Annotated in this window: 54 protein-coding genes, 2 tRNA genes and 1 pseudogene (1 of these 57 cut by a window edge); 39 read left to right on the top strand and 18 right to left on the bottom strand. The window is 68.8% G+C overall.

Annotated features, from left to right (window positions below):
* Nucleotides 1-336 carry the final stretch of an NAD-dependent DNA ligase LigA gene (gene ligA / locus H7I57_RS24650; protein WP_308204402.1) on the top strand. It extends 1,755 nt beyond the left edge of the window, so only the last 336 of its 2,091 coding nucleotides appear in the window; its start codon lies beyond the left edge, outside the window; it ends in the stop codon at nt 334-336.
* A 3-nt stretch (nt 337-339) separates the two neighbouring features.
* Here ligA and H7I57_RS24645 read toward each other — a convergent pair whose 3' ends face one another.
* Nucleotides 340-1,008, bottom strand: a complete 669-nt coding sequence (locus H7I57_RS24645; RefSeq protein ID WP_308204401.1) for an ACT domain-containing protein — start codon at nt 1,006-1,008, stop codon at nt 340-342.
* Nucleotides 1,009-1,104: 96 nt separating this feature from the next.
* Between H7I57_RS24645 and gatC the strand changes: the two genes are divergently transcribed.
* Genes gatC through H7I57_RS24620 form a run of 5 tightly spaced genes read left to right on the top strand, consistent with a single transcriptional unit; the run spans nt 1,105 to nt 6,856 of the window.
* Nucleotides 1,105-1,404 carry an Asp-tRNA(Asn)/Glu-tRNA(Gln) amidotransferase subunit GatC gene (gene gatC, locus H7I57_RS24640; protein WP_264026721.1) on the top strand — a complete coding sequence of 100 codons (300 nt, stop codon included), beginning with the start codon at nt 1,105-1,107 and terminating at the stop codon, nt 1,402-1,404.
* A complete protein-coding gene (gene gatA, locus H7I57_RS24635; protein WP_264026720.1) occupies nt 1,401-2,885 on the top strand; it encodes an Asp-tRNA(Asn)/Glu-tRNA(Gln) amidotransferase subunit GatA in 1,485 nt (494 codons plus the stop codon). Before gatC ends, gatA begins: the two co-directional genes overlap by 4 nt.
* Before the next feature lie 45 nt (nt 2,886-2,930).
* The gene (locus H7I57_RS24630) at nt 2,931-3,962 is read left to right on the top strand and encodes an ATP-dependent 6-phosphofructokinase (RefSeq protein WP_264026719.1); all 1,032 of its coding nucleotides are present in this window, start codon (nt 2,931-2,933) and stop codon (nt 3,960-3,962) included.
* Nucleotides 3,963-3,985: 23 nt separating this feature from the next.
* Nucleotides 3,986-5,488, top strand: coding sequence for an Asp-tRNA(Asn)/Glu-tRNA(Gln) amidotransferase subunit GatB (gatB, locus tag H7I57_RS24625; RefSeq protein WP_264026718.1), 1,503 nt, complete (start codon nt 3,986-3,988; stop codon nt 5,486-5,488).
* 3 nt (nt 5,489-5,491) lie between these two features.
* The gene (locus tag H7I57_RS24620; protein ID WP_264026716.1) at nt 5,492-6,856 is read left to right on the top strand and encodes a sensor histidine kinase; all 1,365 of its coding nucleotides are present in this window, start codon (nt 5,492-5,494) and stop codon (nt 6,854-6,856) included.
* Nucleotide 6,857: 1 nt separating this feature from the next.
* On the opposite strand, the gene H7I57_RS24615 is transcribed toward H7I57_RS24620, so the two are convergent.
* Nucleotides 6,858-7,979: a PQQ-dependent sugar dehydrogenase gene (locus tag H7I57_RS24615; RefSeq protein ID WP_264026714.1), complete on the bottom strand. Its 1,122-nt coding sequence runs from the start codon at nt 7,977-7,979 to the stop codon at nt 6,858-6,860.
* A 135-nt stretch (nt 7,980-8,114) separates the two neighbouring features.
* Between H7I57_RS24615 and H7I57_RS24610 the strand changes: the two genes are divergently transcribed.
* Nucleotides 8,115-8,951 carry a DoxX family protein gene (locus H7I57_RS24610; protein WP_264026713.1) on the top strand — a complete coding sequence of 279 codons (837 nt, stop codon included), beginning with the start codon at nt 8,115-8,117 and terminating at the stop codon, nt 8,949-8,951.
* A 10-nt stretch (nt 8,952-8,961) separates the two neighbouring features.
* Here H7I57_RS24610 and H7I57_RS24605 read toward each other — a convergent pair whose 3' ends face one another.
* Nucleotides 8,962-9,357, bottom strand: coding sequence for a PH domain-containing protein (locus H7I57_RS24605; protein WP_264026712.1), 396 nt, complete (start codon nt 9,355-9,357; stop codon nt 8,962-8,964).
* A gap of 347 nt (nt 9,358-9,704) precedes the next feature.
* On the opposite strand from H7I57_RS24605, the gene H7I57_RS24600 reads away from it, so the two are divergent.
* From H7I57_RS24600 to H7I57_RS24585, 4 genes are all read left to right on the top strand, one after another.
* Complete coding sequence (locus H7I57_RS24600) at nt 9,705-11,588, top strand: acetolactate synthase large subunit (RefSeq protein WP_264026711.1); 1,884 nt, start codon at nt 9,705-9,707, stop codon at nt 11,586-11,588.
* The gene (ilvN, locus tag H7I57_RS24595) at nt 11,585-12,103 is read left to right on the top strand and encodes an acetolactate synthase small subunit (RefSeq protein WP_264026710.1); all 519 of its coding nucleotides are present in this window, start codon (nt 11,585-11,587) and stop codon (nt 12,101-12,103) included. Before H7I57_RS24600 ends, ilvN begins: the two co-directional genes overlap by 4 nt.
* Before the next feature lie 39 nt (nt 12,104-12,142).
* Complete coding sequence (ilvC, locus tag H7I57_RS24590) at nt 12,143-13,156, top strand: ketol-acid reductoisomerase (protein WP_275081657.1); 1,014 nt, start codon at nt 12,143-12,145, stop codon at nt 13,154-13,156.
* A gap of 188 nt (nt 13,157-13,344) precedes the next feature.
* Nucleotides 13,345-13,803: a hypothetical protein gene (locus tag H7I57_RS24585; protein WP_264026709.1), complete on the top strand. Its 459-nt coding sequence runs from the start codon at nt 13,345-13,347 to the stop codon at nt 13,801-13,803.
* 34 nt (nt 13,804-13,837) lie between these two features.
* On the opposite strand, the gene H7I57_RS24580 is transcribed toward H7I57_RS24585, so the two are convergent.
* Nucleotides 13,838-15,268, bottom strand: coding sequence for a phytoene desaturase family protein (locus H7I57_RS24580; RefSeq protein WP_264026708.1), 1,431 nt, complete (start codon nt 15,266-15,268; stop codon nt 13,838-13,840).
* A 54-nt stretch (nt 15,269-15,322) separates the two neighbouring features.
* Between H7I57_RS24580 and serA the strand changes: the two genes are divergently transcribed.
* From serA to H7I57_RS24565, 3 genes are all read left to right on the top strand, one after another.
* Nucleotides 15,323-16,909 (top strand): phosphoglycerate dehydrogenase, encoded by a 1,587-nt coding sequence (gene serA, locus H7I57_RS24575; RefSeq protein ID WP_264026706.1) that lies wholly within the window; start codon nt 15,323-15,325, stop codon nt 16,907-16,909.
* An 8-nt stretch (nt 16,910-16,917) separates the two neighbouring features.
* Nucleotides 16,918-17,928, top strand: coding sequence for a 3-isopropylmalate dehydrogenase (locus H7I57_RS24570; RefSeq protein ID WP_264026704.1), 1,011 nt, complete (start codon nt 16,918-16,920; stop codon nt 17,926-17,928).
* A gap of 71 nt (nt 17,929-17,999) precedes the next feature.
* Nucleotides 18,000-18,542, top strand: a complete 543-nt coding sequence (locus H7I57_RS24565) for a hypothetical protein (protein ID WP_264026703.1) — start codon at nt 18,000-18,002, stop codon at nt 18,540-18,542.
* Here H7I57_RS24565 and H7I57_RS24560 read toward each other — a convergent pair.
* Nucleotides 18,523-19,764 carry an MFS transporter gene (locus H7I57_RS24560; RefSeq protein WP_275081655.1) on the bottom strand — a complete coding sequence of 414 codons (1,242 nt, stop codon included), beginning with the start codon at nt 19,762-19,764 and terminating at the stop codon, nt 18,523-18,525. The genes H7I57_RS24565 and H7I57_RS24560 overlap by 20 nt on opposite strands.
* Nucleotides 19,765-19,866: 102 nt before the next feature.
* Here H7I57_RS24560 and H7I57_RS24555 point away from each other — a divergent pair, with 102 nt between their 5' ends.
* From H7I57_RS24555 to H7I57_RS24540, 4 genes are all read left to right on the top strand, one after another.
* Nucleotides 19,867-20,655 (top strand): fumarylacetoacetate hydrolase family protein, encoded by a 789-nt coding sequence (locus H7I57_RS24555; protein ID WP_264026700.1) that lies wholly within the window; start codon nt 19,867-19,869, stop codon nt 20,653-20,655.
* Complete coding sequence (gene gltX, locus H7I57_RS24550) at nt 20,652-22,133, top strand: glutamate--tRNA ligase (RefSeq protein WP_264026698.1); 1,482 nt, start codon at nt 20,652-20,654, stop codon at nt 22,131-22,133. Before H7I57_RS24555 ends, gltX begins: the two co-directional genes overlap by 4 nt.
* 120 nt (nt 22,134-22,253) lie before the next feature.
* Nucleotides 22,254-22,325: transfer RNA gene (locus H7I57_RS24545), tRNA-Gln, on the top strand.
* A gap of 86 nt (nt 22,326-22,411) precedes the next feature.
* A tRNA-Glu gene (locus H7I57_RS24540) sits at nt 22,412-22,484 on the top strand.
* Between the two features lie 29 nt (nt 22,485-22,513).
* On the opposite strand, the gene H7I57_RS24535 is transcribed toward H7I57_RS24540, so the two are convergent.
* A complete protein-coding gene (locus H7I57_RS24535; RefSeq protein WP_264026696.1) occupies nt 22,514-23,215 on the bottom strand; it encodes an IclR family transcriptional regulator in 702 nt (233 codons plus the stop codon).
* A 38-nt stretch (nt 23,216-23,253) separates the two neighbouring features.
* Between H7I57_RS24535 and leuC the strand changes: the two genes are divergently transcribed.
* From leuC to H7I57_RS24520, 3 genes and pseudogenes are all read left to right on the top strand, one after another.
* Nucleotides 23,254-24,699 (top strand): 3-isopropylmalate dehydratase large subunit, encoded by a 1,446-nt coding sequence (leuC, locus tag H7I57_RS24530; protein WP_264026695.1) that lies wholly within the window; start codon nt 23,254-23,256, stop codon nt 24,697-24,699.
* Between the two features lie 30 nt (nt 24,700-24,729).
* Entirely contained in the window at nt 24,730-25,323 is a 594-nt protein-coding gene (gene leuD / locus H7I57_RS24525; protein WP_264026694.1) for a 3-isopropylmalate dehydratase small subunit, read from the top strand.
* A gap of 202 nt (nt 25,324-25,525) precedes the next feature.
* A pseudogene (locus H7I57_RS24520) lies at nt 25,526-26,130 on the top strand (HU family DNA-binding protein).
* Nucleotides 26,131-26,217: 87 nt separating this feature from the next.
* Here the strand turns inward: H7I57_RS24520 and mutT1 are convergent.
* The 3 genes from mutT1 to cofC all read right to left on the bottom strand — a co-directional run bounded on the left by mutT1 (nt 26,218) and on the right by cofC (nt 30,135).
* Nucleotides 26,218-27,147 carry an 8-oxo-(d)GTP phosphatase MutT1 gene (mutT1, locus tag H7I57_RS24515; RefSeq protein WP_308204400.1) on the bottom strand — a complete coding sequence of 310 codons (930 nt, stop codon included), beginning with the start codon at nt 27,145-27,147 and terminating at the stop codon, nt 26,218-26,220.
* Nucleotides 27,148-27,193: 46 nt separating this feature from the next.
* A complete protein-coding gene (locus H7I57_RS24510; RefSeq protein WP_264026693.1) occupies nt 27,194-29,380 on the bottom strand; it encodes an RNA degradosome polyphosphate kinase in 2,187 nt (728 codons plus the stop codon).
* Nucleotides 29,381-29,457: 77 nt separating this feature from the next.
* Nucleotides 29,458-30,135, bottom strand: a complete 678-nt coding sequence (gene cofC, locus H7I57_RS24505; RefSeq protein ID WP_264026734.1) for a 2-phospho-L-lactate guanylyltransferase — start codon at nt 30,133-30,135, stop codon at nt 29,458-29,460.
* A 52-nt stretch (nt 30,136-30,187) separates the two neighbouring features.
* Between cofC and H7I57_RS24500 the strand changes: the two genes are divergently transcribed.
* The 3 genes from H7I57_RS24500 to H7I57_RS24490 are packed head-to-tail and all read left to right on the top strand — an operon-like array spanning nt 30,188 to nt 33,427.
* Nucleotides 30,188-31,183: an NAD(P)H-dependent glycerol-3-phosphate dehydrogenase gene (locus tag H7I57_RS24500; protein WP_308204399.1), complete on the top strand. Its 996-nt coding sequence runs from the start codon at nt 30,188-30,190 to the stop codon at nt 31,181-31,183.
* A gap of 3 nt (nt 31,184-31,186) precedes the next feature.
* Nucleotides 31,187-32,311 carry a cystathionine gamma-lyase gene (locus H7I57_RS24495; RefSeq protein WP_264026692.1) on the top strand — a complete coding sequence of 375 codons (1,125 nt, stop codon included), beginning with the start codon at nt 31,187-31,189 and terminating at the stop codon, nt 32,309-32,311.
* A gap of 12 nt (nt 32,312-32,323) precedes the next feature.
* A complete protein-coding gene (locus H7I57_RS24490; RefSeq protein ID WP_264026691.1) occupies nt 32,324-33,427 on the top strand; it encodes a D-alanine--D-alanine ligase family protein in 1,104 nt (367 codons plus the stop codon).
* 3 nt (nt 33,428-33,430) lie between these two features.
* On the opposite strand, the gene H7I57_RS24485 is transcribed toward H7I57_RS24490, so the two are convergent.
* Both H7I57_RS24485 and H7I57_RS24480 read right to left on the bottom strand, forming a co-directional pair.
* On the bottom strand, nt 33,431-34,036 hold the full coding sequence (locus H7I57_RS24485; protein ID WP_264026690.1) for a DUF3515 domain-containing protein: 606 nt from the start codon (nt 34,034-34,036) through the stop codon (nt 33,431-33,433).
* Nucleotides 34,037-34,046: 10 nt separating this feature from the next.
* On the bottom strand, nt 34,047-34,289 hold the full coding sequence (locus H7I57_RS24480) for an Lrp/AsnC ligand binding domain-containing protein (RefSeq protein ID WP_264026689.1): 243 nt from the start codon (nt 34,287-34,289) through the stop codon (nt 34,047-34,049).
* 127 nt (nt 34,290-34,416) lie between these two features.
* On the opposite strand from H7I57_RS24480, the gene H7I57_RS24475 reads away from it, so the two are divergent.
* Nucleotides 34,417-35,400, top strand: a complete 984-nt coding sequence (locus H7I57_RS24475) for a thiamine-phosphate kinase (protein ID WP_264026688.1) — start codon at nt 34,417-34,419, stop codon at nt 35,398-35,400.
* A gap of 27 nt (nt 35,401-35,427) precedes the next feature.
* Nucleotides 35,428-36,105: a uracil-DNA glycosylase gene (locus H7I57_RS24470; RefSeq protein WP_264026687.1), complete on the top strand. Its 678-nt coding sequence runs from the start codon at nt 35,428-35,430 to the stop codon at nt 36,103-36,105.
* Nucleotides 36,106-36,119: 14 nt separating this feature from the next.
* On the opposite strand, the gene H7I57_RS24465 is transcribed toward H7I57_RS24470, so the two are convergent.
* Together H7I57_RS24465 and rpmB are read right to left on the bottom strand one after the other, a co-directional pair.
* Nucleotides 36,120-36,389, bottom strand: coding sequence for a hypothetical protein (locus H7I57_RS24465; protein WP_264026685.1), 270 nt, complete (start codon nt 36,387-36,389; stop codon nt 36,120-36,122).
* A 112-nt stretch (nt 36,390-36,501) separates the two neighbouring features.
* Nucleotides 36,502-36,696 (bottom strand): 50S ribosomal protein L28, encoded by a 195-nt coding sequence (gene rpmB / locus H7I57_RS24460; protein WP_163889381.1) that lies wholly within the window; start codon nt 36,694-36,696, stop codon nt 36,502-36,504.
* A gap of 230 nt (nt 36,697-36,926) precedes the next feature.
* Here rpmB and H7I57_RS24455 point away from each other — a divergent pair, with 230 nt between their 5' ends.
* The 3 genes from H7I57_RS24455 to H7I57_RS24445 are packed head-to-tail and all read left to right on the top strand — an operon-like array spanning nt 36,927 to nt 41,514.
* Complete coding sequence (locus H7I57_RS24455) at nt 36,927-38,579, top strand: fatty acid kinase ATP-binding subunit FakA (RefSeq protein ID WP_264026730.1); 1,653 nt, start codon at nt 36,927-36,929, stop codon at nt 38,577-38,579.
* 2 nt (nt 38,580-38,581) lie between these two features.
* Nucleotides 38,582-40,810: an ATP-dependent DNA helicase RecG gene (recG, locus tag H7I57_RS24450; RefSeq protein ID WP_264026684.1), complete on the top strand. Its 2,229-nt coding sequence runs from the start codon at nt 38,582-38,584 to the stop codon at nt 40,808-40,810.
* The gene (locus tag H7I57_RS24445; protein ID WP_264026683.1) at nt 40,807-41,514 is read left to right on the top strand and encodes an HNH endonuclease family protein; all 708 of its coding nucleotides are present in this window, start codon (nt 40,807-40,809) and stop codon (nt 41,512-41,514) included. The genes recG and H7I57_RS24445 overlap by 4 nt, the downstream gene beginning before the upstream one ends.
* A 154-nt stretch (nt 41,515-41,668) precedes the next feature.
* On the opposite strand, the gene H7I57_RS24440 is transcribed toward H7I57_RS24445, so the two are convergent.
* From H7I57_RS24440 to H7I57_RS24420, 5 genes are all read right to left on the bottom strand, one after another.
* A complete protein-coding gene (locus H7I57_RS24440) occupies nt 41,669-42,877 on the bottom strand; it encodes a Dyp-type peroxidase (protein WP_264026682.1) in 1,209 nt (402 codons plus the stop codon).
* The gene (locus tag H7I57_RS24435) at nt 42,870-43,385 is read right to left on the bottom strand and encodes a copper chaperone PCu(A)C (RefSeq protein WP_264026681.1); all 516 of its coding nucleotides are present in this window, start codon (nt 43,383-43,385) and stop codon (nt 42,870-42,872) included. The genes H7I57_RS24440 and H7I57_RS24435 overlap by 8 nt, the downstream gene beginning before the upstream one ends.
* On the bottom strand, nt 43,378-44,799 hold the full coding sequence (locus tag H7I57_RS24430; RefSeq protein WP_264026680.1) for a PepSY-associated TM helix domain-containing protein: 1,422 nt from the start codon (nt 44,797-44,799) through the stop codon (nt 43,378-43,380). Before H7I57_RS24430 ends, H7I57_RS24435 begins: the two co-directional genes overlap by 8 nt.
* A 128-nt stretch (nt 44,800-44,927) precedes the next feature.
* Nucleotides 44,928-45,467: a hypothetical protein gene (locus H7I57_RS24425; RefSeq protein WP_264026679.1), complete on the bottom strand. Its 540-nt coding sequence runs from the start codon at nt 45,465-45,467 to the stop codon at nt 44,928-44,930.
* Nucleotides 45,468-45,523: 56 nt separating this feature from the next.
* A complete protein-coding gene (locus H7I57_RS24420; protein ID WP_264026677.1) occupies nt 45,524-46,363 on the bottom strand; it encodes an aldo/keto reductase in 840 nt (279 codons plus the stop codon).
* Between the two features lie 184 nt (nt 46,364-46,547).
* On the opposite strand from H7I57_RS24420, the gene H7I57_RS24415 reads away from it, so the two are divergent.
* From H7I57_RS24415 to mutM, 10 genes are all read left to right on the top strand, one after another.
* Complete coding sequence (locus tag H7I57_RS24415) at nt 46,548-47,690, top strand: alpha/beta hydrolase (protein WP_372510370.1); 1,143 nt, start codon at nt 46,548-46,550, stop codon at nt 47,688-47,690.
* A 31-nt stretch (nt 47,691-47,721) separates the two neighbouring features.
* The gene (locus H7I57_RS24410) at nt 47,722-48,483 is read left to right on the top strand and encodes a DsbA family protein (protein WP_264026675.1); all 762 of its coding nucleotides are present in this window, start codon (nt 47,722-47,724) and stop codon (nt 48,481-48,483) included.
* Nucleotides 48,480-49,115 (top strand): vitamin K epoxide reductase family protein, encoded by a 636-nt coding sequence (locus H7I57_RS24405; protein WP_264026673.1) that lies wholly within the window; start codon nt 48,480-48,482, stop codon nt 49,113-49,115. Before H7I57_RS24410 ends, H7I57_RS24405 begins: the two co-directional genes overlap by 4 nt.
* A gap of 30 nt (nt 49,116-49,145) precedes the next feature.
* On the top strand, nt 49,146-52,598 hold the full coding sequence (locus tag H7I57_RS24400; RefSeq protein WP_308204398.1) for a pyruvate carboxylase: 3,453 nt from the start codon (nt 49,146-49,148) through the stop codon (nt 52,596-52,598).
* Entirely contained in the window at nt 52,595-53,161 is a 567-nt protein-coding gene (gene rsmD, locus H7I57_RS24395; RefSeq protein WP_264026727.1) for a 16S rRNA (guanine(966)-N(2))-methyltransferase RsmD, read from the top strand. Before H7I57_RS24400 ends, rsmD begins: the two co-directional genes overlap by 4 nt.
* Before the next feature lie 36 nt (nt 53,162-53,197).
* Nucleotides 53,198-53,680 carry a pantetheine-phosphate adenylyltransferase gene (gene coaD / locus H7I57_RS24390; protein ID WP_264026672.1) on the top strand — a complete coding sequence of 161 codons (483 nt, stop codon included), beginning with the start codon at nt 53,198-53,200 and terminating at the stop codon, nt 53,678-53,680.
* Between the two features lie 123 nt (nt 53,681-53,803).
* A complete protein-coding gene (gene sepIVA / locus H7I57_RS24385) occupies nt 53,804-54,541 on the top strand; it encodes a cell division protein SepIVA (RefSeq protein WP_264026670.1) in 738 nt (245 codons plus the stop codon).
* A 30-nt stretch (nt 54,542-54,571) separates the two neighbouring features.
* Entirely contained in the window at nt 54,572-55,186 is a 615-nt protein-coding gene (locus H7I57_RS24380) for a YceD family protein (RefSeq protein WP_264026668.1), read from the top strand.
* Nucleotides 55,183-55,890, top strand: a complete 708-nt coding sequence (gene rnc / locus H7I57_RS24375; protein WP_264026667.1) for a ribonuclease III — start codon at nt 55,183-55,185, stop codon at nt 55,888-55,890. Before H7I57_RS24380 ends, rnc begins: the two co-directional genes overlap by 4 nt.
* 6 nt (nt 55,891-55,896) lie before the next feature.
* Nucleotides 55,897-56,772 (top strand): bifunctional DNA-formamidopyrimidine glycosylase/DNA-(apurinic or apyrimidinic site) lyase, encoded by an 876-nt coding sequence (mutM, locus tag H7I57_RS24370; protein WP_264026665.1) that lies wholly within the window; start codon nt 55,897-55,899, stop codon nt 56,770-56,772.
* Nucleotides 56,773-56,869: the final 97 nt, after the last annotated feature.

Here is a 56,869-nt window from a genome sequence, read left to right as displayed (position 1 = left end):
ACCGTCGACTGGCACCGCGCGATCGTCGACAAGTGGCGCGACGCGGGCGTGCGGATGGCCGACGAGCGTGACGCCAGCATCGAACGCACACTGGAAGGCCTGTCGATCGTCGTGACCGGATCGCTCACCGCCTTCTCGCGCGACGATGCCAAGGAAGCCATCATCGCCCGCGGCGGCAAGGCGGCGAGTTCGGTGTCGAAGAAGACGGCGTACGTGGTCGCCGGTGACGCACCGGGATCCAAGTACGACAAGGCGATCGAGCTCGGTGTCCCCGTCCTCGACGAGGACGGGTTTCGCCGGCTGCTGGCCGACGGCCCCGAGGCAGAGGGGGAGTAGTGCTCAACCGGTGATGGTCGCGATGATCCCGGCGAGGTAGCCCAGGCGCGCTACCTCGCTCGGCCGGAACGCGGGCCCGCCGGGACGGCCCAGTACGACCGCGGTTCTCGGATCGCCCAGCGGTGCGACGGCCAGCGTGGTGTCCATGTCCCGCCACACCTGCGGCACCCAATCGGCGGTGGCGTCGAGCGCCTCGGCGTGATCGATCGGCAGCCACGGCGTGTCGGCCGCCTGGGTCTCGGGGGCTCCCGGGCTGCCCACCAGCCGCCGCGGCCCGGACCCGGTCAGCTGGGTCACCGTGCACCATCCGACGCGCAACACCTTGGGAGCTTCGTCGACGAGGACCTGAAGCCTCTTGAGCTTGCCGTCGACGGCGGCGACATGGTCGATCAGCTCCAGTTCCCGGTGCGCTTCCAGAAGGCCGGTGTGCGGCCGGATGCTGTCGACGTAGACGCCGTTGAGCTTCTCGGCGGCGGTGATGAGCATGTCGGGCATCACCCCGGGGGGGATTTCGACCACCAAGTCGTCGATCGCATAGCCCGCGAGCCGCTCGACCACGTCGAGGGACAAGATGTCGGCGCCCACGGAGCCGAGGGCGACGGCCAGAGCGCCGAGGCTGCCCGGCCTGTCCTCTAGCTGGACCCGCAGCAGATACGAAGGCACGGCCAACACTGTTTCACGGAGTGCGGTGGCCAGGCGACTCGGGCGCGGTCGCCCCGGGCACATGGGGCGGCCCGCCGCCGGGCGGGTGAACTAGGCTTCGTGGTCGTGTCACAAATCTCTCGAGACGAGGTTGCTCACTTGGCACGCCTCGCCCGGCTCGCCCTGACCGACGGTGAACTCGACAGCTTCGCCGGCCAACTCGACGCCATCCTCGGTCATGTCAGTCAGATCCAGGCGGTCGACGTCACCGGGGTCGAGGCCACCGGCAACCCCTTGAAGGACGTCAACGTGTTCCGGCCGGACGTGGTCCGGCCATCCCTGACCCAGGAGCAGGCCCTGGCCGCCGCGCCGAAGTCGGCCGAGGACCGGTTCGCGGTCCCGAGGATTCTGGGAGAAGCGGAGTGACCCAGCTGACCAGGCTCGACGCCGCGACGTTGAGCGCGAAGATCGCGGCCAAGGAGGTGTCCTCGACGGAGGTGACGCAGGCGTGTCTGGACCAGATCGCCGCCACCGACGGCGAATATCACGCCTTCCTCCATGTCGCGGCCGATCAGGCGCTGGGCACCGCGGCGGCCGTCGACGCCGCCGTCGCCGCCGGGGAACCGCTGCCGTCGCCGCTGGCCGGTGTCCCGCTGGCGCTCAAGGACGTGTTCACCACCACCGACATGCCCACGACGTGCGGGTCGAAGATCCTCGAGGGCTGGATGTCGCCCTACGACGCCACCGTCACCGCCCGGCTGCGCGCCGCGGGCATCCCGATCCTCGGCAAGACGAACATGGACGAATTCGCGATGGGGTCGTCCACCGAGAACTCGGCGTTCGGTCCGACCCGCAACCCGTGGGACGTCGACCGGGTGCCCGGAGGGTCGGGCGGCGGGAGCGCCGCGGCGCTGGCCGCCTTCCAGGCTCCGCTGGCCATCGGATCGGACACCGGCGGGTCGATCCGGCAGCCTGCGGCACTGACCGCGACGGTCGGTGTGAAGCCCACTTACGGCACGGTGTCCCGGTACGGGCTGATCGCCTGCGCCTCATCGCTGGATCAGGGTGGACCGTGCGCGCGCACGGTGCTGGACACCGCGCTGCTGCACGCGGTCGTCGCCGGGCACGACCCGTGTGACTCGACGTCGATCGACGCCGCCGTTCCCGATGTCGTCGGCGCGGCCAGGGCCGGTGCAAGCGGCGACCTGAGCGGTGTCAAGGTCGGTGTGATCAGCCAGCTGCACCGCGGCGAGGGCTATCAACCGGGGGTGCTGGACTCCTTCAACGCCGCGGTCGAACAGCTCACCGCGCTCGGCGCGCAGGTCACCGAGGTGGACTGTCCGCACATCGACTACTCGCTGGCGTCGTACTACCTGATCCTTCCGTCGGAGGTGTCGTCGAACCTGGCGAAGTTCGACGGTATGCGGTACGGCCTGCGGGCCGGCGACGACGGCACCCACAGTGCCGAAGAGGTGATGGCGCTGACCCGGGCCGCCGGTTTCGGCCCCGAGGTCAAACGCCGGATCATGATCGGCGCGTATGCGTTGTCCGCCGGCTATTACGACGCGTACTACAACCAGGCCCAGAAGGTGCGCACCCTGATCGCGCGGGATCTCGACGAGGCCTACCGCAGCGTCGACGTGCTGGTGTCACCCACGACGCCCACGACGGCGTTCCGGCTGGGCGAGAAGGTCGACGACCCGCTGTCGATGTACCTGTTCGACCTGTGCACATTGCCGCTGAACCTCGCCGGACACTGCGGAATGTCAGTACCGTCAGGACTGTCGGCGGACGACAACCTGCCCGTCGGACTGCAGATCATGGCCCCGGCGCTGGCCGATGACCGGCTCTACCGGGTGGGTGCGGCCTACGAGGCCGCACGCGGTCCTCTGCCGACGGCGCTGTAACAGGGGAGGATGGTTGCGGACGCGAGGAGCAGGAGGGCCTGACACATGCGTATCGGAGTACTGACCGGCGGTGGTGACTGTCCCGGACTGAACGCTGTGATCAGGGCCGTGGTCCGCACGTGCGACGTGCGGTACGGCTCGTCGGTGGTGGGCTTCCAGGACGGCTGGCGCGGCCTGCTGGAGGATCGCCGTGTCCAGCTCAAGAACGACGACCGCAACGACCGACTGCTGGCCAAGGGCGGCACCATGCTCGGCACCGCGCGGGTCAACCCGGACAAGTTGCGCGCCGGTCTGGATCAGATCAAACAGACGCTGGAGGACAACGGGATCGACGTGTTGATCCCGATCGGCGGCGAGGGCACCCTGACGGCGGCGAACTGGCTGTCCGAGGAGAACGTTCCCGTCGTCGGCGTGCCCAAGACGATCGACAACGACATCGACTGCACCGACGTGACTTTCGGTCACGACACCGCGTTGCACGTCGCCACCGACGCCATCGACCGGTTGCACAGCACCGCCGAGTCGCACCAGCGGGTGATGCTGGTGGAGGTGATGGGCCGCCACGCCGGCTGGATCGCCCTGAACGCCGGACTGGCCTCCGGTGCCCACATGACGCTGATCCCCGAGCAGCCCTTCGACGTCGAAGAGGTGTGCCGTCTGGTCAAACAGCGCTTCGTGCGCGGGGATTCGCACTTCATCTGCGTGGTGGCCGAGGGCGCCAAGCCGGCCGAGGGCTCGATGCAGCTGCGGCAGGGCGGCACCGACGAGTTCGGCCACGAACGTTTCACCGGCGTCGCCCAGCAGCTCGCCGTCGAGGTCGAGAAGCGGATCAGCAAGGAAGTGCGGGTGACCGTGCTGGGGCACGTGCAACGCGGCGGCACCCCCACGCCGTATGACCGCGTGCTGGCCACCAGGTTTGGCGTGAACGCCGCGGACGCCGCCCACGCGGGTGAGTACGGGATGATGGTGTCGCTGCGCGGCCAGGACATCGGCCGGGTGTCGCTGGCCGACGCCACCCGCAATCTCAAGCTCGTCCCGCAGAGCCGCTACGACGACGCCGCCGAGTTCTTCGGCTGAGGGCACTCACTAAGATCGTGGGCATGTCTGTCGACACCGCCGAGCTGCTGGACTACGACGAGGTCATCGCCTCCTACGAGCCGGTGCTCGGCCTGGAGGTCCACGTCGAGCTGTCGACCAACACCAAGATGTTCTGCGGGTGCGCGAACAGCTTCGGCAACGAACCCAACACCCAGGTGTGCGCGGTGTGCCTGGGGCTGCCCGGATCGCTGCCGGTGCTCAACCAGGTCGCCGTCGAGTCCGCCATCCGCATCGGCCTGGCGCTGAACTGCGAGATCGTGCCGTGGTGCCGGTTCGCCAGGAAGAACTACTTCTATCCGGACATGCCGAAGAACTACCAGATCTCGCAGTACGACGAGCCGATCGCGATCAACGGCTACCTCGAGGTCCCCCTCGACGACGGCACCACCTGGCGCGTCGAGATCGAGCGCGCGCACATGGAGGAGGACACCGGCAAGCTGACCCACCTGGGAAGCGATACCGGGCGGATCGCGGGGGCGACCACGTCGCTGATCGACTACAACCGTTCGGGCGTGCCGCTGATCGAGATCGTCACCCGTCCCATCGAGGGCGCAGGCGAGCGGGCCCCCGAGATCGCCCGCGCGTACGTGACGGCACTGCGAGATATGTTGCGCGCCTTGGGCGTTTCCGACGTCCGCATGGACCAGGGCTCGATGCGCTGCGACTCGAACGTCTCCCTCAAGCCGATCGGTCAGGCCGAGTTCGGCACCCGCACCGAGACCAAGAACGTCAACTCCCTCAAGAGTGTGGAAGTGGCGGTGCGCTACGAGATGCGCAGGCAGGCGGCGGTTCTGAAGTCCGGCGGCACCATCGTGCAGGAGACCCGCCATTTCCACGAGGACGGGTACACCTCACCGGGTCGCAGCAAGGAGACCGCGCAGGACTACCGGTACTTCCCGGAGCCCGACCTGGAGCCGGTGGCCCCCAGTGCGGAGTACGTCGAGCAGCTGCGGCAGACGATCCCCGAGCTTCCGTGGTTGACGCGCAACCGAATCCAGCAGGAATGGGGTATCTCCGACGAGGTGATGCGCGATCTGGTCAACATCGGCGCCATCGACCTGATCGCCGCGACCGTCGAGCACGGCGCGTCGAGCGACCAGGCCAAGGCGTGGTGGGGGAACTTCCTGGTGCAGAAGGCCAACGAAATTGGGGTGGGGGTGCCCGATTTGCCCATCACGCCGGCCCAGGTCGCCGCGGTGGTCAAGCTCGTCGAGGAGGGCAAGCTGTCCAACAAGCTGGCCCGTCAGGTCGTCGAGGGTGTGCTCGCAGGCGAGGGCGAACCCGAGCAGGTGATGAAAGACCGCGGGTTGGCTGTCGTGCGGGACGACTCACTGATCCAGGCCGCCGTCGACGAGGCACTGGCAGCCAACCCCGACGTCGCGGAGAAGATCCGCGGCGGAAAGGTCCAGGCCGCAGGCGCGATCGTCGGCGCCGTCATGAAGGCGACCAAGGGGCAGGCCGACGCCGCGCGGGTACGTGAGCTCGTCATGGCCGCCTGTAGCTAGCCGATGAAGCGACCCCAGGACCTGGTGTTCCGCGTCCTGCAGCACCCACTGCGACTGCTGTCGCTGCGCTCGATCGTCATTCTCGCCCAGCTCGGGGTGATCATCCTGGTGCTGACGCTCGGCGTCTGGGTGTGGGTCGGCGTCACCAACGACCAGTACGACCAGCTGGACCGGCGACTGGACTCGCTGTCGAGCCTCGGCGACGTCAACACCCTCCTGCGCAGCGCGCAGGAGGGCGTCGGCCCGGAGCCCACCGAAGGCGGTCTGGTGCGCACCGCGCGGTTCGGTGACACCACCGTCTCGATCCCCGCCGACATCGTGCTGCCGGAGCTCGCCAGCGGATACGCCGACACCACCATCGAGGGCGTCGAGTACCGCGTCCGCACCATCACCACCGGAAGCGCGTCGATCGCGCTCGGGGCGCCGCTCGCCGAGACCCAGGCCCGCATCGATTCGCTGCACTGGCGGGTGTTCTGGATCTGCGCCGGGGTGATCGTCGGCACCCTGCTCGTCGGCTGGGTGATCGCGCTGATCATGGTCAACCCGTTCCGGCTGCTCGCCCAGCAGGCCCGCGCCATCAACGCGCAGTCCAACCCCGACGAAGTGCAGGTGCGCGGGGTGTGGGAGGCGGTCGAGATCTCCGAAGCGGTGGAGGGGATGCTCGCGCGCATCGGGGACGAGCAGCAGCGCACCCGGGCGGCGCTGGAGTCGGCGCGCGACTTCGCCGCCGTCGCCTCGCACGAACTGCGCACCCCGCTGACCGCGATGCGCACCAACCTCGAGGTGCTGTTGACACTCGACCTCGGCGTCGAGCAGCGCAAGGAGGTCATCGGCGACGTGATGCGGACCCAGTCCAGGATCGAGGCGACGCTGACCGCGTTGGAGCGGCTCGCGCAGGGGGAGCTGACCACCGTCGACGACTTCGTTCCCGTCGACGTCGCCGAACTCCTCGACCGCGCGGCTCACGACGCCATGCACAACTACCCGGGCCTGGAGGTGTCGCTGGCGTCGTCGACGACCGTGCTGATGCTGGGGATGCCCGCGGGACTGCGGCTGGTCATCGATAACGCCATCGCCAACGCCGTCAAACACGGTGGCGCGACACAGGTTCGGCTGAGCGTGGTCAGTTCGTCGGCGGGCGTCGAGATCGCCGTCGATGACAACGGCTCCGGGGTGCCGGAGGAGGAGCGGGCCGAGGTTTTCGAGCGGTTCCACCGCGGCACCACCGCGTCGAGGTCGGGATCGGGGCTGGGGCTGGCGCTGGTGGCGCAACAGGCCGAGATCCACGGCGGCACCGCGGCGCTCGAGGTCAGCCCGATGGGCGGGACGCGGCTGATACTGCGCCTACGGGGATCGGGTCCGAGTTAGGTCAGGTGTTGTCGGCGTTGGTGCGCGGGAAGCCGCCACCCTGCGGGAAAAGCGGGAACACCACGTCGTCGAGGTTCATCGCGTCGCCTGCGGTCTTGTTGACGGTGGCGCCCCAGACGTTGCCGTCCGGTGACACCTGCAGCGCCCACGCGTGCCCGTGCTGGTCCTGGCGGACCACCTCGGGCTCGCCGGTCACGGCCCCGGTGTCGGGCGCCATCCGCACCGCGACCGTCTGCTTGGTGTCCACGAGGTTGACCAGCACGGTGCCGTCCAGTGCGGCGCAGCCGGCCACGCCGGGACGGTCGGGCCAGCTCCACACCGTCGACACCTTCGAGTCCTTGCTCATGCGCTGCAGGCGGTCGGCGGTGGGCGTGCGATCGGTGACATAGAGGGCGCCGTCGGACGGGTCGATGCACATCCCGCCGCCCGGGCCGAGGCCGGACATCGCGGTCGTCGTGGGGGCCTGGTCGACGGTCGTCGGCTGCTCGATGCGCAGCAGCTTGCCTGCCGTCGACCCGGGATCCGAGGCCAGGCCGGGATCGCCCGCATCACCGGTCTGCACCACCAGCGTCGTCGGGCTGGTGAAGATCAGCGAACCGGTGTTGCCGCCGGCGCCCTTGGGGATGCCGGTCAGAATCGGCTTGGGGACATCGCCGTCGGCGATGCGGACGACCCGGTTGTCGGTCGGGGTGCTGATGTAGGCGTACATCAGCCGGTCCTGGGAGTACGTCGGCGACAGGATGATGTCCATCAGGCCGCCGTCGCCGGTGGGATCGACGGGGATGACGGTCTTGACCGTCGGCTCGGCGCGGACGGACACCTGCTTGACCGCTCCCGTGGTGCGCTCGGCGACCAGGGCGGACTGGCTGTCGGGCAACATGATCAAGCCGCTGGTGCTCTCCAGGCAGCCCTGCATGACCCCGGGTGCCGGGCATTCCTTGGGGAACGGCTTCGCGGGCAGCGGCGGAGGCGGTGGCGGGGTCGACGTCGGCCCCGGCGCGAGCTTGGGCTCGGTGGTGAACGGCTGCGACTGCGCCGAATCGAACCGGGCGCAGCCGGCACCGGCGAGCAATGCCGCGCACAGCACGACGACGACTGCCCCCAACGGCCGGCGCTGACTCATGCAGGCCAGGTTACGGATTGTCGGGCGGTACGCGCCACGCGCTCCCCGGTCCGCCCGGCGCGGCCCAGCACAAACAGGCTCAACGCGCCGTGGCAATTCCCGATTCGGGCGTGACTAGCACTTACCCTGGCACTCGTGACCAGTCCCCAAGACCCAGGCCCGTGGCAGCGGCCCGACGATTCGGGCGGTCGGCCCGCGTCGGCGAGCCTGGTGGATCCCGAGGACGACCTGCCTGCTGCGCACTACGGCGGTGACTTCGAAACCACCGCGATCCCGCGCTACGACGCGTCCAAGCCGGCGAGCGAACATCCGTTCGGACTGATGAGCGACCCCGATCCGCTGCCGTACGTGCAACCGAGCGCCGGCCTGGCACCCGGCGCGTACGGGGCGTCGGCCGCTCCCACCGAGGTCGGGGTCCACGATGCCGACCGCCGGTTCGACGGGGAGCGCCGGGGCACCCAGGATCTCGGGCTGCTGTTGCTCCGGGTGGCCGTCGGGGTCCTGCTCATCGGCCACGGCCTGCAGAAGGTGTTCGGCTTGTGGGGCGGTCCCGGTCTCGGAGGGTTCCGGGACTCACTGAACGAGTGGGGCTTCCAGCACGCCGACATCCTGACCTATGTCGCCGCGGGCGGACAGATCGCCGCCGGGGTGCTGCTGGTACTGGGCCTGTTCACGCCGATCGCGGCGGCGGGGGCGCTGGCATACCTGGTCACCGCGCTGCTGGTGGAGGTGGCCACCGCCCGCGACGAGGCCAGGCTGTCCGACTTCCTCACCGACGGTCACCAGTACCAACTCATCCTGGTGTGCGCGGTCGCGGCGATCGTCCTGATCGGGCCCGGCCGTTACGGCCTGGACGCCGGCCGCGGCTGGTCCCGTCGGCCGTTCGTCGGCTCGTTCGCCGCGCTGATCCTCGGCGTGGGCGCGGGCGTCGCGATCTGGGTCTTCCTCAACGGCGCCAACCCGCTGGCGTGATCGCACCCGTCTAGTCGTACGGGTTGGGTACCCGTCCGCCGCTCGCGGCGGCCAGCAGCGGCAGCGTCGCGAACGTCACTGCAGGAAGTGATATCTCGGTTCCGTCGCGGCGCCGCGCCACCGCCCATGCCCGCCGGCCGAAGCGCAGGCCGTCGATGTCGTCCCAGCGGAGCTTTTCGCTGCCCAGCAGCGTGCGCGCGGTCACCGTTTCGCGGTCCGCGGTGGTCCGGTAGCGAACGATGACCAGCGACAGCATCACCGGGATGACGAGCAGCAACGCCCACCAGCCGGGCCCGGCGAACACCACCGAGAGCATCGCGAACGCCAGTAGGGCGACGGCCAGGTGCGCCATCGGTGAGATCCTGATGACGACCGGGGTCGACTCCGGGGCTGAGGGGGAACCCATGGCGCCCATCATTCCATCGGCAGCATTCCACCGGCAGTTTGCTCCTCACGCAAGCGTTCGTCGGCGCAGTTTGCTCCTCACGCAAGCGTTCGTCGGCGCGAGGAGATTTGACCTTTGACCAGTTCGGCGGCTACCGTCGACTGCTATGCAGACCTCGGGATTGCTCGTCGGAGGCGCTACGGCGCCGACGTCGGTCGTAGTAATTGGGTTGCGCGTTGATGCCGCGCTAGCCCCCACCCGGGCATAGCAACCAAGCATCGACGCGCAACCCTCGACAGCCACCCGGGCTGACGGGGGTTTTTTCTTGCCCCGACACCGATTGAGACCCTGAAGACCGAAGGAACACAGTGAGCGCTCCCACTACGCGACCACCCCAGCAGCCGGCGACCCCGGCGGCCGGGGGTCACACTGCGTCGGCTCCCGCGAAGCCGACCCCGCACACGGCTCCCGCCCAACCGAAACGGGTTGCCCCCCAACAGCTCACCGGAGCCCAGGCCGTGATCCGGTCGCTCGAGGAGCTGGATGTCGACGTCATCTTCGGAATCCCCGGCGGTGCCGTCCTGCCGGTCTACGACCCGCTGTTCGACTCCCAGAAGTTGCGCCACGTCCTGGTCCGCCACGAGCAGGGCGGCGGCCACGCCGCCAGCGGTTACGCACATGCCACCGGCCGGGTGGGAGTGTGCATGGCGACATCGGGCCCAGGGGCCACCAACCTGGTGACGCCGCTGGCCGACGCGTACATGGACTCGATACCGATGGTGGCGATCACCGGGCAGGTCGGGCGCGCACTGATCGGCACCGACGCGTTCCAGGAGGCCGACATCTCCGGCATCACGATGCCGGTCACCAAGCACAACTTCCTGGTCCGCAACGGTGACGACATCGCGCGGGTGATGGCCGAGGCGTTCCACATCGCGGCCAGCGGTCGACCGGGACCGGTGCTCGTCGACATCCCGAAAGACGTGTTGCAGGGCCAGTGCACGTTCGCCTGGCCGCCGCAGATCGACCTGCCCGGCTACAAGCCCAACACGAAGCCGCACAACCGGCAGATCCGCGAGGCCGCCAAGCTCATCGCCGCGGCGCGCAAGCCGGTGCTCTACGTCGGTGGCGGCGTCATCCGCGGTGAGGCCAGCGACCAGCTGCTCGACCTGGCGGAGCTGACCGGGATCCCCGTCGTCACCACGCTGATGGCTCGCGGGGCGTTCCCCGACAGTCACCCGCAGAACCTGGGCATGCCCGGGATGCACGGCACCGTTTCGGCGGTGGCCGCGCTGCAGCGCAGCGACCTGCTGATCGCTCTCGGCACCCGCTTCGACGACCGGGTGACCGGCAAGCTGGACTCCTTCGCCCCGGAGGCCAAGGTGATCCACGCCGACATCGATCCCGCCGAGATCGGCAAGAACCGGCATGCCGACGTGCCGATCGTGGGCGACGTCAAGGCGGTCATCACGGACCTGATCGAGGCGCTGCGCAAGGATGCCGGCGGGCCGCTGGACTCGATGAAGATCGACAACTGGTGGGAGTACCTGCGCGGCATCCAGTCGACCTTCCCGTTGAGCTACGGGCCGCAGAGTGACGGCAGCCTGTCGCCGGAGTACGTGATCGAGAGCCTCGGCAAGATCGCGGGCTCCGACGCCGTCTACGTCGCGGGCGTGGGTCAGCACCAGATGTGGGCGGCCCAGTTCATCTCCTACGAGAACCCGAAGACGTGGATCAACTCGGGCGGACTCGGCACGATGGGCTTCGCGATTCCCGCGGCCATGGGCGCCAAGATGGGACGTCCCGAAGCCGAGGTGTGGGCCATCGACGGCGACGGATGCTTCCAGATGACCAACCAGGAACTGGCCACCTGTGCGATCGAGGGCGTCCCCATCAAGGTCGCGCTGATCAACAACGGAAACCTCGGCATGGTGCGCCAGTGGCAGACGCTGTTCTACGAGGAGCGGTACAGCCAGACGGATCTGGCGACGCACTCGCGTCGCATCCCGGACTTCGTCAAGCTGGCCGAGGCGCTGGGTTGCGTCGGATTGCGTTGTGAGCGTGCCGAAGACGTGGCCGAGGTCATCGCTCAGGCCAGGGCGATCAACGACCGCCCGGTGGTGATCGACTTCATCGTCGGCGCCGACGCCCAGGTGTGGCCGATGGTCGCCGCAGGCACCAGCAACGACGAGATCCAGGCGGCGCGCGGTATCCGGCCGTTGTTCGACGATCCGGAAGAGGGACACGCATGAGCAGCCAGGGAACCCCGCGCACGCACACGTTGTCGGTGCTCGTCGAGGACAAGCCAGGCGTCCTGGCCCGCGTCGCCTCACTGTTCTCCCGGCGCGGCTATAACATCCAATCGTTGGCCGTCGGCGCGACCGAACACAAGGACCTGTCCCGGATGACCATCGTGGTCGATGTCGAGGACTCTCCGCTGGAGCAGATCACCAAGCAGCTCAACAAGCTGATCAACGTGATCAAGATCGTCGAGCAGGACGACAGCAATTCCGTCGCCCGCGAACTCGCGCTGATCAAGGTCCGCACCGACGCCGCCACCCGTAGCCAGGTCATCGAAGCGGTGAACCTGTTCCGCGCCAAGGTCGTCGACGTCTCCAACGAGTCGCTGACCGTCGAGGCCACCGGCACCCCCGAGAAGCTCGAAGCGCTGCTTCGGGTTCTGGAGCCCTACGGGATCCGGGAGATAGTCCAATCCGGTGTGGTCTCGCTGTCCCGAGGGCCCCGCGGCATCAGCACGTCCAAGTAATACCCCGAATAGCAAAGAACAGAAGGAAGATTGAAAAAGATGGCAGTTGAGATGTTCTATGACGACGACGCGGACCTGTCGATCATCCAGGGCCGCAAGGTCGGCGTCATCGGCTACGGCAGCCAGGGCCACGCGCATTCGCTGAGCCTGCGCGACTCGGGCGTCGCGGTGAAGGTCGGCCTCAAAGAGGGCTCGAAGTCGCGCGAGAAGGTCACCGAGCAGGGCCTCGAGGTCGACACCCCCGCAGAGGTGGCCAAGTGGGCCGACGTGATCATGCTGCTCGCGCCCGACACCGCACAGGCCGACATCTTCAAGAATGACATCGAGCCCAACCTCAACGACGGCGACGCGCTGTTCTTCGGTCACGGCCTCAACATCCACTTCGACCTGATCAAGCCCCCGGCCAACGTCACGATCGGCATGGTCGCCCCTAAGGGTCCAGGGCACCTGGTGCGCAGGCAGTTCGTCGACGGCAAGGGCGTGCCGTGCCTGATCGCCGTCGACCAGGACCCGAAGGGCGAGGGCCAGGCGCTGGCGCTGTCCTACGCCAAAGGCATCGGCGGCACCCGCGCCGGCGTCATCAAGACCACGTTCAAGGACGAGACCGAGACCGACCTGTTCGGTGAGCAGGCCGTGTTGTGCGGTGGCACCGAGGAACTCGTCAAGACCGGCTTCGAGGTCATGGTCGAGGCCGGTTACGCTCCCGAGCTCGCCTACTTCGAGGTGTTGCACGAGCTCAAGCTGATCGTCGACCTGATGTACGAGGGCGGCATCGCGCGGATGAACTACTCGGTGTCCGACACCGCCGAGTTCGGTGGCTACCTGTCCGGGCCGCGGGTCATCGACGCCGACACCAAGAAGCGGATGAAGCAGATCCTCGGCGACATCCAGGACGGCACCTTCGTCAAGCGCCTGGTCGCCAATGTCGAGGGCGGCAACAAGGAGCTCGAGCAGCTGCGTAAGGAGAACGCCGAGCACCCGATCGAGGTCACCGGCAAGAAGCTGCGGGACCTGATGAGCTGGGTAGATCGCCCGATCACCGAAACAGCTTAGTTACCAAGGGATTTCGGTGTAGTTGGTCGCGTTGGGCGTGACCAACTACACCGAAGTCGTTTCAGGGTCTGGACAGCGGCTGGGGATCGGCGGATAGTAGGCCCTATCCAGGACCCGAGTCCTGGTGACCTCCCGTCAAATTCGGCGATCGGCGTCAGGCCACAACCGCTCACCGCCGGGGAGTGCTCATGACATCCCAGGGATCCACGCGCCTGCCGCTCATGCCCGCCGCCCGCCTCGTCGCTGCCGGCGCCCTCGCAGCGGGCGCGATGATGTTGACCGCGCCTGCAGGCAACGCGATCCCAGAATCGACGATAAAGAGCGAATGCGACGACGCCGGCGGCCAGTACACCATCGTCACCGATGGCGAACACAGTTACTCCAGGTGCTGCTACCTGGACATCAACGGTGTCAAACACTGCGACCATTACACAGACGGCAGATACACGTACGAGACCTCCAACAACACCCTGGAGCAACCAGAGACGCCGCCGCCACCGCCACCGCCTGGCGGGGTGGTCGGTCCGCCGGCGACGGTGGCCACGCAGGCACCGCCCCCGATGCCGGACTACGGGATGACACTGTGGATGCCGCCTCCGGCAGGCCCAGTGGGCCCGCCGCCCGGCGAGGCGGTGCTCGCTCCTTGAGGATCGCGCCCTGCCGGAACACGGTTGCGACGGTCTAGGGCGACAGTGACGGCATGTCCTTGATGCCGAACTCGCGCCGCAGGACCGTGCGGGCGGCGTAGAACCCCGCCATCCCGTGGACACCGCCGCCCGGCGGCGCGGCCGAGGAACACAGGTAGGCCTTGGGAATCGGCGTCGACCACGGATTCCAGCGCAGCGCCGGGCCGGTGAGCGCGCTGACCATGTTGTTGCCGCCCACCCCGATGTCGCCGCCGACGAGGTTGGCGTTGTGGTCCGCCAGATGGGCCGCGGGCACGCTGCGCACGCCCACCACCAGATCCCGGAAGCCGGGGGCGAAGCGTTCGAAGATGCCGGTGATCGTCTCGGCCATGTCCACCTTCGAGCCGTGCGGAACGTGGGCGTAGCTCCACAGCGGCCGCCGGCCGTGCGCGTCGATCCGGCCGGGATCGGCCAGGTGGGGCAGCGCGGCGAGCACCATCGGCCACTCCGGATGTCGGCCCTCGGCGATCTCCTGCTCGGCCCGCGCCATCATGGTTCGGTCGCCACCGAGGTGCAGCGTCGGAGCCTGCGCCAAACGTGGATCCTGCCAAGGGATCTCACCGGAGAGGACGAAGTCGACTTTTGCCACCCCCGGCCCGTACCGGTAGCGGCGGAGCGTGGCTGCGTAGCGCGACGGCAGCTTGTCGCCGTACAAACGCAGCAGTGCGGTGGGTGCGGTGTCGTAGAGCACCACCCCGGAGGGAGGTGTGGTGACCTCCTCGCCGAGGACGAGTTTCCCGCCGTGTGCCTGCAGGTCGGCGAGCAGGGCGTCGGGGATGGCCTGCGAGCCGCCGACGGGGATCGGCCAGCCCACCGCATGCGCGAGCGTCGCCAGCATCAGGCCCGCGCCCGAGGCCACCAGTGAGGGCATCCGCGAGATCGTGTGTGCCGCAACGCCGGTGAACAATGCCCGGGCGTCCTCGCCGGCGAGGGTGCCCCATGCCGGGGTGCCCTGGGCCAGTAGCCGCGGCGCGACCCGCAGCGCCGCTGGGATGCTCGGCGGGATCGAACGCTTGTCGCCGAGAAGCAACCCGACGACGCCGTCGCAGTCCGCCGACAGCGGACCCAGCAGTCGGCGCCACGAGGCGCCGTCGTCGAGTTCGGCGCAGGTGCGCCCGATGTCGCGGTAGCCGATCGCCGCGGCCCGGCCCGGCAGCGGGTTGCCGTACGACACGTCGGGAACCGCCAGCGTCACCCCCCGTGCGGGCAGATCGAACTCGGCGAAGAACGGAGACGCCAACGCCAGCGGATGCACCGCCGAGCAGATGTCGTGAGAGACGCCCGCGAACTCCGGGTCTCCAAGCGTGCGCGCGCCGCCGCCGGGTGTGGGCTGGGCTTCGATGACTTGAACGGAAAGGCCTGCTCTCGCGCAGATGACAGCGGCGGCCAGGCCGTTGGGCCCGCTGCCGACGACGGTGATGTCCACGCGTGCCATTCTCCCGCCCGCTGCCCGACCTTCACAGCCCATTAGGCTGTCCGCGTGAGTCTGCCTGTGGTACTGATCGCCGACAAGCTGGCCGAGTCGACCGTGGAAGCGCTCGGCGACCAGGTCGAAGTCCGTTGGGTCGACGGACCCGACCGGGAAAAGCTGCTGGCCGCGGTTGCTGACGCAGACGCGCTGCTGGTGCGGTCGGCGACCACCGTCGACGCCGAGGTCCTCGCGGCGGCACCGAAGCTCAAGATCGTCGCCCGTGCGGGTGTCGGCCTGGACAACGTCGACGTGGACGCTGCCACGGCGCGCGGCGTCCTGGTCGTCAACGCGCCCACGTCGAACATCCACAGCGCCGCCGAGCACGCGCTGGCGCTGCTGCTGTCGGCCGCGCGCCAGATCCCCGCAGCCGACACCACGCTGCGTGAGCGCACCTGGAAGCGGTCGTCGTTCTCCGGTACGGAGATCTTCGGCAAGACCGTCGGCGTCGTCGGTCTCGGCCGCATCGGCCAGCTGGTGGCTCAGCGGCTGGCCGCGTTCGGGGCGCACATCACCGCCTACGACCCGTACGTGTCGCACGCGCGTGCCGCGCAGCTGGGCATCGAGCTGTTGACGCTCGACGAACTCCTCGGCCGCGCCGACTTCATCTCGGTGCACCTTCCCAAGACCAAGGAGACGGCGGGGCTGATCGGCAAGGAGGCGCTGGCCAAGGTCAAGCCCGGCGTCATCATCGTCAACGCGGCCCGCGGCGGGCTGATCGACGAGCAAGCGCTCGCCGACGCCATCAGCAGCGGCCACGTCCGCGGCGCGGGTCTGGACGTCTTCTCCACCGAGCCCTGCACCGACAGTCCGCTGTTCGACCTCCCGCAGGTGGTGGTGACGCCGCACCTGGGCGCGTCCACCGCCGAGGCGCAGGACCGGGCGGGCACCGATGTCGCGGCCAGCGTGAGGCTCGCGCTGGCGGGGGAGTTCGTACCCGACGCCGTCAACGTCGGCGGGGGCGTCGTCGGTGAAGAGGTGGCGCCCTGGCTCGACCTGGTCCGCAAGCTGGGCCTGCTGGTCGGGGTGTTGTCGAGCGAGCCGCCGGTGTCGCTGTCGGTACAGGTGGAGGGTGAGCTCGCGAGCGAAGAGGTCGAGGTGCTCAAGCTCTCCGCCCTGCGTGGCCTGTTCTCCGCGGTGATCGAGGAACAGGTCACGTTCGTCAACGCGCCCGCGCTGGCAACCGAGCGCGGAGTGGAGGCGTCGATCTCCACCGCCTCGGAGAGCCCGAACCACCGCAGCATGGTCGACGTGCGCGCGGTGGGCGCGGACGGCTCCACGGTGAACGTGGCGGGCACCCTGACCGGACCGCAGCTGGTCGAGAAGATCGTCCAGATCAACGGGCGCAACCTGGAACTGCGCGCCGAGGGTGTCAACCTGATCATCAACTACGACGATCAGCCCGGCGCACTCGGCAAGATCGGCACGTTGCTCGGCGGCGCGGGGGCGAACATCCTTGCCGCACAGCTCAGCCAGGACACCGACGGCGAGGGCGCGACGATCATGCTGCGCCTGGACCGTCAGGTGCCCGCCGACGTGCTGGCGGCCATCGGGCGCGACGTCAGTGCCGCGACGCTGGAAGTGGTCGATCTGTCATGACCCCCTCGATGAGACTGGCCGTGATCGCCGGCGACGGTATCGGCCCCGAGGTCATCCGCGAGGCGCTCAAGGTGCTCGACGCGGTGCTGCCCGGCGTGGAGAAGACCGAGTACGACCTCGGCGCACGCCAGTACCACGCGACCGGTGAGGTGCTGCCCGACTCGGTGCTCGCCGAGCTGAAGGCGCATGACGCGATCCTGCTCGGCGCGATCGGGGATCCGTCGGTGCCCAGCGGGCTTCTCGAACGCGGCCTGTTGCTGCGCACCCGGTTCGAGCTGGACCACCACATCAACCTGCGGCCGAGCCGGCTCTACCCCGGGGTGCAGAGTCCGCTGGCCGGCAACCCGGAGATCGATTTCGTCGTCGTCCGCGAGGGCACCGAGGGGCCTTACACCGGCAATGGTGGCGCGATCCGTGTCGGCACCCCCCACGAGATCGCCACCGAGGTCAGCGTCAACACGGCCTACGGGGTGCGCCGGGTCGTGCAGGATGCGTTCGGCCGGGCGCAGGCGCGCCGGAAGCACCTGACACTGGTGCACAAGAACAACGTGCTGACCTACGCCGGATCCCTGTGGTGGCGCACGGTGCAGGCGGTCGCGGCGGAGTACCCCGACGTCGAGGTGGCTTATCTGCACGTCGATGCCGCGACGATCCACATGGTCACCGACCCCGGCCGCTTCGATGTGATCGTCACCGACAACCTGTTCGGCGACATCATCACCGATCTGGCCGCCGCGGTGTGCGGCGGCATCGGACTGGCGGCCAGCGGCAACATCGACGCCACGCTGACGCACCCGTCGATGTTCGAGCCGGTGCACGGCAGCGCGCCGGACATCGCGGGCCAGGGCATCGCGGACCCGACCGCGGCGATCATGTCGGTGTCGCTGCTGCTGGCCCACATGGCCGAACTCGATGCCGCGGCGCGGGTCGACAAGGCCGTCGAGGAGCACCTCGCGACCCGGGGTGACGCGGTTCTGTCGACTTCCGCGGTGGGCGATCGGATCCTGGGGAAGCTGTAGGCATCGCCGGCGGTTTCGCGTCGCTGCGGCGGCAGTGCTGGCTGTTCGCGGTCGGTTCGACGTTCTTCGCGGTGGCCACCGTTCCCGGCTTCCCGGCGTGGGCAGGTGCGGGCACGGCCGATGCCCTGTGCTTCGTCGGGTCGTGGTTCTTCACCACCGCGGCGTTGATGCAGCTCCTGTTGACGGAGCGGGCGGACCGGCCTTCTCCCGCCGAACGATCCTCGGCCGCAGTGCAATTCGCGGGTACTCTGCTGTTCAACCTCGGCACCGGAGCCGCGGTCTGGGCACACGCCGTGACCGCGGAGCGGCGATATGTCTGGGCCCCCGACGCGACGGGATCGCTCGCCTTCCTGCTCAGTGGCGTCCTGGGCATGATCGCCGTCGCCGCGACGGTGGGGCTGTTCGAACCCCGCTCCCGTGAGTGGCTCACGGCTGCGATCAACCTGGTGGGCTGTGTGGCGTTCGGGGTGTCGGCGGTCGCGGCGTTCGTCAGGGTCACCGGCATCACCTCCGATGAGCGGCTGGCGAATCTGGGCACGTTCCTCGGAGCGCTGTGCTTCCTGGTGGCCGCGCTGGTGGCGTTGCCCCGCAGGCTCAGTCGCCCACCGGGGTAGCCGGGGAGACGGCCACCGGCACCGCGGGGATGGCCATGAGCGGGAACAACGCGCACACCGCGAATGCGACGGGATAGCCGGCAATGCCGATCAGGCCGCCGAACAACGGCGGAACGATGCCTGCGGTGAACAACTGGCTGGTGTTCTGGGTGCCCAGCGCGCGCCCGCTCCAGAACGGCCCGGCGATCTCGGCGATGGCGGTGAAGGCCAATCCGTTGTCCGACACGGTGACCACCGATGCCGCCATCATCATCGCGACGCTCAGCGGCGAATCGAGCCAGTCGAGCAGGGCGAGCGACGCCATGCACACGGCCGCGGCGCCCGCGATGATCCGGATGGGGCGCGTTCGCGCACCGAACACGTCGCCGCCGGAACGTTTCAGCACCGAGTCCGACCACCGTCCGGCGGCGATGCGTCCGCCTGCGCCGAGCACCTGCGCGAATGTCACCAACAGGCCCGCGGATCCGGGAGACCATCCGCGTTCGCTGATCAACCACACCAGGGTGAACGTCCAGACCAGGACCTGAGGGACGACGAGCAGGCCCGACGCGAGGTGGATGCGGAACAACAGTCTCGAGTCGCGATACGGGTTGGCGAGATCGGCCTCCGATGCCTGTGCGCGCGGCGTCCGGGGCGGGTCGATCACCGCCAGGCACATCAGCGCCGAGGCGGCGCACACGATTGCGGGGAACAGCAGGGCCGCCGAGACTCCGTGGTTCTCGGCCACGCGCGGGATGACCAATGCGCCGAGGCCCACTCCCAGTGGCTGGGCGGTCTGCCGGATGCCCATCACGAGCCCGCGCTGCTCGGCGGCGAACCATCCGACGACCAGGCGACCGCTGGCGGTGTTGCTGCTCGCGGCCGCCATGCCGCCGAGGAACAGGAACGCCGCCACGGCGACCAGCGATTCGGCGGACGCGGCCGCGAAGCCCGCCGCGGCGGTGAGGGCGGAGCCCAGTGTCAGCACCAGGCGTTCGCCGACGCGGTCGACGACATACCCCCACGCGATCAGCGTCACCACCATGCCGAGGCTCGGCATGGCCGACATCAGGCCGGCCCGGGCGAGATCGAGACCGCGTTCGCTGTTCAGCGTGGGGATGAGAAATGCCACACCGTTGATGAACACGTTCGCGCACAGCGTCGCCGACAATGCGATCGCCAGCATCAACCAGCGCCTGACGCTGCTCATGGACGAGACGGCCACGCCGCCATCGTCGCACATGCGTCTCATGATGCTGAATCTGATTCTCAGTTGATGAGATGCTCTCGTGGCCCGGATGCGGTGCCGGCAGACCCGGGTCGTGCCGGGCACTACGCTGAGGCAATGCGTCTCGGCCGAATCGCCAGCCCCGATGGGGTCGCCTTCGTCAGCATCGAAGGCGACCCGAGTGAGGCAATCTGCAAGGAGATCGCCGAGCACCCGTTCGGCAACCCGACATTCACCGGGCGGAGCTGGCCGCTGGCCGACGTGCGGCTACTGGCCCCCATCCTTGCCAGCAAGGTGATCTGCATGGGCAAGAACTACGCCGCCCACGCCACGGAGATGGGCGGCACCGCGCCGGAGGATCCGGTGATCTTCCTGAAACCGAACACCGCGATCATCGGTCCCAATGCGCCGATCCAGCTGCCGGCCGACGCCCATCCCGTGCACCACGAAGGCGAGCTGGCCGCGGTGATCGGCAGGCCCTGCAAGGATGTGCCCGCATCCCGGGCCGCTGAGAACATCCTCGGCTACACGATCGCCAACGACGTGTCGGCGCGCGACCAGCAGCGCAAGGACGGACAGTGGATGCGGGCCAAAGGGCACGACACCTTCTGCCCGGTGGGGCCCTGGATCGTCACCGACCTGGATCCGAGTGACCTGGACCTGCGCACCGAGGTGAACGGTGAGGTGCGCCAGCACTCCAACACCGCGCTGATGATCCACGATGTCGGCGCGATCATCGAGTGGGTGTCGGCGGTGATGACCTTGCTCCCGGGTGATCTGATCCTGACCGGCACCCCGGAAGGCGTCGGCCCCATCGAGGACGGGGATACCGTCAGCATCACCATCTCGGGAATCGGAACACTGACCAATCCCGTTGTGCGCAAAGGACCTAAGGATAGACAGTGACCGTCAGCGACGTCCGCGTCAGATTCTGCCCTTCTCCGACCGGCACACCCCACGTCGGGCTGATTCGCACCGCGCTGTTCAACTGGGCCTATGCCCGGCACACCGGCGGAACATTCGTCTTCCGGATCGAGGACACCGACGCCCAGCGCGACAGCGCGGAGAGCTACGCCGCGCTCCTGGACGCGCTGCGGTGGCTGGGTCTCGACTGGGACGAAGGCCCGGAGATCGGGGGACCCTACGAGCCCTATCGGCAGTCGCAACGCTCACAGATCTACCGCGACGTGCTCGATCGGCTCGTCGCCGCAGGCGAGGCCTACGAGGCGTATTCGACCGCCGACGAGGTGGAGGCCCGGCACCTGGCGGCCGGCCGCAATCCGAAGCTCGGCTATGACAACTTCGACCGCGACCTGACCGAGGACCAGCGCGCCGCGTTCCGGGCCGAGGGACGCAATCCGGTGCTGCGGCTGCGCATGCCCGACGCCGACCTGTCCTGGAACGACCTGGTGCGCGGCCAGACCACGTTCCCGGCTGGTTCGGTCCCCGACTTCGCGTTGACGCGCGGCAGCGGAGATCCGTTGTACACCTTGGTCAATCCGGTCGACGACGCGTTGATGAAGATCACCCATGTGCTTCGGGGTGAGGACATCATGCCGTCCACCCCACGCCAGATCGCGCTGTACCAGGCGCTGATCCGCATCGGCATCGCCGAGCGGGTGCCCGAGTTCGCACATCTGCCAAGCGTTCTGGGGGACGGAAACAAGAAGCTGTCGAAGCGTGACCCCCAATCGAACCTGTTCCTGCACCGCGACCGCGGCTTCCTGCCCGAAGGTCTGCTGAACTATCTGGCGCTGCTGGGCTGGGGTATCGCCGACGATCACGACGTGTTCAGCCTCGACGAGATGGTGGCCGCGTTCGACGTGGTCAACGTCAACTCGAACCCGGCGCGCTTCGACCAGAAGAAGGCCGACGCGATCAACGCCGAGCACATCCGCCTGCTGACCGCCGACGACTTCGCCGCGCGACTCAAGGAGTACTTCGCCACCCACGGTCACGACGCCGGCCTCGACGACGCCCGGTTCGCCGAGGCGGCGAACCTGGTGCAGACCCGCATCGTCGTGCTCGGCGACGCCTGGGATCTGCTGAAGTTCCTCGACGACTCGTCGTTCGTGCTCGACGAAAAGGCGGCGGCCAAGGAGTTGCGTCCCGAGTCCGCGCCGGTGCTGGCCGCGGCGCTGGGCGCGCTCGAGGCGGTCGGGCAGTGGAGCACCGCCCAGATCGAGGAGGCGCTGAAGTCCGCGCTCGTCGACGGTCTCGAGCTCAAACCGCGCAAGGCGTTCGGCCCTGTCCGGGTGGCGGTGACCGGTTCGTCGGTGAGCCCGCCGCTGTTCGAGTCGCTGGAACTGCTCGGCCGCGACCGCAGCCTGGACCGGTTGCGGGCCGCCCATGACCGCGCCGCCGCCATCTCGACGGAGGCCTGAGAAAACCACCGCCAGATATTTGGTAGTGTGCTCGTCGGCCCACCAGAAGACGCAGCGCGGCACAGCCACGATGCGTCGGGGCCGGAAAACAGCTTGTGACCTGCGGTGACAAGCAGCCAGTGGGGTATGGTGTAATTGGCAACACAGCGGTTTCTGGTACCGCCATTCTAGGTTCGAGTCCTGGTACCCCAGCGATCGCGGCAAGCCCGCGACGAAGTTGCAGTGATTAGGTCAGCATTCGCCCCTGGGCTATGCTTTCCGTCGCAGAAGTTGTTCTAGCCCCCGTCGTCTAGCGGCCTAGGACGCCGCCCTCTCACGGCGGTAGCGTGGGTTCGAATCCCATCGGGGGTACTCATCATCACTGCGTGGCGCTCTGGATCTCAGAGCCTGCGGGTCAGCGCGTCGGACGCGGCGACGAGATCCGCCGCCCACCGCGCCCCGGGCCGCCGGCCCATCCGGTCGATCGGACCCGACACCGACACCGCTGCGATCACGGCGCCACGCGTGTCCCGGACCGGAGCGGACACACTGGCCACTCCCGGTTCGCGCTCTGCGGCGCTCTGAGCCCACCCCCGTTTGCGCACCTCGGCGAGCGTCCGGTCGGTGAACTTCGCCGACGGGAGCACCGCCTGCTGTGTCGCCGCGTCGGCGTAGGCGAGTAGCACCTTCGCGCCGGAGCCGGCGTTCATCGGCAGGCGTGCGCCCACAGGAACCGTGTCGCGAAGCCCGGCAGGCGGCTCGAGGGCGGCGACGCAGATCCGCGCGGTGCCCTCGCGCCGGTACAGCTGCACGCTCTCTCCGGTGAGCTCTCGCAGCCGGGGCAGCACCGCGGCGCCCGCGGCCAGCAGCGGATCCCGCACGTGCCCTGCGAGCTCGGTGAGGGCAGGGCCCAGGCGCCACTGCCCGTCGCCGTCACGGGCGAGCAGCCGGTGCACTTCCAGCCCGACGGCCAGGCGGTGGGCGGTGGCCCGTGGCAGGTCCGTGCGCTCGCAGAGATCCGCCAGGCCGCACGGGGACTGAGCCACGGCGTAGAGCACCCCCACAGCTTTGTCGAGCACGCCGATGCCGCTATCCTGTCTCACAAGGAGATACTAGCTTCCCAGATTGTGAGATAGTCAAGATGGCCATCGCGAACCAGCCCCGCACGCTCGCCGAGAAGGTCTGGAGCGACCACGTCGTCGTCCCAGGGCCGGGCGAGGGTGAGGCGCGCCAGCCGGACCTGATCTACATCGACCTGCACCTCGTCCACGAGGTCACCAGCCCGCAGGCTTTCGACGGCCTGCGCCTGGCGGGCCGTCCGGTCCACCGGCCGGATCTGACGATCGCCACCGAGGACCACAACGTGCCGACGATCGACATCGACAAGCCGATCGCCGATCCGATCTCGCGCACCCAGGTGGAGACACTGCGCCGCAACTGCGAGGAGTTCGGTATCCGACTGCACCCGATGGGCGACGTCGAGCAGGGCATCGTGCACATCATCGGGCCGCAACTGGGGTTGACCCAGCCCGGCATGACCGTGGTGTGCGGCGACAGCCACACCTCGACCCACGGCGCGTTCGGCGCACTGGCGATGGGCATCGGCACCTCGGAGGTCGAGCACGTGCTGGCCACCCAGACGCTGCCGCTGAGGCCGTTCAAGACGATGGCGGTCAACGTCGACGGCGTCCTGCCGCCCGGGGTCAGTGCCAAGGACATCATCCTCGCGGTGATCGCCAAGATCGGCACCGGCGGCGGTCAGGGATACGTGATCGAATACCGCGGCAGCGCCATCGAATCACTGTCGATGGAAGGCCGGATGACCGTCTGCAACATGAGCATCGAAGCGGGCGCCCGCGCGGGAATGGTCGCTCCCGACGAGACGACGTTCGAGTTCCTGCGCGGCAGGCCCCATGCGCCCGAGGGGGCCGACTGGGACGCCGCGGTCGCCGCGTGGCGCCTGCTGCGGACCGACGAGGGCGCCGAATTCGACGCCGAGGTCTACATCGACGCGTCGACGCTGAGCCCGTTCGTGACCTGGGGAACCAACCCGGGCCAGGGTGTCGCGCTTGCCGATTCGGTCCCCGACCCCGAGTTGATGTTCGACGAGGGGGAACGTCAGGCCGCGGAAAAGGCGTTGGCCTACATGGACCTTCAGGCAGGCACCGCGATGCGCGACATCTCGGTGGACACGGTGTTCGTCGGCTCCTGCACCAACGGCCGGATCGAGGATCTGCGGGTGGTCGCCGACGTGCTGCGGGGCCGCAAGGTCGCCGACGGGGTACGGATGCTCGTCGTTCCGGGCTCCATGCGCGTGCGCGCCCAGGCCGAATCCGAAGGCCTCGGCGAGATCTTCACCGCCGCGGGCGCCGAATGGCGGCAGGCGGGTTGCTCGATGTGCCTCGGCATGAACCCCGACCAGCTCGCCCCCGGCGAGCGGTGCGCCTCCACATCCAACCGCAACTTCGAGGGCAGGCAAGGCAAAGGCGGCCGCACGCACCTGGTGTCACCGGCCGTCGCCGCAGCGACCGCGGTCCGCGGCACGCTGTCCTCCCCGGCGGACCTGCCCATAGTGACGAACCCCTGAAACAAGCGCTGACCCGACAGGAGACTCTCGATGGAAGCCTTTCGCACCCACACCGGGATCGGCGTGCCGCTACGGCGCTCGAATGTCGACACCGATCAGATCATTCCCGCGGTCTACTTGAAGCGGGTGACCCGAACAGGATTCGAGGATGGTCTGTTTGCCGCCTGGCGCAACGATCCGTCGTTCATTCTCAATCAGGCGCCTTTCGACAAAGGGTCGGTATTGGTCGCCGGACCGGATTTCGGCACCGGTTCGTCTCGCGAGCATGCCGTCTGGGCGCTCATGGACTTCGGATTCCGGGTGGTGATCTCGTCCCGATTCGCCGACATCTTCCGCGGGAACGCGGGCAAGGCCGGTCTGCTGGCCGCAGAAGTCGCACAAGACGATGTGGAATTGTTGTGGAAAGTCATCGAGCAGCATCCCGGGGTGGAAATCACTGTGAATCTTCAAGATCGGACCGTGACCGCAGGAACGGTCATGGTGCCGTTCAACATTGACGACTACACCGCCTGGCGACTCATCGAGGGACTCGACGATATAGGCCTTACGCTGCGGAAACGGGACCAGATCGAGCAATACGAGGCCCGTCGCCCGAGCTGGAAACCGCACACTCTGCCGGCCTGACAGGCGGCTCCGACAACCGAAATCGCCACGCTCCGATCTGCTTTTCGCGGCATCGGGCAGGAGGTCAAGGGCGGCAAGCGGATTGAAAAAAGTTCGCTGGCTTTGCCTGAAATTGCGCGTGGCTCTTGGAAATCAGCAGCCATAGGGTTTACCGTGTCCACTAGTCGGTCCAAGGAGGACCACTGGTATTCGGAGGTTTTGCATGAACAAAGCAGAGCTCATCGACGTACTCACGGAGAAATTGGGCTCGGATCGTCGGCAGGCCACTGCGGCGGTTGAGAACGTTGTTGACACCATCGTGCGTGCGGTTCACAAGGGTGAGAGTGTGACCATCACCGGCTTCGGCGTTTTCGAACAGCGTCGTCGTGCCGCCCGCGTTGCGCGCAATCCGCGCACTGGCGAGACGGTCAAGGTCAAGCCCACCTCCGTGCCGGCGTTTCGTCCTGGCGCTCAATTCAAGGCCGTTGTTTCTGGCGCACAGCGCCTCCCGGCGGAGGGACCTGCAGTGAAGCGTGGAGTGACAGCGGGCAGCACCGCCCGCAAGGCGGCCAAGAAGGCTCCGGCCAAGAAGGCCGCGGCGAAGAAGGCCGCACCGGCCAAGAAGGCTCCGGCCAAGAAGGCCGCGGTCAAGAAGGCCGCACCGGCGAAGAAGGCTCCGGGGCCAAGAAGGCCGCGGTCAAGAAGGCCGCACCGGCGAAGAAGGCTCCGGCCAAGAAGGCCGCGGTCAAGAAGGCCGCACCGGCGAAGAAGGCTGCGGCCAAGAAGGCTCCGGCCAAGAAGGCTCCGGCCAAGCGCGGTCGCAAGTAGTCACAGCATCGAAGACGCCGCGGGTCATGACGACCCGCGGCGTATTCGTGTGTCCGGAGTGGACCTAGCTTGAATTCATTTGTGGCGTCACTTCTTCGGCGCCAGCGGGCTGCCTATGTGGTCGGCGGCGATCAGCCGGCCGTCGGCCAGTGACATCACCCACGTGCTGCCCTTACGGTTCCGTGACTTGTCGGGCCGCACGCCGTCGCGTTCGCACCACCATTCGATGAGATCGGGGATGACCTTGCCCTGCGTGCAGATCACCGGGTTGACCGAGGTCGCGGCGATCTCGAGGATTCGGTTGCGGGTTGCCTTGCGGTTGTCCGCGTACGCCTCCTCGGTGAGGTCGGGCTCGTCGTGGATCACCGCCCCCAGCTCCTCGGCCAGAGGATCGAGCGTCTGCCTGCACCGCACCCGGTCGGCCGCGAACAGCTCACCGGCACCGAATGCCAGGAGCTGCCCGACAAGCGACTCGGCCTGAGCCCGACCGTGCTTGTCCAGCGGACGCTTTCGGTCGTCGCCCTGGTATCTGGCCTTACTTCCCGCCGTGCCGTGACGAACGATCATCACCGTCTGGGTGTCGGCGGGCAGCTTCAGGAAGCGGCGCAGCACCTTGCGGTCGTGCGGATAGGTCAACGCCGTCATCGCCTGGGCTGCCGGCAGCCACTTCAGATCGTCGACCTCTACGTTGACGCTGAACTGTCCGCCGACGCACCGCCCCGTCCAATAGCGCACCTTCTTGATGCTGTCCTCCACGGGGTAGCTCACCGTCGCGAGCCGGCGACCGAGATGGGCGCGAAAGCCTGTCTCCTCTTCGATCTCGCGCACGGCGGCCACGGGTTCGGTCTCACCGGGATCGACCTTGCCCTTGGGCAGCGACCAGTCGTCATAGCGCGGCCGGTGGATGATCGCGATCTCCGGCGTACCCGTGACATCGTGCGGGCGCCACAACACGGCACCGGCGGCCAGGATCAACGGCGTCACCACGGCCACATCCGGTTTGTTCTCCTTCGGCACCTCAACTCCTGCTGGTCACCCGAGTCCGGGAGATCGACTGTGGCGACTAGGGATGACGGTGCCGTTCCATCATCGACACCTGATGGTCACGTACGGTCTGCCCCTCCTGAGGCGATGCCGTCCAGTGCCCGTCGGCGCCGAGTTCCCAGCAACGGGTGCTCGGGTCCATCGCCGATTCGAAGATGTCGTCCAACTGTGCGGTCAATCGCGGATCCTTAACCTGCGCCATCACTTCCACGCGCCGGTCGAGATTACGATGCATCATGTCGGCGCTGCCGATCCAGAACTCGTCGAGGGCGCGGAAGTGAATGACCCGCGAATGCTCGAGGAATCGGCCGAGGATCGAGCGGACCTTGACGTTCTCCGAGAAGTCGGGGGCGCCCGGGCGCAGCGCGCAGATCCCGCGGACCACCACCTCCACCCGCACGCCGGCCTGCGATGCCCGGTAGAGCGAATCGATGACCTGCTCGTCGACCAACGCGTTGGCCTTCATGCGGATCCGGCCCTCGGCGCCGTCACGGGTGGCTGCGATCTCGCGTTCGATCCGCTCGATGATGCCCCGGCGCACGCCGTACGGAGCGACCAGCAGGTTGCGGTAGGACTCCTTACGCGAGTAGCCCGTCAGCGAGTTGAACAGGTCGGTGAGGTCCGCTCCGATGTCCGGCGCCGCGGTCAACAGGCCGATGTCCTCATACAGCCGTGCGGTCTTGGGGTTGTAGTTGCCGGTGCCGACGTGGCAGTACCGCCGGATCATCGAGCCCTCGCGACGCACGACCAGACAGGTCTTGCAGTGTGTCTTCAATCCGATCAGCCCGTACACCACGTGCACGCCCGCCTGCTCGAGAGCGCGGGCCCACTTGATGTTGGCCTGCTCGTCGAACCTGGCCTTGATCTCGACGAGCGCCACCACCTGCTTGCCGGCTTCGGCGGCATCGATGAGCGCGTTGACGATCGGGGAGTCACCGGATGTGCGATAGAGCGTCTGCTTGATCGCCAGCACGTTGGGGTCCGCGGCGGCCTGCTCGATGAAACGTTGCACCGTGGTGGAGAACGAGTCGTACGGGTGGTGGACGAGGACATCGCCGTCGCGCAGGGTGGAGAAGATGCTCTTGGGTGTCTCCCGCTCACCGAACGCCGGTGGGGTGGCGGGAACGAACGGCCGATCCTTGAGCGCGGGCCGGTCGACGCCGTAGATCTGCCACAGCGACGAGAGATCCAGCAACCCGGGAACTTCGACGACATCTCCGGGCGCGACGTCGAGTTCACGCAACAACAACTCGAGCATGCCCTCGGTCATGTCGTCGGAGACTTCCAGCCGCACGGGGGACCCGAAGCGCCGACGGGCCAACTCCCGCTCCAGCGCCTGCAGGAGGTCCTCGTCGCGATCCTCTTCCACCTCGAAATCCGCGTTGCGGGTGATCCGGAACGCGTGATGTTCGACGATCTCCAGCCCGGGGAACAGCACCGGCAGGAACGCCGCGATCAACTCCTCCATCGGGAGGAAGCGCACGACCTCCGGAGTGCCTTCGCGGCTGGACAGCTCGACGAAGCGGTCGACGTTGTCGGGCACCTTGATTCGGGCGAAGTGCTGTCCGCCGTCGTCGGGGTGTTTGACGGTGATGGCCAGGTTCAGGCTCAGGCCACTGACGAACGGGAACGGGTGAGCGGGGTCGACGGCCAACGGGGTGAGGACCGGGAACACCTGCTCGTGGAAGTAGGTGGACAGCCGGCCCCGTTCGGCCTCGTCGAGCTCGCCCCACGTGACGATGATGATGCCCTTGTCGGCCAGTGCGGGCCGTACCGCGTCGAGGAACACCCGCGCGTGACGGCTGGCGATCTGCTGGGTGCGCTCACTGATCCGGCGCAACTGCTCGCGCGGCGACAGGCCGTCGGCGGACCGCACCGAAAGCCCCATCTCGTCACGCCGCTTGAGCCCTGCGACCCGCACCATGTAGAACTCGTCGAGGTTGGACGCGAAGATGGCCAGGAACTTCGCGCGTTCCAGGAGTGCGAGCGACGGATCCGCGGCGAGCGCGAGCACCCTGGCGTTGAAGTCGAGCCAGCTCAGCTCGCGGTTGAGGTAGCGGTCCTCGGGCAGCGGGTCGTCGATCGTCGGTGAGGTCGCCGCCGGCGGCGCCTCGGGTGCCGAGTCAGCAGAACCCGTGATCGGCGGCAGGGCGGCCGTCGCCTCCGATGTGTCCGAGGTGTCGGGTCGGGTCTGGGCTTCGGTCATCTCTGTGATGATTCCCTATCGGGAGGTGCTCCTGCTACCGAGTCGGGTCATCGCTCGGGCCCGTCACATCTGCAGGGTCAGATCTCGGGACCGATCGCTCGTGCCGTCGCCGAGCCGATGCCGAGGCCGCGCGCCGCCATCAGGTCGTCGGGTGTGTCGATGTCGCACCGCAGCCCCGGCCACCGGCCCGTCAACTCGATCGCCCCCGAACGACGATGGCGCTCTGCGGAATCAGCGCCGAAGCGCGGGTCCAGTGGCACCCCGAACGAGAACAGCGCCGACGTCCCGGTGCCGTGCCGGTCTGCGACGAAGCTGCGCGGCGCGCCCCTGGCGGCGGTGATCGCCTCCGCGAGTTCGTGGGTCTGCAGCGCGGGTAGGTCACCCTGCAGCGCAACGACGTTCGCGCTGTCCCGGCGCACCATCGCCTCGGCCGCCAGCAGGGCGTTGTTGAGAGGGTCGTGATGCCCCTCGGGTGTCGGGTCGGTGAGCGCCAGCGCGCCCAGCCGTCGCGCCGCCGCCGCCGCGGTGTCGTCGGGGGTGACGATGATCACCGACTGCAGTGCCGCGACCGCCGAGGCGGCGGTGATCGTGTCCACCAGCATCGCCAGCACGATGCTCTCGCGGGTCGCCGCCGAAAACACCGGTGCCAGCCGTGTCTTGGCCGCAGTGAGCCGCTTCACCGCGATCACCAGTCCGATGTCGGCGCCCGGAGCGCGGCGGGGCCTGGCCGAGACACCGGCCGTGCCGTGGTTCATGCCGCTCACAGCGCCATCCTGCCAGCCGATTGTTCCCGGCTACGCTGAAGCCGTGGTCGAGGCGGCGGTGATGGGTGCCGGGGCGTGGGGGACAGCCCTCGCCAAGGTGTTGGCAGAAGCCGGCAACAACGTCAGGCTGTGGGCCCGTCGGCCCGAGCTGGCAGACGAGATCAACCGCACCCATCGAAACTCCGGATACCTCGACGGCCCGCTTCCGGAGTCGATCCGGGCCACCGGTGACCACGTCGAAGCGCTCACCGGTGCGTGCACGGTGCTGCTGGCGGTGCCGTCGCAGACCCTGCGTGCCAATCTCACCGTCTGGAAGGACGCCCTCGACGCCGACGCCACCCTGGTGAGCCTGGCCAAAGGAATCGAGCTGGACACGCTGATGCGGATGAGTCAGGTCATCGTGCAGGTGACCGGTGTCGACCCGTCTCGGGTTGCGGTCGTCACCGGCCCGAATCTGGCCAGCGAGATCGCGCAGGGTCAGCCCGCCGCGACCGTGGTCGCGTGCACCGACTCCGGGAGGGCGGTGACGATTCAGCGCGCGCTGGCCACCGGCTACTTCCGGCCCTACACCAACTCCGACGTGATCGGTGCCGAAGTCGGCGGCGCATGCAAGAACGTCATCGCACTCGCGTGCGGCATGGCCGCGGGTGTCGGGCTGGGGGAGAACACGGCGGCGGCGATCATCACCCGCGGCCTGGCCGAGATCATGCGGCTCGGAATCGCGTTGGGCGCCAAGCCCGCGACCCTGGCCGGGCTCGCGGGCATCGGTGACCTCGTGGCGACGTGCATGTCACCGCACTCGCGCAACCGTTCCTTCGGCGAACGGCTGGGCAAGGGCGGCACCATGCAGGCCGCGCTCGCCGCGACGGGAGGCCACGTCGCCGAAGGTGTCACCTCGTGTCAGTCGGTCCTGGCTCTGGCGTCCAGCTACGACGTCGAGATGCCGCTCACCGAGGCGGTGGAGCGGGTCTGTCACAAAGCACTTTCCGTCGACGACGCGGTGGCGCTGCTACTCGGCCGCACCACCAAACCGGAGTAGCGGATGAGCGGAACCTATGGCGACTCGACACGCAGCATCAAAGCTGTTGGCTCAGAAGCGATTCCAGGCGAACCCATCGCGCCGCCGCCGGTTCCCGCCGCCGCGTATCACCTTCCTCCCGACGAAGACGACTCCCTGGACAGCTACGGCCGCAGCTCCAATCCGACGTGGCGACAACTGGAATCGGCGCTCGCCCAACTCGAAGGCGCCGCAGCCGCGCTGACGTTCGGCTCCGGAATGGCCGCCATCACGTCGGTGCTGCGCACCGTCGCCGAACCCGGCCGCACGATCATCGTCCCCGCGGACGGCTACTACCAGGTGCGCGCCTACGCCAACGAGTTCCTCGCCCCGCGCGGCGTCACGGTCATCGAGGCGCGGTGTGCCGAGATGTGCGACGCCGCCGCGGACGCCGGCCGCGACGACGTCGTGCTGGCCGAGACGCCGTCCAATCCGGGGCTCGACGTCGTCGACCTGCATCAGCTGGCGATGACCTGCCGCGCCCGCGGCTCGATCCTCGTCGTCGACAACACCACCGCCACCCCGCTGGGGCAGCAGCCGCTGTCGCTGGGCGCAGACCTCGTGGTGGCCAGCGCCACCAAGGCGCTCGCGGGACACCACGACGTCCTCGCCGGCTACGTCGCGGGCAGCCACCCCGAGGTGATGGAGCGGCTGCAGCGGGAACGCCTGCTGTCAGGGCCGGTCCTCGGCTCGTTCGAGGCCTGGCTCGTGCTGCGCAGCCTCGGGAGCCTCGGGTTGCGGTTCGAACGCCAATGCCAGAACGCCGCCGCGGTCGCGCTGATGCTGCGCTCCCACCCGGCCGTGAAGTCGGTTCGTTATCCCGGCCTGCCCGACGACCCCTCGCATGCGGTCGCCACGATGCAGATGCGGCGATTCGGCGGCGTCGTCGCCGTCGAGATGGCGGACCGGGACGCGGTGCACGCCCTGGCCGCCAGGAGCGCGCTGCTGGTCGCCGCGACCAGTTTCGGCGGGATCCACTCCTCGGTCGACCGCAGGGCCCGCTGGGGCGACCCGGTGCCCGAGGGATTCGCCCGGCTCTCGCTGGGCATCGAGGACACCGATGACCTGCTCAGCGATATCGAGCAGGCCCTCGATCCGGCAGGGCGGTAGCCTCTCTAGGTTGTGACTGCCCGCACCCGCGTTGCCGTCGTCTATGGCGGACGTAGTTCTGAACACGCGATCTCGTGTGTTTCCGCAGGCAGCATCCTGCGCAACCTCGATCCGGAGCGCTTCGAGGTGGTCGCGGTGGGGATCTCGCCCCAGGGCTCCTGGGTGCTGACCGACGGACGGCCCGAGACGCTTGCCATCACCGACGGCACGCTGCCCCAGGTCGGCGAGGCGTCGGGCACCCACCTGGCGCTGACCGCCGACCCGGCCAGACACGGCGAGCTGTTGTCGCTCGGTGAGGGCGCAGGCGAGATGCTCGCCGCCGTCGACGTCGTTTTCCCGGTGCTCCACGGACCCTACGGCGAAGACGGCACCATCCAGGGCCTGCTCGAGCTTGCCGGCATCCCCTACGTCGGGGCTGGCGTGCTGGCCAGCGCGGCAGGTATGGACAAGGAGTTCACCAAGAAGCTGCTGGCCGCCGACGGGCTGCCGATCGGCGACCAGGTGGTGTTGCGTCCCCAGCACGCCACCTTGTCGCCGGAGCAGCGGGAACGTCTCGGGTTGCCCGTGTTCGTCAAGCCGGCGCGCGGTGGCTCGTCCATCGGGGTCAGCCGCGTCGCCAGCTGGGACATGCTGGCGCCGGCCATCGATTCGGCCCGCAGGCACGACCCCAAGGTCATCGTCGAGGCCGCCGTTCCCGGCCGGGAACTGGAATGCGGCGTGCTGGAGTTCCCCGACGGACACGTCGAGGCGAGCACCGTGGGCGAGATCCGGGTCGTCGGGGTGCGCGGTCGGGAGGACGGCTTCTACGACTTCGAGACCAAGTATCTCGACGACGCGGCCGAACTCGACGTCCCCGCCAAGGTGGACGACAGCATCGCCGAGGACATCCGGGGGCTGTCGATCCGCGCCTTCCGCGCCATCGACTGCCAGGGCCTGGCCCGCGTCGACTTCTTCCTCACCGAGGACGGCCCAGTCATCAACGAGATCAACACGATGCCGGGCTTCACCACGATCTCGATGTATCCGCGGATGTGGGCGGCCAGCGGCATCGACTACCCCACTCTGCTCGCGACGATGGTCGAGACGGCACTCGCGCGCGGCACCGGCCTGCGGTAGCGCTCAGCCGACCGGCGCCGGGTCGACGGCCGTCTCCGGCAGCGCCGCCGCGATGGTCGCGGACAACGCCTGGATCGGGGTCGACCCGGACTCCGGCGGCAACGTCAGCGCCACATAGACCGGCCGGTCGACCGCGAACCACGTGGCGCGGCCGTCTGCCTCATCGCCCACCCGGTCATCACCCACCCCGGCTTCGCCCACCCGGTCATCACCCACCCCGGCTTCGCCCACCCGGAACCACTGGACCGCGTCCACCACCTGAATCGGTGAACCCATCACGAACTCGAGGGGACGATCCAGCCCGCACCGCAGGATCAGGGGCTCACCGTCGCCCTCGGTCTGCCAGGCCGCCGTGCCCGCGGGCGCGGGCTCCACGACGGCCGCGCGCCGGTAGTCGCCCAACTGCCCGGGCAGCGCCTCGATCAGCGCGCGGCACTCGGGGCTGCCGGCGCGCGGTGCCGGCACGCTGGTGATCGCGACCGGAGCCTGTCCCGCCGGCCGCTGCAGCACCGCTGCGACGACGAGGACGGCGACGACGGCGCCGACGGCCACCACGAGCGCCGCGATCAGCACGGGGCGCGGCGGGCCGTCGCCGGTCTGGCTGTTCACACGCCAAACTCTAGGGCTGCACCGTTTCGGCGATGGGACAGGTCAACGTCCTGGTGATCCCGGAGACCTGCTGCACGCTGGGGACGACGGTGGACTGCAACTCGGCCAGGGTGTCGGCACCCACGCGCACCACGACGTCGTAGGGGCCGGTCACGTACTCCGACGACAACACTCCGGCGAGGCCGGCGAGCTGCTTGGCGACGACTTCGGCGCGACCGACCTCGGTCTGGATGAGAACGAAAGCCTCGACCACCCCGTCATCCCTCCATCTGGCTGCATAGACTCCACGCCGCAGGGACCAAACGTACCGCAGGTGGGCCGAGCGTTCAGGCCACGAAAGGTGCCGGGAGGGTGCCGCGACGTCGGCGGAAGGATCTGACATGGCGGGCGATGGCCCGGAGGAGTCCCTGGCGGCGACGGGTGAGTTCGCGGTCATCGACCGGCTGGTGGCCGGGCGGCGTCAGCCGCCGTTCGTCACGCTCGGTCCCGGCGACGACGCGGCGGTGGTGACCGCCGCCGACGGCCGGACCGTGGTGTGCACCGACATGCTGGTCGAGCACCGGCACTTCCGGCTCGACTGGTCCACGCCCCATGACGTCGGCCGGAAGGCCATCGCCCAGAACGCCGCCGACATCGAGGCGATGGGCGCGCGGGCGACGGCGTTCGTCGTCGCATTCGGTGCGCCGAGCGACACCGCGACGGCACGGGCCGTCGAGCTCGCCGACGGACTGTGGCACGAGGCAGGGCTGCTGGGAGCGGGCATCGTCGGGGGCGACATGGTGCGCGCCCCGCAGTGGGTGATCTCGGTGGCCGCGCTGGGAGATCTCGGCGGGCTCGACCCCGTGCGTCGCAGCGGGGCGAAACCGGGCGACACCGTGGCGGTGATCGGGGATCTCGGCCGCTCGGCGGCCGGATATGCGTTGTGGCACAACAACATCGACGGGAGCGCCGAGTTCAGTGCACTGCGCAGGCGCCATCTGGTGCCCGAACCGCCCTACGGTCAGGGGGTGGTCGCGGCGCGGGCCGGTGCGACGTCGATGACCGATGTCTCCGACGGGCTCCTGGCTGATGTGGGCCACATCGCGTCGGCCTCGGGGGTGCGCGTCGACCTGTCCGCGGCCGGTCTGCGCGCAGACGTCGCCGCGGTGAGCGCCGCGGCCGAGGCGGTGGCGGGCGACCCGTGGGAGTGGGTGCTCGGGGGCGGGGAAGACCATGCCCTGGTCGCGACGTTCCCGGGCGCGCCGCCGCGAGGCTGGCGCTCGATCGGCACCGTCGTCGGAACCGGCGTCCCCGGGGACGGGACGCTCCGGGTGACCGTGGACGGCGCGGCGTGGGGCGGAAACGCGGGCTGGCAGTCGTTCTGACCGAGGCGCCCGCTAGGTTGGCCTGTCGTGACAGCACGTCCCCTCAGCGAGTTGGTCGACCAGGCCTGGGCCCGCGAACTCGCCCCGGTCGAACCCCACGTCGCGCAGATGGGCGAGTTTCTGCGAGCGGAACTGGCCTCCGGTCACCAGTACCTGCCTTCCGGGGCGAACGTCCTGCGTGCGTTCACGTTTCCGTTCGAACAGGTGCGGGTGCTGATCGTCGGCCAGGACCCCTATCCGACCCCGGGGCATGCGGTGGGCCTGAGCTTCTCCGTCGCCGCCGACGTGCGTCCGCTGCCACGCAGCCTGGCCAACATCTTCACCGAGTACCGCGACGACCTCGGGCATCCGGCGCCGTCCACCGGGGACTTGACGCCGTGGGCGCAGCAGGGCGTGATGTTGCTCAACAGGGTGCTGACGGTGCGTCCCGGCTCGCCGGCATCACACCGCGGCAAGGGCTGGGAAGCGGTCACCGAACGCGCGATCCGGGCGCTGGTGGCCCGTCGGCAGCCGTTGGTGGCGGTGCTGTGGGGGCGCGATGCCGCGACACTGAAACCCATGCTGGGTGACACGGTCGCCATCGAGTCGGCGCATCCGTCGCCGCTGTCGGCGTCGCGGGGGTTCTTCGGCTCACGGCCGTTCAGCCGCGCCAACGAACTGCTGGAGAAGATGGGCGCCGAACCGGTCGACTGGCGCCTGCCCTAGAGTGCCGACGCCGGTCAGGGGACCGGACTCGGGGTCACTTCGGGTAGTTCTGGTGACGGAATGTCGACGTCGGGAGAGGGAATCTCGATGGTGTTCTCCCCGTCCGACGGCGCGGTTGTCTCCGTGGGCTCCGTCGTTTCGGTGAGCTCGGTCGTTTCCGTCGTCTCGACGGTGGGGGTCTCGGTGTCGGCAGTTCCGTCGTCGCCGCATGCGACCAACAACCATCCGGCGGACAGAGCCGCGGAGACCGCGAGCAGGGGGCGAGCCATTCCGGCGCATGTCATATGTAGGCCATTTCCTTTCCGACCGGGCCCAGTGCCCGACCTCGAGGTCGGCCTACCCGACCGGCGCGGCGCTAAACGACCGATGCGTCGGTGACGTGCACTCCGTCGCAGATCAGCCGCGTGAGACCTTGCCGGCCTTCAGGCACGACGTGCAGACGTTGACGCGCTGCTTGTTGCCACCGGGCCGCGTCACGGCGCGCACCGGCTGGATGTTCGGGTTCCACCGACGGCTGGTCCGGCGATGGGAGTGCGACACCGACTTACCGAAGCCGGGGCCCTTCCCGCAGATATCGCACACGGCAGCCATATGTAGAACTCCTCGAATCGGTACTTGGAGGCCAGCGACCTATGCGGGTGGCCCGACAACCTGATCAGAATACCGACCGTCGCGAGTATCGCCAAAAACAGGCCTGGTGTGCCGGTCTCCACAGGCCCGGCCACGTCGTCTTCGAGGCTGTCCCCGCCACTGGATAGGCTGACGCCGACGGCGGCAGCAGTGTGCTGCGACGCCGGCGCCACATGCGTCTGGAGGTGGGGATGTCGGCTCGGCGGCTCGACGCGCCCGCCCTGCGGCAGTGGGCCCACAACGCGGTCGCCGGCTTGATCAGTCACACCGACGAGATCAACAGGCTCAACGTTTTCCCGGTCGCCGACGCCGACACCGGGACGAACATGCTGTTCACGATGCGTGCCGCCTGGGCGCAGGCCGACGCGCGCGCCACCGGAGACGACGTCGCGGCGCTCTCCGCCGCCATGGCCGAGGGGGCGCTTCGCGGCGCCCGCGGCAACTCGGGGGTGATCCTGTCCCAGATCTTGCGCGGTCTCGCCGACGTGACCGCTGCCGTGGCCGACGACCGCGGCGGCATACTGGCCGACATCGGCGGCCCGGTCTACGGCGCCGCGCTGCGGCACGCGATCGGCCTGGTGGTGACGTCGATGGGCGAAGCGGTGCCGGGCACCATCCTGTCGGTCCTGCAGGACGCTGCCACCGCGGCGGAGGACGCGGCCGCCGACGGGGCCCAGCTGTCCGAGGTCGTCGCCGCGAGCGCGCAGGCGGCGGCGGAGGCCCTGGACCGCACGCCGAGCCAACTCGACGTGCTGGCCGAAGCCGGTGTGGTGGACGCCGGTGGCAGGGGACTGCTGGTCCTGCTCGACGCCCTGACCACCACGCTGACCGGGCACACGCCGCACCGCGACGTCTATCTGCCGTCGCCCCAGCAGGCACCGATCACGTCCGCGACACCGTCCTCACCCCAGTTCGAGGTGATGTACCTGCTCGGCGACTGCGATGCCGCCGGCCTCGAGAAGCTGCGGGCGCGCCTCGACGAGCTCGGAGAATCCGTCGCCATCGCCGCGTCGGGCTTCGGCGACGCGACCCGGTCAGGGGTCGGCCACTATTCGGTGCACGTCCACGCCGACGATGCCGGCGCTGCTGTGGAGGCCGCCCTCGAGGTGGGGCGCCCCAGCCGCATCCAGATCACCTCGCTGGTCGGCGGCGCCGATCGTCACCCGGCCGGCGGTTGGAGCCGGGAGCGCGCGGTGCTCGCCGTCGTCGACGGCGACGGCGCAGAAGCGCTGTTCACCGGCGAGGGGGCTCAGGTCCTGCGGCCCGAGCCGGGCGTCGCGGTCAGTGCCCAGCAGCTGCTCCACGCCCTGGTCAACACCGGCGCCGCGCACGTGATGGTGCTTCCGAACGGGTATGTGGCCGCCGAGGAGCTGCTGGCCGGGTGGGCGGTCGCCTCGGACTGGGGCATCGTCATGGTCCCGGTTCCCACGGGGTCGATGGTGCAGGGTCTGGCGGCGCTGGCCGTCCACGACCCCGAACGCCAGCTCGTCGACGACGGGTACACCATGGCCAGGGCGGCCGCCGGCGCGCGCCACGGCTCGGTGCGGGTGGCCGCCCAGGAAGCCCTCACCTGGGCGGGTACCTGCACGCCCGGTGACGGGCTCGGCATCGCGGGCGACGAGGTCGTGATCGTGGGACCCGACATCGTCGCCGCCGCCGCCGGACTGATCGACCTGCTGCTGGCGGCCGGTGGCGAGCTGGTGACGGTGCTCACCGGCGACGGTGTCGACGCCGCCGTCGGCGAGGCGCTCGTCGACCACGTCCACCGTGAGCATCTCGGCACCGAGGTGGTCACCTTCCACACCGGCCACCACGGCGACGCACTGCTGATCGGGGTCGAGTGAGCATGGTGGCGCTAGGGGACCGGCTGGACTTCGTCGTCGGCAAGAAAGCCGCGGATCAGCTGGAGCAGCACTTCGGCCTTCGGACCGTGGCCGACCTGGTGCGCTACTTCCCCCGCAAGTACAGCGACGCGATGACCACCCGCGGCGAAGGGGAGGAGCTCGACCTCGAGGAGGGCGAGCACGTCACGTTCGTCGACGAGATCACCAAGGCCGAGGCCAGGTTTACCAACCGCCCGCCGCAGCGTGAGTACCTGGTGATCACGCTCGGTAATCGGCGCCCGAAGGTCACCGCGACGTTCTTCAACGCCAAGTTCCTCAAGAAGCAACTGGTCGAGCGGACCCGGGTGATGCTGTCAGGGGAGGTCGGCTACTTCAAGGGCACCATGCAGCTCACGCACCCGGCGTTCCTGGTCCTGGGCTCGGGGAAGGGCACCAAGTCGCTGGCGTCCATCGCCGCGGCGTCGAGCGCATCCGGCGACGAGCTGCTCGCGGAATTCGAGCGGGAGTTCTTCCCGATCTACCGGGCCAACTCCAAGATGCAGACCTGGGAGATCTACGCGTGCGTGCGCCAGGTGCTCGCCGTGCTGGACCCGGTCGCCGAGCCGTTGCCGAAAACATTTGTCCGCGAACATGATCTGATCTCCGAGGATGAGGCGCTGCGCGCGGTCCACATCGCCGAGCACGAGGCCGACCGCACGCGTGCCATCGAGCGACTCACCTACGACGAAGCGATCGGGCTGCAATGGGGGCTGGTCGTTCGCAGGAACAGCGCATTGAGCGAATCGGGGCCGCCCGCCCCGTCCCGCCCGGAGGGACTGGCGGTCGCGATGACGGCCCAGTTGCCGTTCACGCTGACCGCGGGGCAGCGTGAGGTACTCGAGGTGATTTCGGCGGAGATCACCGCGACCCGTCCGATGAACCGCATGCTGCAGGGCGAGGTCGGGTCGGGCAAGACGATCGTGTCGCTGCTGGCGATGCTGCAGATGATCGACGCCGGGTATCAGTGCGCCCTGCTCGCACCCACGGAAGTCCTTGCCGCACAACATGATCAATCGATCCGCGCGATGCTCGGCCCGCTCGGGATGGCCGGGCAACTCGGTGGGGCGGACAACGCGACCAGGGTCGCACTGCTGACCGGGTCGATGCCGGCGTCGCAGAAGCGCGAGGTGCGCGACCAGGTCGCCACGGGCGAAGCGGGCATCGTCATCGGCACGCACGCACTGCTGCAGGAAGCCGTGGAATTCCACCGGCTCGGAATGGTGGTCGTCGACGAGCAGCACCGGTTCGGGGTGGATCAGCGAGACAGGTTGCGCGCCAAGGCGCCCGAAGGGATCACCCCGCACCTGTTGGTGATGACGGCGACGCCGATACCCCGAACCGTGGCGCTGACGGTCTACGGCGACCTCGAGGTCTCGACGCTGCGGGAGCTGCCCCGCGGTCGGCAGCCCATCACGTCGAACACGATCTTCGTCAGTCAGAAGCCGAAGTGGCTCGAGCGGGCGTGGGCCCGGATCGTCGAGGAAGTCCGGGCCGGGCGCCAGGCCTACGTGGTCGCGTCCCGTATCGACGAGGACGACAAACCCGCCAACGGGAAGAAGGCCAAGAAGGAGACCAGAGAGCAGGGCCCGCCGCCGACCACCGTGGTGGACCTTCTCGCGCGGCTGCAGCGCGGGCCGCTGGCGGGTCTGCGGCTGGGTCTCATGCACGGACGGCTGCCCAGCGACGAGAAGGACGCCGTGATGGCGGCGTTCCGCGCACGCGAGATCGACGTACTGGTGTGCACGACGGTGATCGAGGTCGGCGTCGACGTACCCAACGCGACCGTCATGGTGGTCATGGACGCAGACAGGTTCGGGATCAGTCAGCTGCACCAGCTACGCGGGCGGATCGGGCGCGGCGAGCATCCGAGCCTGTGCCTGCTGGCCACCTACCTGCCGGAGGATTCCAAGGCGGGCAAACGGCTCAAGGCGGTGGCGAGTACGCAGGACGGCTTCGCGCTCGCCGACCTCGATCTGCAGGAGCGCAGTGAGGGCGACGTGCTCGGCCTGCACCAGTCGGGCAGGCCCATCACGCTGCGGTTCCTCTCACTCGGCGAGCACTACGAGATCATTCGCGCGGCCCGCGACCTGTGCGAGGCGGTGTACGAGACCGATCCCGACGACGTGGGGATGGCGGTGTTGTCGGCCCCGTTCACCGCCTCCGACCGGGTCGAGTACCTGGACAAGTCATGAGCCGCAGGCGAACCCTGTGGCTGCTGGTGGCCGCGACCCTCGCGGTGATCGTCGCGTTTCAGGTCACGACGGAGCCGAGGCAGTCCCCTCACTTCGTCGCGCAGGCCGACATCCCCACCGTCGCACCCGGTGTCGACGTTCTCGCCGGTGTCGCCGAGATTCCTCTACGTATCCGCGGGTACGACTATCGGCGGGCGGCCTTCGGTGAGTCGTGGACCGACGACACCACGGCGCCCGGCGGGCACAACGGTTGTGACACCCGCAATGACATCCTCGAGCGCGATCTGGTCGACAAGACGTATGTGTCGATCAAGCGGTGCCCCACCGCCGTCGCCACCGGCACGCTGCTCGACCCGTACACCAACGCCGTCGTTCCGTTCCTGCGCGGCAACCAGACCGGTGCCGCGGTGCAGATCGACCACATCGTTCCGCTGGCGCTGGCCTGGGACCTGGGCGCGCGGAACTGGACCGAGGAGATGCGGGTCCGGTTCGCCAACGACCCGGCCAACCTGCTGGCCGTCCAGGGCGAGGCGAACCAGGACAAGGGCGACAAACAGCCGTCGGAGTGGATGCCGGCCAACGGCGCGTTCCACTGCCAGTACGCGATGCAGTACATCGCGGTGCTGCGTGGCTACGGCCTGCCGGTCGACGCGCCGTCGGCGCCCGTGCTGCGCCGGGCCGCTCAGACCTGCCCGGCAGGCTGACGTCCGCCCACGGTCGCCCCGACGGTCGAACGGACCGGCCGTGGCATCGCTATCGCCTATGGAGGCAATCGCTACGTGATGTGCTGCATCGACGCCGCTCACGGCCGGTCCGTGGGCCCAGACTACATGAACATCTGAATAGGTGGACAGATGTTCATGGTTCCAGCAGCGTCTGGCCGAGATAACCGCCCGCGGGGGCGCCGGGGAGTATCGCGAAGGTCGCGGACCCGATCGTGGTGACCCAGCGGTTGAGGGCATCGGCGTCGGCCAACCGTTGCTGGACGGGGATGAACTGTCGCCGCGGATCACGCTGATACGCGGCGAAGATCAGGCCGCAGTCGGTGGTTTGGTGCGCCGCCGGAGGATCGTCGTAGTTGTAACCGCGCCGCAGGAACCGCTCGCCGTCCTTCCGGTGGCGGGCCAGCGCGATGTGAGCATTCGGCGGAATCACCGGTATGCCGTTCCGCGTGGCGGTCAGGTCGGGCTCGTCGAATTCACGCTGCCCGGTCAGTGGCGCCCCGGTGTCGAGTCGGCGTCCGACCGTCAGCTCCTTGCTGGCGCGGTCGAGTTCGTCCCAGGTGTCCAGTTCGATACGGATCCGGCGCAGCACAAGGATGGTCCCGCCGCTGAACCAGCGCTGTCGTGCGCCGTCGTCCCAGACGAGGCGGTCGAAGTCCGCCTCGGCGCGCAGGGTGGCGGTGCCATCCACCTGACCCATCAGATTGCGCATGGTGGTGCCTGCGGCGTCCGCACCGCGTGCCGAGCGGAATCCGTTCTGCCGCCAGCGTTGCACGGTCATCGCACGGACGTTCTTGAGCAGGACGCGGCTGGTGTGGGCGACGACGACGGGGTCGTCGGCGCAGATCTGCAGAAGCAGGTCGCCACCACACCATCGGGGGTCGAGGCGGTCGGTGTCGAAGGCCGGCAGGTCCGCCACTGACTCGGGCCGCAGCCCCGCGAGGCCGACGCGGCTGAAGACGCCCGGCCCGAGGCCGACGGTGACGGTCAACCGGGCCGGGCGCTGCGCGAGCTCGGGTTCGGTGTCGGCCAGCGCCGGCATCCCCTGGGTGAGCCGTGCGGCGTCGGCGCTCCACAGTTTGAGGATCGCGGTCAGGGTGTCGCGAGGGCTGCGGTCACCGTCGGTCTTCAGATCCAACGCGACGAACAAGGCGTACGCCTGCGGGGCAGTGATGACACCACCCTGACGCGGTCCATGAAACGGCTCGGCATCTGATCCGAAAGATGCGGTGGCAGAATCTGATTCGGCAAAGCGGCACTGGGTGAGCGTGGCGGTGGTGGCCAGCGCGGCGGCGCCCCCGGTGAGGAGGCGCCGCCGGTTGACCGTCGGCCGGCTGTCAGCCATGGCTCTGGCTGCCGGGCTGGTAATCCTCGTGGCCCCCGGCGAAGTCGCGGATCTGGGCGGTCACCGGCAATTCGGAGCCGTCCTCGAACACCACGGTCAGTGTCACCTCGGCACCCGGCCGCAGCGGTTGCCTGAGGTCCATCAACATCAGGTGATCGCCCCCGGGCACCAGTTCGTGAGTGCCCTCGGCCGGGACCGTCAATCCGCCGGACTTCGGCCGCATCGTCTTGGTCCCGCCCTCGTCGGCGACGACCTCGTGGATTTCGACACGTCCGGCCGCCGGGGAGTGTCCGGCCACGATGTGGGCGCCGTGGTGCCCGGCATTGCTGAAGGTGCCGAACATCGCGGCCATTCCGGCGTCCGCGGCGCTGGCCCACTGATCGTTCACCGTGACGCCGGCGGCCATGGGCTGATCGTCGTGATCCGACGGTGACGTGCAAGCGGAGGCGAGAAGGGTGGCTGCGGCCACGAGGGCACCCGCTGAGATTCGAAACTTGTTGTCAGACATTGAGTTCTGCTTTCTGATTGGTCGTGTGGTGTTTGACGGCCCCGATGATCAGGTCGACGAGGACGAAGGCGGCGAGCGTGATCCCCAGCAGCGGCAGGAACCAGCCGATGGCCACCGCTGCGATCGACAGTCCGACGACCGCGATCGGGTGTAGCCGCCGGATCCCCCCGCGCGCAGGGGACCGGCCCATGGCCCAATCCGAGCCTCGAGTCGGTCTGCGCTGCCACCACATCCGGTAGCCCCGCACGATCACGGTGAGCAGTCCGATCGCGATCCCGAGGAGCAGCAGCTGGTTGAGCAGTCCGAACAGGAAGCCCATGTGTGCGCGGATGCCCCAGTCGGCCAGCTTGGCGATCGCCGAATAGTCACGCCAGTAGTCGATCTCGCCGGTCACACCGAGGTCGGTGGGGTCCACCGCCGCGGCGTTCGTCGTGAGTCGATACGGTTTGTCGATCTCGGTGACGTCCACCGCCTGTCCCGGCCCGGCAGGCAACGTGACTTCCACCGGAGAGTGCACTCCGGCGCCTGCCGCGGCGTCGAGCACCGCGTCGTAGTCGACCGTCGACGGGTCGATCGCCTGCTCAAGGGCCTGGGCGGGCGACAGGGCGGTGTCCAGTTGCGGCCGTTGCCAACCGAGGCTCGACCGGATGTCGCTGACGTTCGCGCCGGCATACGTCGACCAGGTGATCCCGGTCGCGGACAGGAAGAGCAGACCCGCCAGCAACCACACACCCACGGCCCCATGCCAATTCATGGTGCGGGACCGGCCGGTGGTGCTGCGGTCCACGCTCAGGAGCCGGCCCACCCGGCCGCGGCGACGGTCACCGGTGGCCTTGGCCGCCCAGAGGCACAGGCCACCGAGGGCCACCACCCACAGCCAGGACGCCGCGATCTCGCTGTAGACCCGGCCCGGCTCGCCGAGGTTGAGATGGCGGTGCAACCCGTCCAGCCAGGTGCTCAGCGGCAGATGGCCGAACCATGTCGCCTCGTCGCCGAGCACCCGTCCGGTGTAGGGGTCGACGAACACCGCCCGTAGCGACTCGTCGTCGAGCGCGGGATCGGCGAAGTAGACCCGCGTGGATTCGGTGCCGGTCGCCGCCGGCCGCATCCCGGACATGGTGAGGCCCGGGAAGGCTGCGCGCGCCGCGGCGGCCTGCTCCGCAAGCGGCAGCGCCGGTCCCGCCGGGTCCGCGAACAGGATGTCGCCGTAGATGAGACGCTCGAGCGTCGGGGCGAGCGCGTACAGCCCGCCGGTGATCGCCGCGACGATCAGGAACGGCGCCACCAGCACACCGGAATAGAAGTGCAGGCGGACGACGAAAGGCCGCCAGCCGCGTCGTGCCGATCCAAGTGGGGGTGCGGGCCGGGGTTGGTGGCCCGGTGGGGGGTCGATGGTGTTCTGGGGGACGGTCATCAATGAGGCCTTCATGGGTCGTTGCGACACGACGCGTCCGCGACAGCGTCGTAATCGGGAGTTGGGGGATACACGCGGCGTGCGTCAGCACGAATGCGACGGCGGAGCGTGTGGTGAAGGTGAGGCCGCTACGCGGCAGCGATGACCCGCGGGGGAGCCCGCATGCCGAGACCGGTGGTGAACACCGGTGCGACGGCGACGTCGTTCACCGTCCGGCGAACGATGAGGACAGCATGACGTGGCGCGCGCATCGCGAAAAGGCGCAGCCAGCACAACACCGACGAGCAGACGACATACAGGTATTCGGCAGCCGTGATCGCCACGCCCAGGACCACCGCGGCCCCGAGATGGGCGGCGGCCATCGACACGTCCATGTCGAACGCGCTTCCGGCGTGCTGATGGCCTGCCGTCGTCAGGGTCGCGTGGCCCACCAACTGGGCGGCGCACAGCGCGGTGGTGGTGGCCAGCAACGCGGCGCCGCGTCCGTCGACGCGCACGAAGCTCAGCAGCGTCCCGACGGTGACGCAGGCCAGCAGCGCCATGACCGAGGCGCCGCCGCTGGGAAGTGCGCCGCCGGCGCCTGCGTGCGCGCCGACCGTCATCACCGCCGACGTCCCGCCGACCAGGGCGCCGCTCAGCCACCGCGCACGTGACGTCGGTGTTCCCACGTCGCGCACCTTACCGGCTGAACTACTACAGGGCCTAGTAGAGGGTCTCGTCGGTCTCAGGCGCCGTTGTAGGTCTCGGGATCCGGGCGGAACCTGGTGCCGTCGTCGAGGCCGTTGAGGACCGTCATCTGCTCGTCGGTCAGCTCGAAGTCGAACACCTCGAGGTTGGACTTGATCCGCTCGGGTGACGACGAGCGCGGGATGACGACGTTGCCCAGCTGCAGGTTCCAGCGGATCAGCACCTGGGCGGCCGTCCTGCCGTGCGCCTCGGCGACACCGGCGACGGCGGCGTTGTCGAGGAGGTTGCCGACGCCGAGCGGGCCGTACGCCTCGGTGACGATGCCGTGCTGGGCGTTGACGGCGCGCAACTCGGCCTGATTGAGCAGCGGGTGGGTCTCGATCTGGTTCACCGCGGGGGTGAAGAACGACAGGTTGATGATGTCGTCGAGGTGATGTTCGTGGAAGTTGCAGACACCGATGGAACGGGTGTCGCCGACCTCCTTGGATTTCATCAGGCCGCCCCAGCTGTCAACGTATTTGCCCTGCTCGGTGGCGGGCCAGTGGATCAGGTACAGGTCGACGTAGTCGAGGCCGAGCCGCTCGAGGCTGGCCTTGAGCGCGTTCTGGGAGGCCTGGAAGCCCTGATCCTCGGTGGCCAGCTTGGTCGTGACGAACAGCTCGTCGCGCGGTATCCCCGACTGGGCGATCGCGCGGCCGACGGCGGCCTCGTTGCCGTACGCGGCCGCCGTGTCGATCAGCCGGTAACCCGCCTCCAGCGCCGCCGCGACCGAGGCTTCGGTCTCGGAATCCGACAACTCGCCCACTCCGAGACCGATCACCGGCATCGTGTGGTCGTCGTTGAGTGTGACGGTGGGAATCGCTGCCGCCGAAGTCATGTCACCTACCCTGCTGAAGTGGAATGCTCGTCCACCGGGTCCCGTCCGAATTGGCTTGTGATCGGCCGGGACACCGACGTCGCCGATGACTATATTGCCGTGTACCTACCACTCCTAATCATCGCCGTCCCGGGAGTTTCGTCCAGGTCCCCGCGGTAGTGTCTGGCCGGACGATGGAGCTGACATGACACAAACCACGGCGGGCCGGATGCCCGTCACGGGCAACCCCGAAGCCGTCACGGCCCAGCCGCGGGCACGCCGGCACGTCGGTGCGATCGACGCCGTCGCCAACAAGGTCGCCGGGGTCACGCTGCGGGGGCTGCCGCACATCCCGGAGCGCGTCAAACGCCTGCTGCTCGGGGGGCGGTCGATCACGCTCGACGGCAACACCCTCGACACGACCCTGCAGCTCATGCTCGCCGGCCAGCAGGCGCTCGGCCTGGACGGACTGGTCGGCGACGACGACTTCGTGGCCGCGCGTGCCCAGTTGGAGCGGCTGTCGGCCGGCTTCAAGAAATACATCCCGGTGTCCGCGGTGACCGATCTCACCGTCGATGGCGCCGTCGGCCCGATCAAGGCGCGGCACTACCGCACGGACGAAGCCGACGCGCCGCTGCTGGTCTTCTACCACGGCGGCGGCCACGTGATCGGCAGCATCGCCACCCACGACGACCTGTGCCGGGAGATCTGCCGGACCGGCCGCGTGCACGTCCTGTCGGTCGACTACCGGCTCGCCCCCGAGCACAAGGCGCCCGCGGGCTCCGACGACGCGTACGCGGCCTACCTGTGGGCCTGCGAGCACGCCGCCGATCTTGGCGCCGATCCGCAGCGCATCGCGGTCGGCGGTGACAGCGCCGGTGCGAACCTGGCCACGCTGGTGTCGCTGCGCGCCCGAGACGACAAGGCGCCGTCACCCGCGTTGCAGTTGCTGCTGTACCCGGTGACCGACTACAAGGGACAGACCCGCTCGAAGACGCTGTTCGCGCACGGGTTCTTCCTCACCCGCCACGACATCGACTGGTTCACCGAGCGGTTCCTCGGCGGCGCCGACGTCGAGGAGTCCGACCCGCGGGTGTCGCCGCTGCTGGCGGACGACCTCTCCGGACTGCCGCCTGCGCTGGTCGTCACCGCCGGCTTCGACCCGTTACGGGACGAGGGCAGGCACTACGCCGAAGCGATGCGTCGCGCGGGAGTGCCCGTCGATTACCGGGAGTACGGATCGCTGGTGCACGGTTTCGCCAACTTCTTCCCGCTGGGCGGTGGCAGCGCCACCGCGACCGCCGACGTCATCTCGGCGATGCGCGCGCATCTGACCCGCACCCGCTAACTGCGCGGGGCGCCGCCGGTACTCTTGTGCCGTGGCCACCAAACCCAAGAAGAACGCGCGCTACGACCTGAAGGCAGCCGACCGTAAGCGCAACCTGTTCATCCAGATCGGTCTGACCTCGGTCGTGGTGATCTTCGCGGTCGCCCTGGTGCTGTACATCGTGATGGGCGCCGACGACAAGCCCACCGCAGGCGAGGCCGAGGCGATCAGGGTGGAGTCGACCAGCCTGATCAAGAAGGAGGGCACCGAGGAGCCCAAGGCCGTCGTGTCTCTCTACGAGGACTTCCTGTGCCCGGCGTGCGGCAACTTCGAGCAGCAGTTCGGGCCCACCATCGGCCAGCTCATCGATTCCGGTGCCATCGCCGCCGACTACTACATGGTGAGTATCCTGGACCGGCCGCAGAACCAGAACTACTCGTCGCGATCCGCCGGCGCCGCGTACTGCGTGGCCTCCGAGTCCAAAGACGCGTTCCGGCGATTCCATGCTGCGCTGTACGCCCAGCAGCCCAGCGAAGCCGGAACCGCCTATCCGGACAACGCCCGACTGGTCGAGATCGCCCGTCAGGCCGGAGCCGGGGGCACGGTTCCCGAGTGCATCAACAAGGGCACCTTCGTCGACATGGTCAGCGGCCTCGCCGCGGCCACCGAGGTCCAGTCCACCCCGACGATCCGCATCAACGGCGAGGACTACCGGCCCAGCACGCCGGACGCGCTCGTCGCCAAGATCAGGGAGATCGTCGGTGACGTGCCCGCCCTTGATGCGGTGGCGCCCGCGCCCGCGCCGGCGTCATGACCGTCACCGCGCCTGACGCGGTGTCGCCGACCGATCCGTCGGCCGGCGAGCCGACGGAGGTCGCGGTTCCCAGGAGCAGCGCCCTGTGGGTGCTCATCGCCGGTGTCGTCGGGTTGGCCGCGGCGATGACGCTGACGATCGAGAAGATCGAACTGCTCATCAACCCGGACTACGTGCCGTCGTGCAGCATCAACCCGGTGCTGTCCTGCGGGTCGGTGATGGTCACCGACCAGGCGTCGCTGTTCGGTTTCCCCAACCCGTTGATCGGCGTGGTGTCCTTCACCGTGGTGGTCGTCACGGGCGTGCTGGCCATGGCCAAGGTGAGCCTGCCGCGCTGGTACTGGGCGGGCCTGGCCACCGGCACGCTGCTGGGCGTGGCGTTCGTGCACTGGCTGATCTTCCAGAGCCTGTACCGGATCGGCGCGCTGTGCCCCTACTGCATGGTGGTGTGGGCGGTGACGATCCCGCTCCTCGTGGTGACGGCCTCCATCGCCCTCCAACCTCACCGCAGCGGCTCCGCAGCTGTGAGGTTTCTCCACACTTGGCGCTGGTCAGCGGTGGTGCTGTGGTTCACCGCGGTGCTTCTGCTGATTCTCGAGCGTTTTTGGAACTACTGGTCGACTCTCCTCTGATTTGTCGAGCGACGACGGTTAAGGTGAACCGTGACCGCTCGGATCTCGAAAGTCCTCGTTGCCAATCGCGGGGAGATAGCAATCCGCGCCTTCCGCGCTGCCTACGAGATGGGCATCGCGACGGTGGCGGTCTATCCCTACGAGGATCGAAACTCCCTGCATCGGCTGAAGGCGGACGAGTCCTACCAGATCGGTGAGATCGGACATCCGGTCCGGGCGTACCTGTCCGTCGACGAGATCATCCGGGTGGCCACCCAGGCCGGTGCCGATGCCGTGTATCCGGGGTACGGCTTCCTGTCGGAGAATCCTGAACTGGCCGCGGCGTGTGCCGCGGCCGGCATCACGTTCGTCGGCCCCAGCGCCGGCGTGCTGGAGCTGACGGGCAACAAGGCCAGGGCGATCGCGGCCGCGCGCGCCGCCGGCCTGCCGGTGCTGGCGTCGTCGGCGCCGTCGGCCTCGGTGGACGAGCTCGTCGACGCCGCGCGCGACATGGACTTCCCGATCTTCGTCAAGGCCGTGTCGGGCGGCGGCGGTCGCGGCATGCGCCGCGTCACCGATCGCGCCGCGCTGGCCGAGGCCGTCGAGGCCGCCAGCCGCGAGGCCGAGTCGGCGTTCGGTGACCCGACGGTGTACCTCGAGCAGGCGGTCCTCAACCCGCGCCACATCGAGGTGCAGATCCTGGCCGACACCACCGGCAACGTGATGCACCTGTTCGAACGCGACTGCAGCGTGCAGCGCAGGCACCAGAAGGTCATCGAGCTCGCGCCCGCCCCGAACCTGCCGCAAGAGTTGCGGCAGAAGATCTGTGACGACGCGGTCGCGTTCGCCCGGGAGATCGACTACACGTGCGCGGGCACCGTGGAGTTCCTCCTCGACGAGCGCGGCCACCACGTGTTCATCGAGTGCAACCCGCGCATCCAGGTGGAGCACACCGTCACCGAGGAGATCACCGACGTCGACCTGGTCGCCAGCCAGCTGCGTATCGCGTCGGGGGAGACGCTCGCGGATCTGGGCCTGAGCCAGGAGTCGCTGGTCATTCGTGGTGCCGCTATGCAGTGCCGGATCACCACCGAGGACCCGACGAACGGGTTCCGCCCCGACACGGGCCGGATCACCGCCTACCGCTCTCCGGGGGGCGCGGGTATCCGCCTGGACGGCGGGGCGGTGTTGGGCGGGGAGATCGGTGCGCATTTCGACTCGATGCTGGTCAAACTCACCTGCCGGGGGCGCGATTTCGGGACCGCGGTGTCGCGGGCGTACCGCGCGCTGGCCGAGTTCCGCGTCCGCGGGGTGTCGACGAACATCCCGTTCCTGCAGGCCGTCATCGACGATCCCGACTTCAGGGCGGGCCGGGTCACCACCTCGTTCATCGACGAGCGGCCCTATCTGCTGACGGCGCGCTCACCCGCCGACCGCGGCACCAAGATCCTCAACTACCTGGCCGAGGTCACCGTCAACCAGTCGCACGGCCCGCGCACGTCCACCGTCTACCCGCACGACAAGCTGCCGCAGGTCGACCTCGATTCGATGCCGCCCCGCGGCAGCAAGCACCTGCTCTCGGAGGTGGGGCCCGAGGCGTTCGCGCGGTGGATGCGTGAGTCGAAGTCCGTCGGCGTCACCGACACGACGTTCCGCGACGCGCATCAGTCCCTGCTGGCGACCCGAATCCGGACGTCGAGCCTGTTGATGGTGGCGCCCTACATCGCCCGGATGACCCCGCAGTTGCTGTCGATCGAGTGCTGGGGTGGTGCGACGTACGACGTCGCCCTGCGGTTCTTGAAGGAGGACCCCTGGGAGCGACTCGCCGCGCTGCGCGAGGCGGTTCCCAACGTCTGTCTGCAGATGCTGCTGCGCGGCCGCAACACCGTCGGCTACACGCCCTACCCGGAGTCGGTGACCCAGGCGTTCGTGCAGGAGGCCACCGCCACGGGCATCGACATCTACCGGATCTTCGACGCACTGAACAACGTGGATTCGATGCGGCCGGCGATCGACGCGGTCCGCGAAACCGGCACGGCCGTCGCCGAAGTCGCGATGTCCTACACCGGGGACCTCTCCGACCCCGGCGAGAATCTCTACACCCTGGACTACTACCTCAAGCTCGCCGAGCAGATCGTCGACGCCGGAGCGCATGTGCTGGCGATCAAGGACATGGCCGGTCTGCTGCGGCCGCAGGCCGCGGCTCTGCTGGTCCGCTCGTTGAAGAGCCGATTCGACCTCCCGGTGCACGTGCACACACACGACACTCCGGGCGGGCAGCTGGCGACCTACCTGGCGGCGTGGCAGGCGGGCGCGAGTGCCGTCGACGGCGCGTCGGCGCCGTTGGCGGGTACGACGAGCCAGCCCGCGCTGAGCTCGATCGTCGCGGCGACGGCGCACACCGAGTACGACACCGGGCTGTCGCTGTCGGCGGTGTGCGATCTCGAGCCGTACTGGGAGGCGTTGCGAAAGGTGTACTCGCCGTTCGAGTCCGGCCTTCCTGCACCCACCGGTCGGGTCTATCACCACGAGATCCCCGGTGGTCAGCTGTCCAATCTGCGCCAGCAGGCCATCGCGTTGGGGCTCGGCGACCGCTTCGAGGAGATCGAGGCGAGTTACGCCGCCGCTGACCGGATCCTGGGCCGGCTGGTCAAGGTGACCCCGTCGTCGAAGGTCGTCGGCGACCTCGCGCTGGCGCTCGTCGGGGCGGGTATCACCGCCGACGAATTCGCTTCGGATCCGGAGAGATTCGACATTCCCGATTCGGTCATCGGGTTCCTGCGCGGCGAACTGGGCGATCCTCCCGGCGGCTGGCCGGAGCCGTTGCGCAGCAAGGCGTTGGCCGGGCGTGCCCCGGCCAAGCCGCAGGCCGCGCTGAGCGAAGAGGACGAGGAGACGCTCCAGCAGGGCGGGCCGAAGCGTCAGGCCGCGCTGAACCGGTTGCTCTTCCCCGGGCCGACAAAGGAATTCGAAGCGCACCGCGAACTCTACGGTGACACCTCGAGCCTCTCGGCCAACCAGTTCTTCTACGGTCTGCGGCACGGTGACGAGCACCGGGTCACGTTGGAGCGCGGTGTCGAGCTGCTGATCGGACTCGAGGCGATATCCGACCCCGACGAGCGCGGGATGCGCACGGTGATGTGCATCATCAACGGCCAGCTGCGACCGGTCGTGGTTCGCGACCGCAACGTGGCCAGCGAGGTGCCCGCCGCCGAGAAGGCCGACCGGAACAACCCCGACCACGTCGCTGCGCCGTTCGCCGGCGTGGTCACCGTCAACGTGTCCGAAGGCGAGGCCGTGCAGGCCGGCCAGTCCATCGCCACGATCGAGGCGATGAAGATGGAGGCCGCGATCACCGCGCCCAAGGCGGGCACCGTCACACGTGTGGCGGTGTCGGCGACCGCACAGGTCGAAGGCGGGGACCTGCTCGTGGTGGTCGGTTCGGCGGGCAGGAGCGATGGGCCCACGCGCGAAGCGCAGGGGACGACCCGGGAATCATCCTGACCCGCATCGTCGCCGGCGCTCTGGGAGGGCGCCGAATCGCGGTGCCGCAGCACAGGTCCGGGCGGGGGACGCGCCCGACCACCGACAGGGTGCGGGAGTCGCTGTTCAACCTGTTGGCGGCGCGGATCGACTTCGCCGGACTGGACGTCCTCGACCTGTACGCCGGCTCGGGGGCGCTGGGTCTGGAGGCGCTGTCCCGGGGTGCTGCCACCGCGCTCTTCGTGGAGTCCGACGCGAAGGCGGCGGCGGTGATCGCCCAGAACATCGCGGCGCTGGGCGTTCGGGGGGCGTCGGTGCGCCGCGGCACCGTGGCGGCGGTGCTGGCCGCAGGCGCACCGCGGCCGGTGGACCTGGTGCTGGCGGATCCGCCGTATGAGGTCGACGACACCGCGGTGGTCGACGTGCTCGTCGCGCTCGCGGGCTGCGGATGGACTCAGCCGGGCACCGTGGCGGCGCTGGAGCGCTCGGCGTCGGGTCCCGAGATCGTCTGGCCGGTCGGGTGGTCGGTGTGGACCGCCCGGCGGTACGGCGACACCCGCATCGAGGTCGCCGAACGCGACTGAGCTGCCCTGGCGGTCGGGCTGCTAGCGTCGACCTCCATGAGCGGAGCGGTGTGCCCGGGATCCTTCGACCCGGTGACCCTCGGTCACATCGACGTCTTCGAGCGGGCGTCGGCGCAGTTCGACGAGCTCGTCATCGCCGTGCTCGCCAACCCGAACAAGAAGGGCATGTTCAGCGTCGAGGAGCGGATCGCGCTGATCGAGGAGTCGACGACCCACCTGCCGAACGTGCGTGCGGAGGCGGGGCAGGGCCTCGTCGTCGACTTCGTCAAGGGCCGGGGGATGACGGCGATCGTCAAGGGTCTGCGCACCGGAACCGACTTCGAGTACGAACTGCAGATGGCGCAGATGAACAAGCACATCGCCGGTGTCGACACGTTCTTCGTCGCGACCAACCCCCAGTACTCGTTCGTCTCGTCCTCCCTGGCGAAAGAGGTCGCGATGCTGGGGGGCGACGTGTCCGCCTTGCTGCCCGCGCCGGTGAACGCCCGCCTGCAGGACAAGATCGCCGCGCGCGGCTGACCCATCGGTTGACATAATGCTGGGTAGAAGCAATTGGTAACGACACACCGGTGCCGGTAGCCGAGTCACAGGCGTAACACCAGGCACACTGGTCACTGTCAACTACGCCTGGAGGGTGTTGCCGTGTACCGAGTTTTTGAAGCGCTCGATGAATTGGGCGCGATCGTCGAAGAAGCCCGCGGCGTGCCGATGACGGCAGGCTGCGTCGTGCCGCGCGGTGATGTCCTGGAGTTGATCGACGACATCAAGGACGCGATCCCCGGTGAACTCGACGACGCGCAGGATGTGCTCGACGCGCGCGACTCGCTGCTGCGGGAGGCCAAGGAGCACTCGGAGTCGACCGTGTCGACGGCCAACGCGGAGGCCGATTCGATGGTCAACCACGCCAGGGCGGAGGCCGACCGACTGCTCGCCGACGCCAAGTCGCAGGCGGACCGCATGGTCGCCGAAGCGCGCCAGCACAGCGAACGCATGGTGGGCGAGGCCCGCGAGGAGGCCAACCGGATCGCCGCGACGGCCAAGCGCGAGTACGAGGCCACCACCGGCCGGGCCAAGTCCGAGGCCGACCGGTTGATCGAGAACGGCAACCTGACCTACGAGAAGGCCGTCCAGGAAGGCATCAAGGAGCAGCAGCGCCTGGTGTCGCAGACCGAGATCGTGGCCACCGCCACCGGGGAGGCCACCCGGTTGATCGACTCCGCGCACGCCGAAGCGGACAGGCTCCGCGGCGAGTGCGACATCTACGTCGACAGCAAACTCGCGGAGTTCGAGGACTTCCTCAACGGCACGCTGCGGTCGGTCGGCCGCGGCCGCCACCAGTTGCGTACCGCCGCCGGGACCCACGACTACGCGGCTCGCTGACGCCCGGGGGGCCGACCGTACGATACGTGCATGGTCAGGCATGCGAACGCGGCCGCGCGCCGGGGATCACGGTCGCCGCTGGTGATCGACATCGCGAGGCTCGGGAGGCGGCCCGGCTCGATGATGACCCTCGAGACGACGGTCGCCAGCCCGTCGCGCATCGGGCTGGACCTGATCGCCGTCGCCGAGGGGGCGCCGCTGGAACTCGACCTGCGCCTGGAATCGGTGTCCGAGGGTGTGCTGGTCACCGGCACGGTTTCGGGGCCGACGTCGGGCGAATGCGCGCGGTGCCTGCAGCCGATCACCGGTGAGGTCGAGATCGAGCTCACCGAGCTGTTCGCCTATCCCGACAGCACGACCGACGAGACCACCGACGCCGACGAGCTCCACCGCGTCCGCCACGAGGGCGGTTCCGAGTCCGTGGACCTCGAGCAGCCGATCATCGACGCGGTGGCAATGGCGCTGCCCTTCTCGCCGGTATGTGGACCGGACTGTGCCGGGCTGTGCCCGGAGTGCGGTGTCCCGCTGGCCGCCGCGGGGCCCGACCATCACCACGAGCAGATCGACCCGCGATGGGCCAAGCTGGCCTCGCTTCGCGAGCAGGGCGACACCGAGCCTCGCGAGCAGGGCGGGGACGACTCGTGACGGTGGAGCGCGCGCGCCTGCTGAAGGCGCTGGGTGTCGACCTGCCCGACGAGCTGCTCACGATGGCCCTGACCCACCGCAGCTATTCCTACGAGAACGGCGGGCTGCCCACAAACGAACGCCTGGAGTTCCTGGGGGATTCGGTGCTCGGCCTGACCATCACCGAAGAGCTCTATCACCGGCACCCGGACCGATCCGAAGGCGATCTGGCCAAATTGCGGGCCAGCATCGTCAACACCCACGCCCTCGCCGACGTCGGCCGCCAGCTGTCCGACGACGGTCTCGGTGCCTATCTGTTGCTGGGCAAGGGCGAAGAGAACTCCGGCGGCGCCGACAAGTCGAGCATCCTGGCCGACGGCGTCGAATCCCTGCTCGGCGCAATCTATATCGAACACGGCGCGGTCGTGGTCCGGGAGGTCATCCTCCGGTTGTTCGGCGATCTGCTCGACACCGCGCCGACGTTGGGTGCGGGCCTGGACTGGAAGAGCAGCCTGCAGGAGTTGACCGCCTCGCGGGGGCTGGGGGTGCCGACCTACCTCGTGACTTCCACCGGCCCGGACCACGACAAGGAGTTCACGGCGTCGGTGGTGGTCGCCGAGAGCGAGTACGGCACGGGCGTCGGCCGCACCAAGAAGGAAGCCGAGTTGAAGGCCGCCGCCGCGGCGTGGAATGCCCTCTCCGGTGATCTGACCTCGGCGGACTGAGCCCCGATGCCCGAGCTTCCCGAGGTCGAGGTCGTCCGGCGGGGTCTGGCCGAGCACGTCGCAGGCAAGGTCATCACGGCTGTGCGCGTGCTTCATCCCCGCGCCGTGCGGCGCCACGAGGCCGGCCCGGCAGACCTGACCGCCCAACTGCTCGACGCCACCATCACCGGAACGGGTCGCCGGGGAAAGTACCTGTGGCTGACGTTGGGTGAGGAGCGCGCCCTCGTCGTGCACCTGGGCATGAGCGGGCAGATGCTGTTGGGACCGCGGACGGGAGGAGCGGAGACAGCACCGGTCCCCAACGAGAACCACCTGCGCATCGCCGCGCTGCTCGACGACGGCACCACGCTGAGCTTCGTCGACCAGCGCACGTTCGGCGGGTGGATGCTCGCCGACCTCGTCACCGTCGACGGAACCTCCGTTCCGACACCTGTCGCGCACATCGCGCGCGATCCGCTCGACCCGGAGTTCGACCGGGACACCGTCGTGACGGCGTTGCGGCAGAAGCATTCTGAGATCAAGAGGCAGCTGCTGAACCAGGCTGTGGTGTCGGGGATCGGCAACATCTACGCCGACGAGGCGCTGTGGCGCGCCAAGGTCAACGGTGCCCGGCTCGCCTCCGGGCTGCCCCGGCGCAAGCTCGGTGAACTGCTCGACGCGGCCGCCGAGGTGATGACCGACGCGCTGGGGCAGGGCGGCACGTCGTTCGACTCGCTGTACGTCAACGTCAACGGCGAGTCGGGGTACTTCGACCGGTCGCTGGACGCCTACGGTCGCGAGGGGGAGCCGTGCCGGCGCTGTGGAGCGATCATGCGGCGGGAGAAGTTCATGAACCGCTCGTCGTTCTACTGCCCACGCTGTCAACCCCGCCCACGCGCCTGACCCCGCCGGAATTGCATTCCAGCCAATGTGACCTTGCGGTCGCCCGTTCCGGGGTGAAAATGGGCTGGTGGTCGCCTTGCGACGCCGTGTCTGCATG

This window comes from Mycolicibacterium pyrenivorans (assembly GCF_025821625.1).
GTDB classification, from domain to species: domain Bacteria; phylum Actinomycetota; class Actinomycetes; order Mycobacteriales; family Mycobacteriaceae; genus Mycobacterium; species Mycobacterium pyrenivorans.
This window is presented reverse-complemented; position numbering and strand designations above follow the sequence as displayed.

Excerpts from the sequence above, each read along its gene's own strand:
- H7I57_RS24630 (WP_264026719.1), top strand. The coding sequence starts at position 2,931 with ATGCGTATCGGAGTACTGACCGGCGGTGGTGACTGTCCCGGACTGAAC.
- gatB (WP_264026718.1), top strand. The coding sequence starts at position 3,986 with ATGTCTGTCGACACCGCCGAGCTGCTGGACTACGACGAGGTCATCGCC.
- H7I57_RS24620 (WP_264026716.1), top strand. The coding sequence starts at position 5,492 with ATGAAGCGACCCCAGGACCTGGTGTTCCGCGTCCTGCAGCACCCACTG.
- H7I57_RS24615 (WP_264026714.1), bottom strand. The coding sequence starts at position 7,979 with ATGAGTCAGCGCCGGCCGTTGGGGGCAGTCGTCGTCGTGCTGTGCGCG.
- H7I57_RS24605 (WP_264026712.1), bottom strand. The coding sequence starts at position 9,357 with ATGGGTTCCCCCTCAGCCCCGGAGTCGACCCCGGTCGTCATCAGGATC.
- ilvN (WP_264026710.1), top strand. The coding sequence starts at position 11,585 with ATGAGCAGCCAGGGAACCCCGCGCACGCACACGTTGTCGGTGCTCGTC.
- ilvC (WP_275081657.1), top strand. The coding sequence starts at position 12,143 with ATGGCAGTTGAGATGTTCTATGACGACGACGCGGACCTGTCGATCATC.
- H7I57_RS24585 (WP_264026709.1), top strand. The coding sequence starts at position 13,345 with ATGACATCCCAGGGATCCACGCGCCTGCCGCTCATGCCCGCCGCCCGC.
- H7I57_RS24570 (WP_264026704.1), top strand. The coding sequence starts at position 16,918 with ATGAGACTGGCCGTGATCGCCGGCGACGGTATCGGCCCCGAGGTCATC.
- H7I57_RS24560 (WP_275081655.1), bottom strand. The coding sequence starts at position 19,764 with ATGTGCGACGATGGCGGCGTGGCCGTCTCGTCCATGAGCAGCGTCAGG.
- H7I57_RS24555 (WP_264026700.1), top strand. The coding sequence starts at position 19,867 with ATGCGTCTCGGCCGAATCGCCAGCCCCGATGGGGTCGCCTTCGTCAGC.
- leuC (WP_264026695.1), top strand. The coding sequence starts at position 23,254 with ATGGCCATCGCGAACCAGCCCCGCACGCTCGCCGAGAAGGTCTGGAGC.
- leuD (WP_264026694.1), top strand. The coding sequence starts at position 24,730 with ATGGAAGCCTTTCGCACCCACACCGGGATCGGCGTGCCGCTACGGCGC.
- H7I57_RS24510 (WP_264026693.1), bottom strand. The coding sequence starts at position 29,380 with ATGACCGAAGCCCAGACCCGACCCGACACCTCGGACACATCGGAGGCG.
- cofC (WP_264026734.1), bottom strand. The coding sequence starts at position 30,135 with ATGAACCACGGCACGGCCGGTGTCTCGGCCAGGCCCCGCCGCGCTCCG.
- H7I57_RS24495 (WP_264026692.1), top strand. The coding sequence starts at position 31,187 with ATGAGCGGAACCTATGGCGACTCGACACGCAGCATCAAAGCTGTTGGC.
- H7I57_RS24475 (WP_264026688.1), top strand. The coding sequence starts at position 34,417 with ATGGCGGGCGATGGCCCGGAGGAGTCCCTGGCGGCGACGGGTGAGTTC.
- H7I57_RS24465 (WP_264026685.1), bottom strand. The coding sequence starts at position 36,389 with ATGACATGCGCCGGAATGGCTCGCCCCCTGCTCGCGGTCTCCGCGGCT.
- rpmB (WP_163889381.1), bottom strand. The coding sequence starts at position 36,696 with ATGGCTGCCGTGTGCGATATCTGCGGGAAGGGCCCCGGCTTCGGTAAG.
- H7I57_RS24455 (WP_264026730.1), top strand. The coding sequence starts at position 36,927 with ATGTCGGCTCGGCGGCTCGACGCGCCCGCCCTGCGGCAGTGGGCCCAC.
- recG (WP_264026684.1), top strand. The coding sequence starts at position 38,582 with ATGGTGGCGCTAGGGGACCGGCTGGACTTCGTCGTCGGCAAGAAAGCC.
- H7I57_RS24445 (WP_264026683.1), top strand. The coding sequence starts at position 40,807 with ATGAGCCGCAGGCGAACCCTGTGGCTGCTGGTGGCCGCGACCCTCGCG.
- H7I57_RS24440 (WP_264026682.1), bottom strand. The coding sequence starts at position 42,877 with ATGGCTGACAGCCGGCCGACGGTCAACCGGCGGCGCCTCCTCACCGGG.
- H7I57_RS24435 (WP_264026681.1), bottom strand. The coding sequence starts at position 43,385 with ATGTCTGACAACAAGTTTCGAATCTCAGCGGGTGCCCTCGTGGCCGCA.
- H7I57_RS24430 (WP_264026680.1), bottom strand. The coding sequence starts at position 44,799 with ATGACCGTCCCCCAGAACACCATCGACCCCCCACCGGGCCACCAACCC.
- H7I57_RS24420 (WP_264026677.1), bottom strand. The coding sequence starts at position 46,363 with ATGACTTCGGCGGCAGCGATTCCCACCGTCACACTCAACGACGACCAC.
- H7I57_RS24415 (WP_372510370.1), top strand. The coding sequence starts at position 46,548 with ATGACACAAACCACGGCGGGCCGGATGCCCGTCACGGGCAACCCCGAA.
- H7I57_RS24405 (WP_264026673.1), top strand. The coding sequence starts at position 48,480 with ATGACCGTCACCGCGCCTGACGCGGTGTCGCCGACCGATCCGTCGGCC.
- coaD (WP_264026672.1), top strand. The coding sequence starts at position 53,198 with ATGAGCGGAGCGGTGTGCCCGGGATCCTTCGACCCGGTGACCCTCGGT.
- H7I57_RS24380 (WP_264026668.1), top strand. The coding sequence starts at position 54,572 with ATGGTCAGGCATGCGAACGCGGCCGCGCGCCGGGGATCACGGTCGCCG.
- mutM (WP_264026665.1), top strand. The coding sequence starts at position 55,897 with ATGCCCGAGCTTCCCGAGGTCGAGGTCGTCCGGCGGGGTCTGGCCGAG.